Below are 57671 nucleotides of genomic sequence, written 5' to 3'. Positions count from 1 at the left end.
ACAAGGCCTGCGCGTTGATCGCTCTGTTGTCCGTCTGCCTGCTCACTACTGAGCATACGCCCGGTTTTCATATTGGCCGCAATCATGGGCGATACAGCCGAAACGACGTAGGGCTGGGTGATATTCGGATACATCAGATCACTGTCAGCAGTTGGTACACCGGGAGCCATCTGAAAAGCGCCCTGCTCCGCAGGCGCCGCTTGCACGCCCAGCAAAGACACCAATGCGCCCGCAGCTTTTGACCCGGCGTCTGGTGATGCAGGCTGGAAAGTGGCTCCATCACGCAACGCGTCCCCGTTTGGACCAGCGACCTCGGCCCCCGCAACAAAATCTGCAATACGGGCCACCGGGTTGGCAAAAACGTTCACTGCCGAAGGTGCATCAGGCCTGACTGTCAAATTATCGACAGATTTGGCAACAGGTGTGTCACTCTTTTGGTCGCCCACGGCACCCGGACCGTCCGGCGTTGCAATTAAGACAGATGGTGCTTCGAGCGAGACTGCCGCATGAACAGATGCCGAGCCCGCTTGCCCCGAAGCTATCAACGGCTGCCCCTTTGGCTGGCTTGTCGTCATCGACGCAGCGGGCGCAGGGCTTGCCGATGCATTGGCAAGGAGCGCACCCTCGGCCGGCACCAGCGGCGTTGCCTGCCCTGTCGCTTGCTGCGGCGTAGACGCCGCCAGCCCTATGAAGTTGGCATAAGCGGCGATATCATCTGATACACGCTCTAACGCGCCAGCAACCCTGATTGCCAAACGCCCATCCACCTGCATGAGGGCCAATTCGACATCCGAAAGGGCCAACATGTCGCTCGCAGACTCAGGTGGCACACCCGCTTCCAGCGGCACAGCTTCGGACGTGGCGCCTGACTCACCATTGAGAAGCCGCGAAAGATAGGCCACGACCTTATCAAGATCGACGGGTAAATCGGTGGCGCCCAGGTCCCCGATCAGGCGCAGAACGGAAAGATGCCCCTCGGCCCCACCAAGCATCGCCAAATCCGCCGTCTGCGGGATATCCGATAGATCGTCTGCATCGGGCACAACCAAAGCGGCCTTGGCGCGGTGCATCATCTTCGCAAACAGCGCGACATCCCCGGTCACAGGATCACCGCTCGCAGGCTTTTCGTCGTCGGCCCCCGGCATCAGGGATAGCCCTGCAGGCCCATCGCCCGCATGGTCAGGACCCTGCAGGCCCGTCATGTCGATCGCTGCAAAGATCTCGGCGAAAATAGCATCACCCACCGCAGTGGCATCAGCCCTGAGGCCGCCTGAAGGCGGGTGCGCCACAACACTTTGATCCTTGATAAGCGGCGTCGCCGTCATCACGCGTCCAATTCAATCAGAGACTGGATTGAGCTCTGCAAGACAGATGCCAATCAACCCGCCGGGACGGAAAATTCCCGACGTATGGCGCGATGAATTTCATGGCTTCTGAACAATGCGATACGTCGTCTGAGATGCTTCGATCATGGAGTCCCGCTCTTGCTGTGCTTCTTTCAAAACCTGCCGGGCCTTGTCGGAAACCAGTTGTTTCTTGTGACTCATGCGAGCGATCGCCCCGGTGACGTTCGTCAGTTCGACCGTGAGGAAATCCAGCTTGTTCGATAGTGCTTGGGTCTCTTCGATCAGACGAAGTTCGTAATACCGGTTGGTGTGCAGCTTGTGGGCCTGTTGCACCGTCTGATCACGGGCGTAATCGCGCAGCGTCTCCATGCGCTCCAGCAAAGCCTGAATCTGATCTATTTCCACCTGCAATGCCTGTTGCCGCTGGACGAAATGAGGCAGGCGGGCCTGTTCCTTCAGGGCCATGTTCCGCAACAGTTTCGCCTTGCGCATCCCCATCAGGTCCGCCCCACGAGAGAGGTCAGCAACCGGGCGCTTTCGTTGATATCCGCTCGGGCGTCCGGAGCCTGACGGATGTACTCCACCAGCCTCGGCCAAAGAGACACAGCTTCGTCCAGATCGCTATCCTGCCCCGAGACATAGCCGCCCATCAACATCAGGTCCCGGTTCTCATTATACAGCGACACCATCCGCTTGAACTTTTGGGCGGCCGCTTGTTGCTGTGGTGGGACGATATCGTTCATCACCCGGCTGATGGACGCGGGGATATCGATGGCGGGATAGATGCCCATTTGCGCGATCGACCGGCTAAGCACCACATGCCCATCCAGAATGGCCCGCGCCGTATCTACAACCGGGTCATTTCCATCGTCCCCATCTGCCAGCACCGTGTATATTCCGGTGATCGACCCCGAATGCGCGCCCACACCCATGCCGGCGCGTTCGATCAAGGTCGGGATCATCGAAATCACTGACGCCGGATACCCCTTCGATGTGGGCGCTTCACCCAAGGCGAGGCCGATTTCGCGCTGCGCGTGGGCAACCCGTGTCAGCGAGTCCATGATCAGCAAAACGTTCTTGCCCTGATCACGGAAATGCTCAGCGATCGCGGTGGCGCGGCGTGCGGCCCTAATCCGCAAAAGCGGGGACCGATCAGCAGGCACCGCCACGATGCTGATCCGGTGTCTTGCCTCGGGGTTCATAACGGATCGAACCATCTCGCCCACCTCGCGCGCGCGCTCACCGATCAGGCCGATCACCACCACATCCGCCGATGTATGGCGTGCCATCATCCCCAGCAAAACCGATTTACCGACACCCGAGCCGGCGATGATCCCGATCCTTTGACCGCACCCAATGCTCAGCAGGCCGTTGACGGCGCGTACGCCCACATCCAACGCTCCGGGAATAAGCTTTCGTGCCAAAGGGTTCAGCATCTTGCCGTTGAGCGGAATGCGCTCCGCTCCCACTGGTGTCGGCAGATCATCAAGCGGCTTCCCAAGCGCATCGACAACCCGCCCAAGAAACGCCTCTCCCACATCAACCGACGTGCCCTGATCCAGCAGATCGACCCGCGCGCCCGCCCGTACCGGCGCACCGGATTCGTACAGGACCAACTTGTTGCGGCCCTCGTTGTAGCCAATTACTTCGCCCAGAACATGATCGCCCTGATCGGTCTGGACAGTGCAGATCGATCCCACCGAGACCGGGAAACCGTCGCATTCCAGCAGCAACCCATCATATCTTGAGACGCGCCCGCTCAGTTTTGGCTGGCTCTCTCCCTCGGTGCCTCCCTTGAGCGGTCGGGTGATCTGTTCAGTAAGGTTCAGCATCGTTAAACCGTCTCTGTCACGGGTTTGGTGACAGGTTTCGCCGTCTCGCTCATCAGATCACTCATTTCGGCACCACCGATGCGCAAACGTGCATCGCCACGCCGCAGGGATGGGTCGGCGACAATATGAAGTTGTGGGGAATGCTGCCGCTCCAGAAAGCTCTTCTGCACAAGCCACACATCATCCGGCGCCAGAAAAAGTTCGCGCTGCCCAGACAGATGAGACAGGTTCTCCACCAGCATCTCGATCCGCTCCGCCAGTATATCCGGCATCTTGGTCAGCAGAAAACCGACGCGCTGGGAGGCAAGATCGAGGACGGCCAGCCTGAGGCTTTCGGACAGTGTTGCGATATCCAATACATCCGTGGCTTCCATTCGCTCAACCAGGGCGCGCAAGCGATCGAATTGCTGCGCCAACTCGGCCTCGCGTTCGCTCTCGGTCATCGCCTTGCCTGCCGACAGCCCCTCGGCATAGGCATCGTCGCGGATCTTTTGCAGCATTTGCTCGTCCACCACCGGCGCAGGCGGCTCGACCTGGACCGGGACATCCGGCACCGGCTGAGGGTCATCCGCTATCTCGGACGGAGGATCATGACTTTGACTGGCTGCATGTGCATCTTCGGCGACCGCCTCGGCATGCTCTGCGGCATCGTCTGCACGCTCCCGCTTTACCACATCGGATTCGTGATCTTCGGCCGCGTCCTCCACGGTCGGGTCGGGTTCGACCGGGGCAACCGGGTGTTCAACCGCCAGTTCGCCCCATGTCAGGCGACGGAAAGACCCACCGGCCTTTCGCGGCATGTCGCCGTCCTTTGTAAACCCACGGCCCTGCAATCCTTGCAGAGCATCGGACACATTGGCCCGGACGTAACCGTCCTTGTCTGTCGAGGCTTGCAGATCGGACACGGGGTGAAGCATCACACCATTTGCTCCCCGCCCCGACCGGCAAGGACGATCGTGCCTTCATCGGCCATCTTGCGGGCCACCTCTATGATTTTGACCTGCGCCCTTTGCACCTCGGTCAGGCGGACAGGGCCAAGAACCTCCATTTCGTCCTTGATATTGGCCGCCGCGCGCGTCGACATGCAGCCAAACAGCTTGTTTTGAAGTTCGTCATCTGCACCCTTCATGCTCATGATGAGATCCTCGGTATCAATTGACCGCAAAAGGGTCTGCAAGGACCGGTCGTCGGACATGCCCAGATTTTCAAAGGTGAACATGTTCTCCTGAATTGCCTGCATCAGTTCCTTGTCGCGGCGCTTGATGGACCCCATGATACGGCGTTCGGTATTGGACTTGGTAAAGTTCATGATCTTCGCCGCCGCCTTGACGCCGCCGACCTTGGACGACCGCAGGCTGGTATTGGCCTTGAACTTTTCCTGCATGACCTTTTCCAGCTCCCTCAGGGCTTCAGGGTCGACGGTTTCCAATGTCGCGATGCGCTGCACGACCTCTGGCTGCAAATCGTCGCCCAACAGGTTCAGAACGTCCGAGGCAAGACTGTAATCGAGATAGGACACGACCAAGGCAATGATCTGTGGATGCTCATCTTGAACAAGTTCGGCGATCGATCGCGCGTCCATCCAGTCGAGTATTTCGATCGGGCGTTCACTGCTGGCTGGCGTGATACGGCTGAGAACGGATTGCGCCTTGTCCTCTCCCAAAGCACGGCTGAGCACGTTGCGGATGTAGTTTCCAGCTCCGAGCCCAAGGCTGGTCTGCTGCTTGATGATGGCCAGGAACTCGTCCAGTACGGCATTAACCGTTTCCTGATCGGTGTTGCGCACCGAATACATCGCCGCCCCCAGATGCTGCACCTCGCGCGGGCTGAGGTTCTTGAGGATCTCGGCAGCCTCCTCTTCACCCAACAGCATCATCATGATCGCGGATTTCTGCGTCCCGCTCAGATGTTCCGTGATTTCCGACGCATCGGTTGGTTCGACCTTGGTACCATCCATCCGTTTCAGTCCCTATTCGTGGATCACGTACTTTGATCCATGTCTTCTTCCATCATCGCCTTGAAGACGTTCGAAACGCGCCCGGCCTCGTCACCGACAATCATCCGGATCAGCGCGACCTTGTCGTCATAGCTGTTGGCGGTATCCAGCATCTCGACCGAGATCGAACTTTTCTTCGGCTTGAGCTTGGCCTTGATCTCTTCAAGGGATTGGCCCTCTTCCAAATCGATCGTGTCCATGTCGATAATCTCGCCGTCCTCTGTCGTGATGACATTCGGCCCCTGCCCGTCAGAGGGTGCCGCGAGGAACTGGGTCAAAAGTGGCTTGATCAGGCCAAGAACCACGACCGCCAGAACCATCAGCATCAACAGGTTGCGCATCATCTCGCGCACCCAAGGATCCTCGTACCAGGAAAATTCCGTACCCTCGGACAACGACGCGATCACGGCCTCGGGCGAAATGAATGGCAGGCTTGACACGATCAGAGTGTCACCGCGAGCGGCGTTGATCCCCACGGTGCGTTCGACCAGCGCTTTGACATCTTCGATGCGGGAGGGATCAAGGCCGACCGAAATCTCGCTTATTGCCCCCTCTTCCGTAGCTTCCCCTGTGGGCTGGCGTTCACGCACCAAAACCGCAACATGGACACCCTTTATTTGGGCAAGAGGGCTGCTTTCCGACGAAACACGGCGGCTCATCTCGTAGTTTCTTAGATTGTTCGTGGATCGCAGGCGGGTGCCCTGGCCGTTGGTCACGGTGTTCGCAGTATTTTCATTCTGCCCGGCCTCGCCCCCCCCATCTGGGTTATCTTCATTTTCACCGTCACCGGCATCTGGAACATTGGCGTTTCCGTTGTTGCCTTCAAGTTCCGCAGCGGGTGGCGGCGTGTTGCTAATGGCGCCGGGAATCCCTCTGGCTCTTTCCACTACCTCCTCTTCGAGCGCGTTCTGTTCGCTAAGCAAGCCAGACTCGCCCGGCATCACAAGATCCTCTGTTACTTCCCGACGGGTAAAGTCGATTTCCAGACTGACCTGTGCCGATACATGGCCAGGCCCGACGATCGGGGTCAGCAAGGTTTCGATGCGCGCGCGATAGATTTCCTCGAGCTTGAGTTGATATTCCAGCTGTCGATCGGCCAGCGTCGTCGCAGGATCGTCAACCGTATCGGACAACAGCCGACCGTTTTGATCGACAACCGTCACGCTTGTCTTCGACAAATTGGCAACAGAAGACGAAACCAGATTCACAATCGCCGTCACCTGCTGTGACGACAGGCTGCGACCCGGCTTCACCTGGACAAAAACTGACGCGGTTGGTGCCTGAGCATTGCGTGCAAAAGCAGAGCGTTCCGGGATTGCAAGATGCACGCGCGAGGCGGAAACAACGTCGATTTCATTGATCGACCGGGCAAGTTCGACTTCCTGCGTTTGTTTCAGACGCATGGTTTCAACAGATCGGCTGGTGCCCATCGGCATATCAGTCAACATGCTGTAGCCATCTGGCATCGACTGCGGCAACCCCTGAGCGGCAAGGGTCATGCGGGCGGTGTAATAATCCGCAACGGGAACAGTCACCTCACCGCCGACCGGATCGATCTGAACATCGGTGCCGTTATTGCGCAACGCATCCATAACCGCGGCCTTCTCGGCCTCGGGTAAGGATGCAAACAGCGTCGTGCGCTGCGGCGTCTGCAATGCGACATAAAAAATAAGCCCCAGAACCACCAGAAGGGCAGCCGCCACAACGGGAAAAGCACGCTGTACCGCTGGCTGCATGTAGAACATGCGCAGGTCGTTCATGGTCATTGTCACGCGCTGCGCAAAGCCGTTTCGCGCCGGTGCGAGCGACGTGTTTGTGGAATTATCCGTCATGGGCTAGCTTTTCACGCACTTGTTTCTACTCGATTTTCCACCCTTAGACGGGCATGTTCATGATGTCTTTATATGCAGTCAAAGCCTTGTTTCGGACGTTCAGCGTCAACTGGAAACCAAGCGAAGAAACCTGTTGCGCGACCATCACCTTGGTCAAATCCGTTTCCTTCCCGGTTTCGAAATCGCGGCGCATTTCGCTCGCCTCAGTCTGTGCATTCGCCACCGCGTCCAGCGACTGGCGCATCCTGTCGGCAAAGCTTGGCTCGTTCGACGGGCTGGCCGGCAACGCACCGGACGCCCGCGCCGACATGTCCCGGGCGCGATTGATTGCATCCGCCGCATTCAGCGACATGGTCGAGGTGACCGGGTCGATCCTGTTCATATACTGTGCCTCCTATAGTCCGTGCGCTCCGGGCCAAGCGCTTGGCGTGCCGGCTTGAATAATGGGCGACGGCCTTGCTATCTGGTCGATCATGATGGCATCGGCCGTGATGGTCGTCCCGGTTTTCAGAACAAGCGCGCGCTGCATCACGTTTTCCAGTTCACGGATGTTGCCCGGCCAGTCATGCGCTTCCAACAGGGCGACGGCGCAGTGCGCCAGCAACGGGATTTCCGCGACATCCTTGACATGACGGACCAACAGCTCTTGTGCGATGGGTAGAATATCGTCGCGTCGGGCCGACAGCGGCATGGTCGTGACAGGAAACACGTTCAGCCTATAAAACAGGTCCTCGCGAAAGCGCCCGGCGAGACACTCGGCCGACATGTCGCGGTTCGACGTGGCGAGGATGCGGACATCGACCTCGATCTGACGGTTGCCGCCAAGCGGAGTGACCGCAAGCTCTTGAATGGCGCGCAGTAGTTTCGCCTGCAACGGTAGGGACATTTCCGAGATTTCATCCAGCAGCAATGTGCCACCGTCCGCAGCCCGGATCAGGCCAACATTGGCCTTGGACGCGCCGGTGAACGATCCTTTTTCATGCCCGAACAACATCGCCTCCAGCATATTGTCGGGGATGGCCGCACAGTTGATCGCCACGAACTCGCCGCCCGCGCGCTTTGACTGGCTGTGGATATACCTTGCCATGATCTCTTTGCCGCTGCCGGTCGGCCCGTTGATAAAGACACTGACATCGGAGTTTGCGACACGTGCCGCCATTGCGAAAAGTGTCTTGACGTGCGGGTTGCGCACCATCGCGCGCCCGGAACCATGCACAAGCGTTGCAATGAATAGAAGAGCGTATTGCGGGCAGATATCATCGCCAAGTCCGAGATGAACAATCTTGCCGCCCAATTCAGACGTAATGCAGAAACCGCTGGCCGTCTCATTGACCACGAGAACAGATCTGGCTCCCATTTTGCGCGCCAACTCGACCACACCGGATTGCCCCCCAAGTACGTCTGCATGTTCCTGCGAGAGGATCAGGAAATCCGTGTTCGGGCGCTTTTCATCGCAGCTTGTGTCACAGACCCGGCGCACCGAAACTGCATGATCTGACAGAGTATCAACCAGGGCCTGGCCCAATCGAAAGTTTTCAATCTGTATAATGGCACGATACATGGCGTCCACCTCCGCCTCTATAAAGGCAAGCTGTGTGCCAAAATAACTGAATATCCATTGGATATCTAAATATTTAGATTACTAACTTTAGTATGACTAAAAGCATAGATTATGCATGCCCAATCTCTCTTGCTTTGTATGACGAGATCAATTGATAATATATATCGCCAACCCTCGTTCATCGGGTAGAAACGTGTTGGACTAGTTCACTTGCTGCACAGCTACTAAGATCACTATTTTGACATTCGGAAGAATTGCAATGACCGCGCCTTCAACGAAAATTTCAGATTTCAAGGCAATTGGAGGCACCTCGCCAGCCGTCGTGCGGATGCGTCAGGAAATTGAGAACGTCTCGACCTACAACGTCAATGTTTTGACAACCGGACCAACCGGCGCAGGAAAAGAACTTGTTGTGCAAGCCTTGCACGCGATGTCCGGTCGGAAAGGCAAACTGATTTGCGTCAACTGCGCAGCAATCCCGCGCGACCTGCTTGAAGCGGAACTTTTCGGGCATGAAAAAGGGGCCTTCACTGGCGCAAGCACAACTCGCAAAGGGCGCTTTGAAGATGCCGCGCGGGGCACGCTCTTTCTGGACGAAATCGGTGACATGCCACTGGAGCTTCAGGCCAAGCTGCTTCGCGTCATCGAAACGCGCAAGATCAGCCGTCTTGGATCGAACACCGAGCGGCCTGTAGATTTTCGCCTTGTCTGTGCGACACACAAGGACCTCAATGGAAAGTTACACGAAGGTGACTTCCGCGAAGACTTGCTGTACCGTTTGTCGGTGGTCGTCATCCGTGTGCCATCACTCAAACATCGAGTTCAGGATATACCCGAACTCGTTTCGGCTATATCCAACCAGATTGAAAACGACGGCTCGGGCCTTGTTCCACCCCCTGTGGAACTGGACGGCATGGAAGAGCTGATGCATTACGAATGGCCCGGTAATGTGCGAGAGTTGAAAAACTTTCTCCAGCGGGCCGCTGTATTTTCGCGCGGCCAGCCACTGACCCGGCCTATGGTGCGGAAATTGCTCCACCTTGACGAAAGAAATGTCGAGGAACAAGCGAACCTTTGGAGCGCCATTCACAAGATTCCTGCCTCGGTGGCGCGAACCACATCCTCGGAGCGAAATTCAGAGCCGATCGAGATACAAAAATCGGACATTGATGCGATGCAAACGTTGCGCAGCGACCAGCCGTTTTGTTTGAAAGATCACCTTAGCAACATCGAACTGAACTATATTACTACCGCGCTGAAGCTGGCAGATTACAGTACGACAAAGGCTGCCAACATGCTTTCTTTAAAACGAACAACCTTGATTGCAAAGATGCGTAAATACAAAATTGATAGCGACTCCTAAAAATAAACAAGTCCATATTTCGCTCGGGGTACTGGTTGGGGACGGGCCGCATTACAGGATCGGAATACTCCAAGAAACATCCGCGATCATACAACGCCGTCGACCTTCCAGGACAAGATACCCCTCAGGCGAGGTTAACAATTCATCTTTCAGGGCGATGACGGCCGAAGGCGGCCGGGGCGGGTCGCTCCGCAACAGCTTTAAAAGACTGGAAAACTGACTATACGATACGTGCAGATGCGCTTGCATGACAGGCCGCGTATCGTCGATGTCAAGCTCACCAATGCCTCCAACATGAGAAATTTCACGGGTTTGAACGTGTAACACGATATGGCCTCTGGCCAAATTCATCAGCGTCCCGTTTACCAACAGTTGCGGTTTCTTGTCGTGACCTACCATAATCGCCTCGGCGGACTGCACCGACAACTGCACTGTAGTTATCTTTTCCAAAGCATCCTCCAAGCCGGGCCCGCTCAGACGTTCCGGGCGTCATCGGCATGACCCTTGAGCAACGGCTGCATTTTCTTGAACGCTGCCGACTTGATTTGAGAAACGCGCCCCGGTGTCACGTCAAGAACCGCAGCGATCTCGTAGACGTTCAGCTCTTCAACATAATAAAGTTGGAGTACAAGCATTTCCCGTTCGGGCAAAGTTCTCAACGCAGCCAGCAGCGTTTCTTTCAAGCGCTCGCGATCCAGCCTTTGTTCGGCGGGGGCATCCTCTGAAGCGAACCACATCGAATGCTCATCGTATTCATCTTGAATAGAATTCTGATAGCTTGCATTCAAGGTCTGTTCCCACTGCGTGTATTCATTCAGCGTCATCGACACAGCTGCAGCCAATTCGTGCTTTTCTGGGGTGCGGCCCAGATCCTGCATCAGCTTCGTCTTGGCCGAGTTGATCAACTGGTTAATCTTGATCGATTTTCGACACAACACGGAATTTTTTCGCAGATAGTCATGCATTGCGCCTCGGACACGCAGGACCGCGTAATTTTCAAATGAAACGCCATCCTGCCGCGAATACCGCTGGGCAGCTTCTATCAGGCCAATCAATCCGATTTGAAGCAAGTCCTCATATTCGACAATTGACCGAACCCGAAAATGGACATGGTGTGCAACCCTTCGGACGAGCCCCTCATGTTCACGAACAATTCGTTCAATATTTCGTGTATCTGTCGGATAACAATTCACCACCGCGCCTTTACCCCGATATATTCAAGGGCATTGGATCGTGCCGCAGGGCATTATGTGGAGCGTGCAGGATTTGCCTGAGAACCAAATCAAAATTTTTGATCTGTTCATGCTTGTCTTCCATCTGAACAATAGGAACGCATTTTATAGACGACTCGTAAATTTCCCTGCGATGTTTGAAATGCCCCGCGTAAGTCAGACCTACCGGCAAAAACGCCTTAACCGTATAGCTGAAATTCTCGAACACCGCCCTTGCCTGTCGCTCGCTGTTGACCATGTTCACAACAACTGAATATTCAGCGATTCCGCGTTCCAGGTAGGAATTCTTGATCAGCGCATAGGCATCCACAAAACTTGTCGCCTGCGCCAAGAGAACAATCAGAACGCGATCGGAATTTGCAAGAGTGTTGATCAGGTCTTGTCCTGCACCAGCAGGGGCATCGACCACAATATAACTAAAAGCATCCTTTAGCTGTCGCAATTCGGACAACACACTTTGTAGGGGGTCTTCAACCTTGTCGATTGCAACGCTTGCACCCGTGCGACCGGCCAACACAGACAGACCACCATCCACAACCTCGATCGCCTCACGTAGCGTGCAGCGGGCCTGCAAGACATCGATCAAATCGAACTCGGGCTGAAGATCAAGCAGGATATGCGAGTTGGCCATCAGGAGGTCTGAGTCCACCAGAAGCGCCCGACCGGACGACTTTTGCAGACGCAACGCGAAATTGGTAGCCAACGAGGATTTCCCCACGCCCCCTTTTCCGCTTGCAATCGTGATTACCGTTGCCATCTATCCACCCTCGATGCTGCTACTCAGCATAATTCGCGCCAAAAACCGAAAGACTGCGAAATTTAGCTCTGAACTCCCTGATATACCCGGCAACTCCTCGCCCATCAGGCGCTCCAACTGCGCTGTGGCCCACTATCGACATGCACAAATGTCGAATACGTGCCCACACCACCCGGGCAGACCTGCCTTGCGACGCGCGACAGCGTCTTCATCGGCACGTCCGGCAAGGAAAAGTCGATCGCACGCGCCTGCATATGCAGTGAATTGCGCGCCGCTTTCTTGCCCATACGGCGCAACAAGTCGTTGGTTTTGCGACTGCGATATCCTGACGTGATCCGCACGTTCAGTGCGCCGCCTTCGGGCGCAACATCCTCGCATATCCGCAAGAGCGCTTGCAGCACGGCACCGTCAATTTCCTGAATTTCGTTTTGCCGCCAATCGCGCAGGAAATGATCAAGCTGGCGTTTCTCCGACGGGCTGAACGGCGCGCGCGCCGCCACTTTCAGTGTCATTTTTTCGCCAGTATTCGCATTTCCCAACGCCAGGCGCAGCGGTCGCGACATGCCGAAAAGCGGTGCTTGCCGTGGCGCCAACGATACATCTGGCGGTAGGTCCGGTTCCGGGTCGCCGAACATATGCAAAAGCCCCTGCGTGTCCCCTTCCGGCGGACGAAAAGCCGTGTTGCTGAACAAGCTGCCACCCGTTGACATATCAACAAGCGGCGCGCCATGCGCCAAGGCTGGCGAGCAAAGCGCGCCAGCAAGAACTGCGCGGCGTGTGACATGGGCTTTTTGTGTCATAAAACAACATGCATAAGATGCAGCCCTATGCGGTGATCACTCAGCGTGTCAGCTTTTCGATCATGTCGGAATATGTCTGAAGAATGCGTGACGAACCCGAAAACTGCTGCTGCGCGCGGATCATGCTTGTCAATTCGGTCGTCAGGTCAACGTTCGAAGATTCAAGCGTCCCGGTCAGAACACGACCAAACCCCTCGGTGCCGGCGATACCCAGAATCGGCGCTCCGGATGTCACGGATTCCTGGAAACGCCCCATACCAAGCTGCCGCAATGATGTGGAATTGGCAAACAAGGCCACAGCAATCTGGCCAGCGACGACCGGCTCTTCAGAGCCATAGGTCGCCATCATTCTGCCGTCCGAAGCGACTTCGATTGCGGTCAATTGAACATCGTTCTCATTGATGAACGGCACTGAAATTTGCTGCAAGGCTCCTCCACCTTCACCATCGTAGCCAAACACGATGTCGTTGGTCGACGACCGAAGAACGCCGTTTTCATCCAGTGAAAACTCACCATCCCGGGTATAGCTCAACGTGTTGGAAGGCGTGCCGTCAGGGTTGGGCGTGGTTGTGACAAACATGCCGTTTCCACTTAGGGCCATATTCAAAACCCCTTCACGTTCCATGAACCCGCCCTGCTTGGTGCTTTGGCGAGTCTGTTCCACTAAGCTGCCTACCCCTGTTGATGTACGCGACACCGTCTCTGGCGACGCACCACTGTAGAGATCCGTAAAACTGGCTGTGCTCTTTCGAAACGCTGTGGTTCCGGCGTTTGCCACGTTATTCGATACGGTGGATATTTCGAACATCGACGTTGACATGCCGGACAGGATAGTCCCGAACATTTGCGGTCTCCTTCAGTACAATCGCAAGTGTCGTTGCAGGAACCGTGCCAAAACTGTGCGCAGCCCCATAGCGTGTTACACAAAGCGCGGAAAACAAGTCGAAGCCCACAGTCTGGCGACGGCAACAAAGGTATCTTCAGGAAAGGCTGGCCGGTCTCAAAGGCGACAAGACACGGCTCTCGCGGGTGCCACCGCGCCCCATGGCAACATGGTTGAAATTGATTTCCAAAACGGTGCAGGAAAACCGCTGGATGCCACCCAAAAGACGCCCTTCACCCCGTGCTTCAAGCTCTACTTCACGTCGGCCAGCGCTTCGTGGATGAACCTGGTCGAACGTTTCTTCGCCGAGATTACAAAAACGTGCATCCGGCGCGGCAGCTATTCCAGCGTCGATAATCTTGAGGCCGCGATCTACGACGATCTGGCGCACCAAAACGAAAGGCCCAAGCCCTTCTAGTGGACCGGAACGGCCGGATATATCCTTATCCGGGGTCCCCGATAATATACGTCAGACTCAGAGCACCAATGTCGCGGGTTAACAGCGGGAGGCTTTAGTTCAAGAAATCGAAAAGACTGCTTTGGCTGATTTTGGAATAGGCCTGTCGCGCCGCGTCGCGATTGACCAAAAGACTTTGCAGTTCCGTGATCACCCGTTCCAGATCTGCCGCGGACAGGTCATTTATCTGCGTATCCAGCGCGACGGATCTGGTTTGCAGGGTTTCCTCCTGCGCCTCGGCTCGCTGCAGCCTCGCCCCGACCGTGGTTCGCGACAGCGCGATGTGTTGACCCGCGTCGATCAGCTTGGTCAACTGCGCCCCCAGTTTCTGTGCAGCCGGTGCGAGGGTCTGCTCCGGCACGTCATCAGTGGTGAAGGTAAATTTGGGATCCTTGCTGGCGAGGGTAACACCCTCCACGTCGAGTTCAGAGATCGTGACCGTTCCACTATTGGCGGAAAGCTGCAAGCGCCCGTCCTGCGACAGCTCGGCGGTGATGCCCGTGGCCTCGCTTTGCGCATTGATCGCGTCGATCAGGCGGTCGCTCGATCCGCCAACAACTTCACTGACATTGACAGTCTCGCGGCCCGAAGGCCCCTCGATCACAAAGCTCACGTCGCGAGGCATCCGGTCGCCATTGAATCGCAACGACAGCCCGGGTTCACCGGGTCCTGACAGGCTGTCCTGAATGGATTCCTTGGTGGATAGCGCCGCCTCAAAACTATCAACGATGTCGAAAATACTGGACATCCCCGAAGATGTCTCGACTTGCATGAACACGCGCCCGCCATTTACCGAGGTCGGAAACCGCATGGTTTCGGACGCCGCAAGCGTATGTTCCCCGCCATCTCCTTTGAACTCTATTTCCCCATCGGCATTTTGCTCGAATGGCGTGATATCCGTGGCATATCCACCAAAAATCGCCTGGCCATCCGGTGTACGCGTGTTAGCCAGACCGACAAGCGCGCTGCGTATCTGGGAAACTTCAACGCGAAACGCCTCACGGTCGATTGGCGCGAAGGTGTCACTGTCGGCGGCCGTCGCGATTTCACGCAGCCGCGTCAACCTGTCGAATGCCGATGTCAGTTCTGTATCCGCCAGCGTCAGGCTTTCCTGCGCTGTTCTGACGTTGCGCTCGAAACCGGCAAGCTGGGTTGAGCGTTCTTCCAGCGCGGATAGCCTGACAGCATCAAGCGGCTTGTCCGAGGCTTGGTTTATCTCTTGTCCGGTGGAAATCTGGGTTTGACGGAGTTCGATTTCTTCATTGATCCCCGAAAAGCGATTCAGCATCTGGTCAGTGAAAAGTTTGGTCGAAACAGACATGGTTGGCCTCACGAAATCCGGATAAGGGTATCGAACATCTCACGCGCGCTTTGCAGAATGCGTGCCGCCGCCTGATATGCTTGTTGTTGCGCGATCAATTTGGCGGCCTCTTCGTCAAGGTTCACCCCGCTCAGTTCGCTTTCCGTTGCCACAGCCGCTTCATAAACCGCTTCATTTGACGTTCTGGTCAAACGCGCTGCGTCAAGTGTGGCGCCGACACCTGCGGCGATGGAGCGGAATTCGTCTTGATAGCTTGTAAATCCAGTCCGCTGTTGGCCAAGGCTTAACATCTCGTCCAGATTACGGGCATCGCCCGGCGACCGTCGTCCCGTCACCAAGGTGAAAGTATCACCTGTTTCGGCAAATCCCGACAGCTCGACATCCTGCCCCGAGACGTTGAAACGCGCCAGACCGTTTGATGTCCGCGTCGCGATCGACGCGCCCGTTTCCTCGTCAAACAGTTCAACGCGCCCGGTGCCATCGTCCATCATCTCGACCCGGAAGCTTTCCTGTTTGCGGTCCGCAGCACCAGCTGGGGAACCAATCTCGAACTGGGCCGCGATCCGCTTGGCACCGCTATCACCCATGACGACGATAAGTTCTTCATCAGGCAGGTCGGTCAGGTGCAGATAGGATCCGGCAGCGCTGGTCGCACCCGCCACCACGTCAATCGCCGAAGCCGTCGTACTACGGGCGTTCAGCGCGCCGGCATCAACAGTCAGGTCCACTGTGCCAATCTTGAGGCCAAGCGCGGTTGCGTGGTCACCGCCTGTCACGCTTAACTGCCCGAGACCGGGCTGTTTTGCACTCAAAACAAGGATGTCGTTACCTTCTGCGTCCGCCTCGATCCCTGCGTCCAGACTTTCAGCCAAACCTGGGGGCACAGTAACGGTTATGCCAGTTTCCGACTTCGTTACGGTCAGGCTGGCCGACACCCCATTCAGCGATACGTCGATCGAGTAGTCCCCATCAGCAAGATTCGACGCGATGGCGCGCCCCTGCAATGACGGCGTCGTCAGCGCGGTGCTCAGCCCGAATTGTGCCGCCGTGGATTCCGACACGGGTACAGGGCCTGCGCCCGACAACTGACCATCCACGACATCAAGTGACAGCGCAAAATCGCCGTTCACTTCATCCACACGGGGGACCAAACGCCCGTTTTCCGGGCCTGTGATCTCGAAATCCAAGGCCGTCAGGCGGGTCGGGTCACCGCCGTCGACCCGTGTCAGGGTATACTCCGCACCGCCGAGCGTGAAGCGCGACGTCGTCCCCACGGGCGGGAAATCCCCGATTGCGCGCGCAGCGCCTGTCAGGGCCGGCACCGGGGCCTGTGCACGCAATTCGGCCGCCATGGCCTGTGCGACCCCATCGCCAGACAGGGTGCCTGCCGCCAAATCCGCAGCCGATACGATGCCGGTAAAGCTCGGCCCATTGTCAGCGGTCACCGCCGCCTCGTAGCGCGCGGACGGCGCATGCACGTTGGTCCCGTCGACACTGGTCGAGGGTCCGTCAATCATAGGGTCGATATTGAACATCAGCGACGCCGCTGTTCCGCCATTGGAGAACTCACGCGCCACCAGACCACCCGTTACCGGCTCGGAGTCGGAGATCAGAGTCTCGGCCCCTGTCGCGTCACTGCTGATCGCGAATTCGGACGTGCTGAGGAACGAGACGGTGCCGCTGACCCGCATTTCATTCAGAAACGGACTGGCGAATGTCGAAGTTTCGCCACGGCTCAACGGTTTGAATTCCTGATCGAGGGCAACCGCGCCGAAACCGACACCGTTCGGGGAAATGTTGCTGATGGCGATGTCGAACCCATCGTCCTGAATCAACGTCACCGCATCGCCGGACAACGACAATTCTGCCTTGATCCCGGTGTCATCGCTCAGACGGTTGACCGCGCTGACCAGTGCATTCAGATCGCCATTGCTTATCTGTGCCGAAATCGTCAAGGGAGCGCCATCAAGACCGGCAAGATCAAATTGAACCGACCCATCCGTGGCCGACGGATCAAGCGACAGGCGCAGCGCCGTCATTGCATTGGCCTGAACACCAACAGGCGCGAAGGACTCGTTGGCACGATCCGCGACGAGGGCGGCATCAGCCCCCGCAGGGATCGTGGCAGACCGAACAAAGCCTGTGGCCATATCCAGGGTGATCGTCTGACCTTGCGTCTGGTTGACAGCGCTGTTCGAGGAAATCCCGACATTGCCTTCCGAAAGCGTTGTTCCGGTCGCTGCCGAAAGCCCGATAAGGCTGGCGGATACCTTCTGCGCACCGCCTGTCAGCGGCGATGCGCCGATCTGGCTTTGCGTGACATCAATACCGCGATAGCCGACGCCCCCCGCTGCGGAATTGTAGTCCGCGCGATACTCCGCTTCCCTTGCAAAGCCGTTATCAATGGTCAGAAGATTGGCAACCTCATCCGTATTGAGCGGTATACCCGCGATCTGCCGGCCCTCTCGGGTGAAGACCCGGATATCCGACGCCTCCTGCCCTTGTGTCACGGAGGCACCGATCGACGACCCCGAAGACGACACCGCGGAGGCTGCGGTCAAGCTGCGCGATCCGTCGGATGCAAAGGCCAACCCGGTGGCCGACCCCGCGACGCTTACACCCAGATCCCGAAGGGTCTCTCCCGCGACCGAGGATTTGAACACACCCATATCAAGATATTTTGCAATTTCCGCGCCCGTCTCCCAGCTGGTCTGGGCGACGTCGCTTGGTTGCACGGCAAAATTGTGATCCACGCCGTCCAGCGTCAGGGTGAATGCCCCGATATCCGCGTCGACCTTGGCCGCTATGGATGCGGTCGTCTGCGTGGCCAGGCTGGCGAGGCTGATATCCTTGGTCCCGCGCGGGATGCTGCCGATCACGCCGCCCCGCAACAATTCTTGCGCCGCCACCGGCGACAGGTTGTTGGCCAATACATCCGTCAATGGCGCGATACCCGAGCTTTCGCCCTCCGCCGCTTGCGATGTCAAAGTGGCTGATCCCAGATTGGTCGTCTTCGGTGAGATCACAGTGGTGGACGACGCCGCGATTTCTTCGGGTCGGTTCAAGAGAAACGCGATCCGAGACGCATCGCCCGGATCGCGGGTGAAGGTGACGGTATCGCCATCCGCAGGCGTCCCAGTCACGTCGATCACCGCGCCGTCGATTTCAAGCCGTGTCCGCCCCGTCGCCAACTCGGCTCCGGTATCATCCTTCAAGATCCACCGATCCGTGGATGCCGCATAGCTCATTTGCATGCGGTCAAGGCTGTCGGCCCGGCCGGGAACCAGACGTATCGTCGCCTCAGCCGTACCCTCGTTCGCGCGACCGAGCGTCGGCGAAAACTGTGCTACGGCAAACATCTCACGGCCCAGTTGACCTTCAAGGTCTATGCCCTGCGCATGCTGCGCATTCATGCCATTGCTGAAATTCCGCGCCAGCATGTCCAACTCGTTGCTCGCGCGCAGGGTGGTTCCGTATGCGTCGACCAGACCACGCAAGCCGCCGGTTTCCAGCTGCGAAACGGTCTGCCCCGCCCCAACCCGGAAAAAGATGTTGCCCTGATCGCTGATCCCTGACGCCAGAACCTTGCTGTCCTCGCCAGTCACAATAAGCGGCCCGCCATCCGAAGCGCCAAGACGAACCTCGGCCTCAAAGCGATTACCGATCGAAACGCTGACCGGGACCATTGCGGACAGCGCATCAATCAGCCGGTCCCGTTCATCCAGCAACGTATTGGGCGGATTGCCCCCAAGATTTGATGACCGCAACTTGCCATTGACGGATGCAAGTGCGCTCAGGTTCTGGTTCACTTTATTCAACCGTGTTGAAATCTCGTCGAACGTGCCATCGCCCAATTCTTGCAGAAGCGACGCCGTTGTGTTGAATGCGTTGCTGACCGTTTGAGCCATTTCCATCGCGGCAGCGCGCGGCACTAGATCACCAGGACGCGCGGCAACCTCACCGAGCGTGTCGAAAAAGGCGGTCAGGGTCGATCCCAAATCGCCGTCATTCGGCAGAACGGTGTTTTGCAACCGCTCAAGCTTTTGCACGAACGCATCCGAAGATTCGAACCGGCCCGACGCCGTGCGCTTGCTTTCGGTCAGAAAAGAGTCATAAGCGCGCCGCACCTCGCCAAGCTGAACACCCAGCCCGGTTTGCGCCGTCAGGGCAGTCAACTCGCTTTGAACACCGGAAACTTCGGACAGGTTGGCATCGCGCTTGCGATAGCCTTCCGTGTTGACGTTGACGATATTCTGACCGGTGACGTTCAACGCTTCGCGCTGTGCGTTGATCGCGCTCCTTCCGATTTCGAGCAAGCTGGCCATTAAGCTTAGTCCTCACTGTCGACTGATGGCTGAAACTGACGCATCAGGGCTTCAGCTATCCCCAACGACTCTCGCTTTGCCAGGGCGGTTGCATATTCCTGATCTAACATCGAAAGAAACGTCTTGCTGCCCTCACTGTTTAACAATGGATCAGCCAATTTCGCGGATCGGGCACTGGACAGGATGCTTTTCACAAAAAGCGCCTCGAACTGATTGGCGACATCGTCCAATTTGGTGTCCTGCGACGTCCCGGGGCTTTTGCCGCGCTCGGCCTGGCCGGATGTGCTGACGGTCATCGCCAATGCTGTGGAACTGATATCAGTCATGTCGGCCCTGCCTTTTTGTTGGCTCAGATTATGATCAGCTGCGCGCGCAAGGCGCCCGCCACCTTCAATGCCTCCAGTATTGCCACGAGATCAGACGGCGTGGCGCCGATCGCATTGATCGCATCCACGACATCGCTGAGCTCAGTGCCAGGATCGAAGACGAACGCGCGGGCCTCTGGCTCGTCCACGGTGATCTCGCTTTCCGGTGTCTGGACCGGCTCGCCCGGCGCATTCACCACGGCGTCATCGGTTATGATCGTCTCGTTCTGTGGAGTCACGTCCATGTCTTCGCGGATACGCACCGTCAAACTGCCATGCGTGATCACGGCCGGCGTTACGTGGACATTGCCACCGATCACCACCGTGCCGGTCCGAGAGTTCACTATCACTTGCGCGGCAGGCTCTGCGGGTTGCACCTCGACCTGTTCGATCAAACTGGCAAACGACACCTTTTGCTCCGGGTCCGAAGGCGCCAGCACCCGGATCGAGGCCGCGTCAATCGGCACCGCGGCGTTGTCGCCAAACACCACGTTGATTGCCTCGGCCACGTTGCTCGCTGTCGAGAAATCCGCCCGGTGCAGGTTCAGCACCAGGTAATCGCCTGAAATAAAGGGGTTCTCGACCATCTTCTCGACCGTCGCGCCTTGCGGCACGCGACCGACCGTCGGTACGTTGACCGTCAAAGATGATTCATCATTCGCCGTAACACCAAGCCCACCCACAACGAGATTGCCCTGCGCAATGGCATAGGTTTCACCATCAACACCCAGCATCGGGGTCATCAACAGCGTGCCGCCACGCAGCGACTCGGCGGGGCCAAGTGTGGACACTGTGACATCCAGCGTCTGCCCCGGCTTTAGAAAAGGCGGCAAGTCTGCCGTCACCATGACCGCGGCCGCGTTGGTCCCGTCCATGTCGATCTGCTCGGTGACCATGCCAAAACGCGACACCATGGATTGCAGCGATTGCAACGTTATGCCAAGGTCTTCATCCCCGGTTCCAGACAGGCCGACAACCAGACCGTAGCCGATCAATTGGTTGCTGCGCACGCCGGCGACGCTGGCGAGGTCCTTGATCCGGTCCGCAATGGCACTGCTTGCGGGCAATGTCGCAAGGACCATGGCCAACACGCACAGCAAATTGCGGGCAGAGGGCATCAGCACAACCTCAAACCGGGTTCAGCGCGGAAAACAGTTTCGGGAACAGGCCCCGGCGCCCGGTATCGGCCACATCGCCCGCACCGATATACGTGATCTCCGCATTGGCCAGGCGGTTTGAATTGACCACGTTGGACGGCCCGATATCCTCTCGTCGGACAATGCCGCTGACGCGGACGTATTCATCACCATTGTTCAGGGTCAGCTTCTTTTGACCAAGAATTTCAAGATTTCCATTGCCATGCACACGCATGACACTGACCGTTACCAAGCCCGTGAACGAATTGGACTGTTCTGCGCTTCCCGTGCCCTCAAAGGTCTGGGCTGACCCGAATTCCGGTTCGCCAATCCCAAGGAATCCCGGTAGCTGCGCCGTCACGTTTTCCGTCTTCCCAGCAGACGCCGTCTGCGACTTGCTGGCCTGAAAGGACTCGTTCAGCGCCACGGTCAGCACGTCCCCCACATCGGACGCTCGCCGCTGAGACGCGAACAGGCCTGTTGCCCCGGGATGATAGATGCTGCCGTCCGCCGGGCCGGAGCGCACTTTCGACTCTTGGGTAACCGGCTGAAATGCACGGCTGGCCCGATCCTCGACATAGGTGGAACAAGCAGCCAGCGGACCAACGGCAAGGCAAAGGAGAGCGTGACGAAGGTACCCCATGATCAGAGCCTTACAAGTTGTTGGAGATATAGCGCATCATCTCGTCAGACGACGAGATCGCCTTGGAACTGACTTCATAGGCGCGCTGTGTTTCGATCATTTCAACGAGCTGTTGAACTACATTGACATTGGACGATTCAAGAGATCCCTGCACCAGCTTGCCAAGGCCCTGCGCCTGAGGTGCAGCCACAGCGGGCTGGCCACTTGCGGCGGTTTCCACAAGGAAGCTTTCCCCGATTGGCTGCAAGCCCCTTGGGTTCGCAAACGATGCCAGCGTCAGCTGTCCAACTTCCTGAGGTGCATTCTGACCCGCAACCTGTACCGAAACAATGCCGTCCTGCGAAATGTTCACCGCCAAGACGCCCTCGGGTATCGTGATCTCGGGCTGCACGACATACCCACTTGCGGTCGTCAGCGCGCCATCCACACTCCGCGAGAACGACCCGTTTCGTGTATATGACACCCGGCCATCAGGCATCAAAACCTGAAAGAAGCCCTGACCGTCAATTGCCAGATCGAACGAGTTGTCGGTGTTGACCATCCCGCCTTGGGAATGAAGTTTTTGAGTATTGACCACCCGCACGCCGGTGCCAAGCGCCAGCGGCGAGGTCAGCGCGGTACCCTCGGATGTCTGATCCCCGCCAGAACGCTTGACCTGATAAAGAAGACTTTCAAAATTTGCGCGATCACTCTTGAAGCCGACCGTATTCAGGTTCGACAGGTTGTTGGCGATCACCTGCATGCGCGTCTGCTGCGCGTTCAGACCCGTCTTGGCAACGTGCATTGCGTTGGAGGACATCAAAAGCTCCGTAAAATCTGCGTCTCACGAAATACTGCAAGCCTTATGCCAAACGCGGGGCAGCCAGCCGTCAATCAGCCATTGGGCAGGCGCATGATCTGGCTGGTGGCCTCGTCAATCTCCTTCGCAAGGGAGATGAACTTTACGCTCATCTCGAAATGGCGCTGGCTTTCGATGTTGGACACAAGCGATGCAATCGAGTTCACGTTGCTGCTTTCCAGGGATCCCTGGGCAAGCCGCACCCGCTGATCCGGCTGTGGCAAGCCGTCCTCACCCTCGGCGGCACGGACATGGCCATCCGGCGATTTGGCCAAAACGCTGTCTTCGGCAAGGGTTGTCGCGATGATCGGCCCAGGCACAAGGGTGCCTTCGGGGGCGCCAAACAGTTCAAGGTCGATCTGCCCGGTTTCCTGGATCACAATACGCCGTGCCTGAGGCAACTGAATCGGCGCCAATCCGGTGTCCAGAATGCGATTGCCAGCACCATCGACCAGAAACCGCTCGGCATCGTATCCCAGATCACCGCGCCGCGACAAGGCGTTGTCCCCACCCGTTGCCGGTTCAATGAAGAAATACCCGTCGCCGCGGATCGCCACGTCAAGATCTTCGCCAGTATTCTGGAGGTTTCCCGGCTCGGATGAAAACAGGGATGTGTCGGCTTGCTGGCTGTAGACCCGTGAGCGGAACTGGTCGAACGCCTCCAGGAACTGCGCCTGCCGCGTGACTGCAAGATCCGAGCGGAATCCGGGGACGTTTACGTTGGCCATATTCTGCGCGTTCACGCGCAACTCGGACCCGATGTTGCGCATGTTGTTGAGTGCGATGTGGATATTGCGATCCATGACCTGCCCCTGATGAAAAGAGACCGGCGCCAAAGGCGCCGACCCGACCTTTATGTACGGATATTGATGATCGTCTGGGTCAACTGCGTCGAGGTTTCTATCGCCTTGGACGCCGCCTGGAAATTTCGTTGCGCCGTGATAAGGTTGACCAGCTCCTCGGTGATGTCCACATTCGACCGCTCAAGCGCACCGGACTGGATCGACCCAAACCCTTCGGTTCCGGCTTCCCCGATGATCGGATCCCCCGACGAGGCCGTCTGGACAAAAGTTGCATTGCCGACCTGTTTCAAGCCGTTCTGGTTGTTGAAGTTTGCCATCACGATCTTGCCCAACGGTTTGTTCTGCCCATTGGTGTAATTGGCCCGCAACAGACCCGTGGCATCGATGTCCAACCCGTCAAGACGACCGGATGTAAAGCCGTTCTGTTCAAGGTTATTGACCACGAAGGGCGTCGCCAACTGCGACGAGTCGCTATAGTCGATATCGAGCGAGATCGAGAACGTCTCGGTTTGCGCTTCGTAGCGGGTCAAACCCTGCGGACTGATCAACTGGCCCGTCTTGTCAAAGGTCAGCTCACCTTCATTGAGGTAAAGCGGGAAATAGCCCTCGACAAGATTGTCCGGCTCCGAGTCGACGATCTCGCCGTTTTCGTTCACGAACAGAGGGACACCGTTTTCGTTGGTGGCCTGGACAAGGTTGGCGATCGACGGCACGCTTCCGATACCGAGCGGAACATCGTCAAGACCAAGCTTGGCCGGACCCCGGACCCGGATGGTCGATTCATCTCCGGTTGTTCCGGTGGTAAAGACAAAGTTGTTGTCGTCCGGCTGGTACCGCACGGTGACGCCACCGATTGTATTGCCGGTGATGGGATCCTGCATCTGGTTGATACGTTCCTGAAGCCGCTCGGCCAGGCTCGATCCGATGTAGTTGCCGCCAGGGATGTCGATCACGGCGTTGATTCCGTCGACAGACACATTGAATGTCGTTTCCTTGTTCGCCGGGTTCAGGAAAACGGGGTTGGAATTCAACGGATCGGTCGCCGGCGCGCCCACTGCACGGGCCGGGAGCGATTGAAGGCCCGTCCCTTCGGCAAAGCTGACACTCTTGCTGCTGCCCACGCCCATAAGATCGTTTTCGCCCGACGCCAGCACACGCGACGCGAGGTCAATAGTTCCTGCTCCGACACGCGCGGACTTTGTTGTCGGATCAATTTCATAGCGACCAACCTGGATATTAGAGGCTTGTTGCGTTGTCGGAACACCCAAGGCCTTGTCCTGTGTAATCGCCTCGCCAGTCGTCCCACTTTCAAAGGTAAAGGCACGTGTCTCGCGGTCATAGCTGACCTTGGCGCCGAACCGCGTGGGACCATCGCCCAGGTTCGCCCCGTCAAAGACAAAAGGCTGCCCCTTGACGCTGGTCGCGCTGGTGATCTCGACCCGTGGAGAGGAATTGCCGGCCAGACCAAAGGCGTTCACGCCCGAGTCGCTGCCACCAGAGACCTGTATCGCGGACAGATTGCTGATTGCGCCGCCCGGCCCCAATGTCGTGTGATCCACATTGAAGACAATACTTTGCGTCGCGGCATCATATGCGACTTCGATGGGTGGATTCAACTCATCCACCCAAGCCATGGCTGTGGTGCCATTATCGAGACCAAGTGTAGCGGCTTTCGCGTCAGAATCGGTCACGTTGCCCGTAGGGTCAATATTAAAGATATTGACAGAGAAGTCCGTATTCAGATCAGTATCGCTATACCCATGACGCGCGGCATCCGTTTCGCGCACAACAAGCCGCTGATTGTTAAAGCTTGTGGCAGACCCCTCTACACTTAGATCCGCACCCTCGAAATAGGCCTCAACATCCGAGGATCGTCCGGACAGCACAAAGTAGCCTCCGCCAGAAATGTTTATATCGCCCTCAGGGAGCCCAAGACCACCGGTTGCAATTTCGATCTTGTCATTGTCTACGTCAATGTCCGTAATCCGGAAATTCCGGCCATTTAGCGCCTCAGCATCCTCATCCGCACCCATGAGCAGGATCGTATCTCCGACATTGTAGTCACCGGCTGCAATATCATCCATTGTGATAACCAAACGGTTATTTTGGGAGTCAAAGCTTATAGTGTCTGCTGCATCTTCAACTGCGAGCTTTTGATCATACACGCCCACCGTTGGTCGATTTCCGACATTTGTGTAGGCCAAATGACGGTCTTTTGGAATGGCAAAATCTCTGGCCGGCGTCGAACCGCTAGCTTCAGTTAAAAGAACCGTGCCGAAATAATCCGTTTGCTTTAGCGCCGCTTCAATTGACTCCAATACTACGGCTTCATCATCATCAGCCGCGATATCCACGGTCAGGTCAGTCAGGGCCGGGTCAGAAAAGGTGATGGTTACATCACCTTCAACGGACGTCCCACCCAAATCGGAAACCGTGAATTCTCCGCTGTTATAGGCGACCCCCCACCTGTCTGATGAACTGGACACAGTAGTGACACCCAGATCGCGCGTGGTGTACTTGAAGTCAAAAACTTCCGGGTCCGCTGGCGGTTCGGATATCTTGGCCCCGCCTGTCAACTGCGCAAACTGCTTGTCCGACGCGCCCGGAACGAAACCCGAACCCAGATCACTGTTCAAAGTCTCGTTCAGGCGCGTTTGCGCATGGGCAAGAAACACATCAAGATCGAAATTTGGCGACGTGCTTTCCGACAAATCCATCCCGGCCTGGATTGAAACAAAGGACGGTTGCAGCAGATCAACCTCCAGCGGCTCGCTGTCTACCGGCGCATCTCCGGATGTGGTTGGCTGGAAAAGCTGCAAGGAAATCTTGTCATCCACACCTTTCTGAATCTCAAGCTTGCGGGCATCGTCATGGGCCGCGTTGATCGCCCGCTCCACCTCGGCGGCCAGCTGCTCGGCATTATACCGGCCCGCCCTGACATCGATGCTCACTGGACGCGTGCCGTCGTCGATGTTCACCAGAAGAAAATCACGCCCCCAATAAACACCCTGGTTGGCGTCGGGATTTGCTTCATACGTGGCCCCGAATTGCATGGGGTCGGTGACAATTTCGATTTCGCCCGTACCCTCATCCCCGAAGTTGAAGCTGCTTTCCTGCCCGGTCAGGGCCGCGGGCTTTGACGGCACGCGGTCATTCTGCTCATCGAGCTTGTAAAGCGGAGAGCTCTTTCCCTCGAGGGTAAAGCTGTCGTCCGGCACCGAAGTCGTCTGGTTGCCAAACCGGTCAATAAATATCTGCTCGTCAGAGCTGGTGACAGCCGGCACCAGATCGGGCGGCACAACCTCGTCATTGATGACAAGGCGGGTCTCGAACTTGTTGGTCGGATCGTCGGCCGTCGCACGCTGCGTCTTGATGAAATAGACCGTCGCGATCGTCGGATTGCCCAGATCGTCGAAGATCGTGAATGATGTCGAATTCGTAAAGCTTTCGGGATCTTCGGGATCAAAAGTGTAGCCGTCTGCGAATTTTTCCTTCTCGGTCACCACATCCGCGCTGGCCGGAACATTTACCGCCAGATCAACCATGGACGTCGCCTGCGGATCACCGGATGTCACCGGCAACCGCAACGGAGAGGCGCTGTTGATATCCTTGGCGGTCACCGACCCGTCTTCGTTGACCGGATAGGCCAGCAGGAACTGTCCCGAGCTGTCCACGACGTTTCGATTGTTGTCGACATTGAACGAGCCATTGCGCGTGTAGACCACCTGGGTAGACGTCAGGCTGGGCTTCAGCGCGAAAAAACCCTGGCCGGAAATCGCCATGTCCAGTGCATTCAGTGAGGACGCGATGTTGCCCTGCGTGAACTGCTGCTTGACCCCCTTCAGGATCGCGCCCGAACCGATCGCGGATGAGTTGTTCTGCAACGGCGAGGTGGCAAAGATGTCACCAAACTCGGCGCGTGAACGCTTGAAACCCGTGGTGCCGACATTTGCGACGTTGTTCGACGTCGCCGATATGTCGGATTGTGCGCCATTGAGGCCCGTCAAAGCAGTGTAGAAGGACATGTTTCTCTCCTGTTATTCTTGGATGTGCGCTGATTTACAGTCGGAAGCGCAGCACTTCCGCAGCGCTGACATCACCGTAATCCCTGACCTCCAAAGTCGCGTTTCCAGCTGATCGTGCGCCCGACGCGCCAATCACCTCGGCAAAGACATTCGGCATCAGGCTTTCAGGGCCATCGCCATAGTTTACCGACACATCCATTCGCACACCGCGAGACCCATCGCGGTATCGCTCGGGCAGGTCTGCCCAGGCAAAGCCGGACATCCCGCTGGAACGCCCCCCCAGTTCAAGCGTGTGCAGCAGCTCGCCGGTTTCCGCGTCCGCAAAGCTGATCCGGGTATCCAGCGACGCGCGCTCCAGATCCAGCATGCCGTGAATTTCGCCGTCACTATCGGCCCGCGCAACTTCGCCCGGCACCAAAACCGAATGCCCCAGCATATTGACAGAAGACGCCAGCCTGAACTGGTCAATCTGCTCGGCGATACCCGACATCGTCTTGGACATGTCGCTGATCCCGGCAACCGACGAAAACTGCGCCATCTGCGCGATGAAATCACCGTTGTCCATGGGCGCAAACGGATCCTGGTTTTGCAATTGCGCAGTCATCAAACGCAGAAATTCTGCCTGCCCAAGCTCATCTTTCGTCTCTGCGCTCTTTGCGTCGGTCGTGCTGATCCCCAACTTTGACAGCAGCGCGTTCTGCGCCGCGAGGCTTTTGTTGTCGACGTCCATTCACCTGACTCCTTAAGACTTGCCCATGTTCACGGTCCGCAGCATCAGCGTGCGCAGCGTCGTGACCACTTCAAGGTTGTTCTGGTACTGCCGACTTGCCTCTAGCATATCGACCATCTCGTCATTCACATCGACCGTGGAGACGTAAACAAAGCCCTGCTCATCCGCGAGCGGATGTCCGGGGTCGTGAATTTGCTGCGGATCACGATCAAGCTCTACAACATCGCGCACATCCGTCGTGGCCATTTGTGCATTGCGCCGGCCGCCCTCGAAATATGTCTGGAACACGGGGCGCAAGGGGCGAAAGGCCGCTTCGGCCGTTCCCGACCTGACATTGGCGTTGGCTATGTTTGACGCGACCGTGTTCAGCCTGACCTGCTGCGCCGCCATCGACCGGCCCGCGATATCGAATATATTTTTAAGTTCCGCCATCATTCCCCCCGGATCGCCGTCATCAGGCCCGAAATACGTTTGTTGAGGAACGTCAGCGTCGTCATGTAGCGAAGGGAGTTCTCCGAGAACTCCATCTGCTCTACCGCCATTTCCACTGTATTGCCGTCAAAAGACGGATTGAGCGGCTGGCGGTATTTCACGCCGCTCGTGCCAATGCTGGCAAGCCCGTCGACATGCCGCGCACTCGACATCCGCACCGGGCTTTCGCCGTTTTGCCGCGCCATTTCAAGGTCAAAATCCATATCGCGCGCCTTGTAGTTGGGTGTGGCTGCGTTCGCTATGTTGGATGCCAGCAAGTTGTTGCGCTTTTCGCGCAACACAAGCGTTGAGGCCTGAAAGGAAATGTGGTCCTTGAGAGCATTCATGAATTTCGTCCGTGACGTCCTGTTTCTGGTCCGAGTTTTGCAAGTTGAATGCCAAATCTCAGCCGGAGACCGGAATGCCCGAAAAAATCGCCCCATCGCCGCGCAGGCCGCAAAAGCCACCAAACGCGGCCCCGTCGAAAAAGGCCGATCCTGTAACGGACAAGTTGTTGCAGCATCTTGCCGACACGCCTGCCCTGACCGCGGTCGAAGTGCTCGCGAACATGTTGCCAGACACCGAAGACCCCGCTACCCGGCTGGCGATCATGCGGACACGGATAAAAGTACTTCGTGCCAGAACAACCGCCTGCCAGCTTGGCAAGCCCGTTGCCGGCGATACCACCCTTGGTGAAGTCTTCGCCAATCAAGCCAGCACCGAACAACAGCTGTCGGCACATGTGGCAGACCCATCAGATTCAGACCCCGAGCCAAAAGCCGACACCGCCTCAGACACAAAACCGGTGGAAGCAACGATAAAAGTGCGGCTTCTCCAGACGTATATTCATGAAGGCATTGAATTGCCCCAGGGGAGCGAGTTTCAGGTCAGAACACAGTCCGCCACAAACCTTGCGAAGCGCGGAGTTTGCGAAGTCCTCGAAGACCCCGAGACGCCGGACACGCCCGAAGACCCCGAAAACGTCAAGTAATCACGCGAACCCGGAGACTTGCTGCATGGCCAATTCACTCATCGGACTGTTGATCACCGCGCTTGTTCTAACCGGAAGCCTGCGTGACTGCGCCAGCATGACCCGCTTCAATCAGGAAAGTTACGATTGCTCTGCCGTCAGCGCGCCCTTCAGTCGCATCGATTTCAGCGATACCGATGTCGGAAAGCAAGGAACGGTCGAAGGCGGCACACCGGCAAAAGTGACCATCGCCACCTCTGACGATAACCAGATCACCGCGACATGGGGAGACGGCACGGTCAGAATCAACCGCCAGACTGGGGCCGTCACCACGACGCTCAGAAACAACGTCAAAACCTACGCCTGCAAGCAGGCCAACTTCCGGATGTAATCACCTGTATCGCTAAACCGGCGACCGTAACCGCCGTTTACTGAACAGATAGGGGAAGCATACCATGAGCGACACCAGACCAGACATCATATCGACACTCAATCGCTCGGGCAGCGGGATCGAGTTGAAAAGCCTCGTGTCTGGCCTTGTGGAGGCGGAAACCGGTGGCCAGCGCTCGTTGACGCAGCGCCGGGTCGAGGACACGAATACCACGATCTCCGCCATGGGGCAGTTATCCCAGGAGGTCGGTTTTTTCCGGGACGGCATGTCGCGCGCCGCCGAAACCGCTTCTCGCGGCGCGGGCAGCTCGTCGAGTGCCGTTTCGATCGACGTGACCAACGAAGCCACCGCAAAGGACATTTCCGCAGCTATTGAAGTTGAGGAACTCGCCTCGCCGCAGGTGCTGACGTTTCAGTTCGATGCCAACACAACCCGGAGCACTGCCGTTTCCACCGGGTCCATTTCCCTGGATACTCCGGCCTGGACAGACCCCCGCACCGCGGAGATTAGCACCAACGCGGCCACTCTTGGCGGGCTGGCGGATGCAATCAACGGCGTCGAAGGCCTGACCGCGTCCTTGCTTGATACCGGCAACGGTCTTGCGATGGTCGTGAAGGCGGAAGACGGCATCGACAGCGCGCTTGACGCGAACTCGATCACAGCCGTGAAAACCGCACTCGGCATGACCGCAGATGCGGTGGACGGTGAAACCGACAGCGCAAAAAACCCCCTCGGGGCCGCCACCGCGGAAACCGTCGCGAAAAACGCCAGTTTCAACGTGGACGGGCTTCAGATCACGCGTGGGTCGAACGAGATTGATGATCTGTTCGCAGGTCACACGTTGACCTTGAATGCCGTCGGAACCTCCAACCTGACATCGGCAGAAACAAGCGCCTCTCTCAAAGACCGCGTCAACGGTTTCTTGGCCGAAGTGAACGCCCTTAAATCCTATCTGGAGACGGCCACGCAGCGCGGTCTCAACGGGGCCGAACCGGGGCCGCTGGCCGGAGACCGATCCGCGCAATCCGTGCTGGATCGCCTTAGGGGCATTACGACACAACCGATCCCCGGCTTTGGTGACGAGCCCGTCTTTCTGGCCCAGCTTGGCATCCAGACTGAACGGGATGGCAGCCTGACCCTCAACGAGTCCGTGTTCGACACGCGCATTTCCGAAAACCCGGACATGGCACAGGCGATTTTCGCCACACAGTACAGTGCCGATGACGACCGGGTTTCAGTCACCGGCCTGTCATTCGCGCCACCGGAGCCAGGCCGCTACGATCTGGTCTACGATCCCGCGACGTCACCCGCCACAGCAACGCTGAATGGGGAGGCCCTGACCGTCAGCACCAACAACGCCGGCCAAATCGTCCTGCGGTCGACCAACGACGGCACCAATGGCATGGTCATGACACTTGATCAGGACGTCGCTATCAGCACAACCGTGGGCTACGGCACAAGCCTTGTGGACCAGATGGGCAGCTATGCCGAAGAGCTGCTTGGCCGCAACGGCGTTCTGGCACGCCGAGAAACGCAACTTGGCGAAGACTTGCTGGAATTCGAACTGTCGCTGGAAACCCTGGACGAAAAGGCCGCGGCCCTGACGGAACGCTACAATATACAGTTCGGTCGCATGGAGGCGGTCATCACCAGCCTTAACAAGACCGGCGAATACATGCAGTCGCTTATGGATTCATGGAACAGCGACAATTGACGTCGCATCAGAAGATCCCTTTTCGCATGGTCGGTTAGGATGCCGGTAATATGACCACATGGGATCGGGCTCATGCTTGAGGATGATAAGCCCGTGTCGCACAAGCCAGGATCAAGACCCGTGAATGCAAAATTCGGTCGGCAGCAACGCCGAAGCGACGAAACATGGCGTGCCGGTGTGTTCTTGCGCGTTCGCGGCAATGGCGAGAAAATCTGGGTGCAACACATCCGGATCAACGGTCAGCCACGCAAGGTGGTTCTGGGAAATTTCCCGGGGCTGTCGATGTCGGACGCGCGCAGGGTGGCGGCGGAAAACCAAAACATGGTCGATAGTGGCGGCGATCTTGTGGCCAAACAACGGCAGGAAAACACCAAGGCGATCCGTGCGCGCCTTGACAGTCTGGCGGAACGCAGGAAAAGCGCCGGCTTCGCATCTGCCGATCCGGCGGATGCCTCTCCTCCTGAGGTAGCCCCAGTCAAGCGCGCGCCAAAACCACAAAAGAAAAAGGCCGCTGCACGGACACCCCAGGTCGTGTCAAAAGATCCCACTAGGGAACAGAAAAAGCCAACGCCAACCACCGCTACGAATAAGCCCGACCGGTTGACCGCCACGACGCAAAACACGTCACCGGCCCCAGAGCAAACCCCGACGTCGCAAAAACCGCAAAGGTCCGAGGATGGGGCCGGTCCCACCGACAGACCGCCTTCTCAGGCCGCGCAAGACACGGTATCGCAATCCGAAGTTCAACGCCTTTGTGACGAGGCGCGCAGGGTCGGGCCGAATGTACTGGCCCTGATCGAACATGTTTTGAACGAAGACCCCAAATCGGTGATCGCGCTTCGCCGATGCGAGGGGATTTTGGCCTTGAAACACACCAGCGACAACCATCTTGACGACGCCTGTGCACAAGCCCTTGACGCCGGTGAGGTGTCTTTGACCGGAGTGATGTCACACGTACAGGCCAGACGTTCCATGGATATGGACGAGACGGATTCTGACCCCTCTGATATGGCGCATGCGAATATTCGCGGCGCCAATTACTTTTACTGAAAAGGACCGGCTGAATGCCCAATCACCCCACTTACCAGATGTTGCGCGCCTTGAAACTTGATGGAATGGCGGATGTCTATGCGGAACTCCTCGCACATGACGCAAGCCGTGCTCAGGATCCGAGCGAATGGATCAGCCTGATGGCCTCACGTGAGAAATCCATCCGGGATACCCGCCGTCTCCAAAGCCGTTTGCGGGCAGCCAAACTGCGCGATGAAAGCGCAACGATGGACACGGTTGATTTTCAGGTTCAGCGCAATCTTGATCGGGCGCAGTTCGAAAAGCTTCGGGATGGCGAATGGATCCGGTCGCGCAAGTCCATTCTGATCACAGGACCCTGCGGTGTGGGCAAGTCATACCTTGCCTGCGCATTGGGCTTTGAAGCGTGCCGTCAGGATCATCCGGTTTTATACTACCGAATGCCACAGCTTTTTGCCGATCTGGCTGCAGCCCGCGAGGCCGGCAATTTTGACCGGTTGTTCCGCAAGGTCGTTCGTGCGGACGTTCTGATCATCGACGATTGGGGGCCGGATGTGCTCTCACCGACCGAGCGGCGCGACCTGATGGAACTCGTTGACGAACGGTACCGACGGAAATCAACGATCATCACCAGTCAGTTGCCCGTCGCAAAATGGTACGACACGATTGCGGATCCGACATTTGCGGACGCAATTTTGGACCGACTGGTACATCAGGCCCAGCGGTTCGAACTTGAGGGGCACTCGCTGCGCAAGACCATGCATGAAGAGCCGCACGAAACGCGAAAGCCCGGTTTTGCGCAGGTATTCAGCCGCAGGACCTGAGGCAGGCGCTTTCCCGGCACGGGCAAAAACCGCTAACCCCGGCGCCGTTTGACCAACGCCATTCTTCAAGAACAGCCTGGTTTGTCCTTGCTTGATGGTTGGCCCATATTACCGCGCGGACCCGCGGCAAGCCCTGTGCAGTACCGGGCGGTCAGCTCGGGTCGGGGCGCTTGCGTCGCCAGCCACGGGGCGTCTGGGTGCGGCGTTTCTTGCGGCGGTCTATTTTGACATCGGGAATGAACAGCCCGATCCACAACAAGTAGGCCATGAATTCTGCCACTTGGGGGGGCAGCGCGGTGATGGCATTCGTTTGCACCGCGTCGTCTTGGACGATCTGCCGAACGTTCATGGCAGCAACCAGGGCATCTGCCTGTGCGACCTCGGGTTCGGCAGCGTAGGGCATGCCATCGGCTGCCGGGTCTGCACGCAGCAAAGGATCGGCGGGATCAAGAACCGCAGTGGCAAAATCGGTCATCTGGTCCAAAAGGCTTTGGCCATAGGCGATGTCCGTGGTGATCGGCTCCTGCGCGTTTAACACGATGGAAACCTCTTGTGTTTGTCTGCGCAAGGTCAAAACTGGCCGCCCCAGAGCATCCTGTCCCGTGGCCAGTGGTATTCCGTTCAACGTGGCGACAACCGGGGTGTGCGTCGGGTCATAGACCAACCGATGGACGGCCCCATGCAACAGGTGCGGCCCGTCCCGCGGTGACGCGGCGCCATCATGCCCTGCGTCGGGTCCGAGGATCGCCGCGACCATCTCACGCTTGGACTTGGCCATACGGGTGAACCGACCTTCCTCCAGTTTCATAAACCCTGCAGCGTCGAATCCGATCCCCAGATCGGCGGGAAAAACTGGGTCGGATCTAAAGCCATGGATGGGTCGCGACACAATCTTGCGCAGCCGATCAAGCAAGACTTGCGCGATCATCCGATCTGACAGCGACGAGGCCGTTGCCACACCCGTGCCGCGTTGCGCCGTATTCACAAGAAACGTGATCAGGGTGTTCATCTCGCGCAGCAACGTCGCTACGCGTTTTTGCAGGGACGCTATGGTTTCCTCGGATTGCAGGCGTGCCAGGCCGGGCGCATGGGCGGTGATGTGATAGCCCGGCAAAAGGGTGTCCATCGCGGTCGCAGCATGCACGAAGGGCCTGCCATTCAGATCGCCCATCGTGTCCTTGGCTGCAATCCCTCCGGTCGACACCACAAGGAGCTGGCCGCCCGATGGTAAGGCGGGTTGCAACAGGCGCCGCAGTGCGACGATGGAGCCTGGCTCCAGCGCGTTAAGGGACCCCGACCGGGTTTTGACCAGAAGCGCCAGCCCCTCCCTTGTTTGCAACAGCGACGCTTTGATCCCCGATATGCCATTCAGGCTTTGTACAAGGGCCTTGAGCGTATCGTTGTCAGGGCTAATAACCAAGGTCTGTCCAGCCTGTTGCGATTGCCCCGGCTGCTGGCCCGCTTGTACGGTGGTCAGCCTCACCGGGTCGGCAGTAGACTGCAATACCGTGTCGGGTGTTGCGCTTTGGGCCAGTCTGAACACGGTTATCTGGGGCGCTGCCAGTTGCCGTATGGCGATGTTTGCAGTGAATGTCTTGGCGAGCGCCGGATTTTCCATCCCAATGGACGCGGTCCTTGGGGCGGTGCTTGTCATCTTGAAGTCTGTCCCGTTCACCGCTCCAACCGATGATCTGAAGCCGCTGACAGCTTTGAGAATGCGGGCCTTGACGGAAATCCGGGTATCAACGCTGTCGGCCACACGTTGAGTCTTTGCCGCTGTATGGGTGTTCACGGTCGCGTCAGCCTGTCGCGATGTTGCATCCGTCGTCAGGCCGCGTTCGGACGGGGGACTGCCAGTGTTTGAAAAAAACGGGGGCTTTATATCAACCATCAGATACTCCTCACCTGAAAAGCACTACCTTGCATCCGCGACCTCAGCGAAAGGCAAACCCCTTACAACGAACGGAGGTCGCACCGGCTTTCAGGTAAATCTATGCGTCTGGTTTTCGCAAAACGCCTGATTAAAGAAACGTCATGAGGTAGCGAACATTTACCCCGGATCGAGGGACTGATCTGCGACTGAACTTTGATCCAGTTGAGACTGGAGCGCTTTGGGTTGATGCGCAGGTTGGCCCAGATGTCGGGTGCGGCGGTAAGTTGCGCGGCAAATGCCTTGGGCGTCTGGTAGCCAAGTGCCAAACGCGGGCGTTTTTCGTTGAAATCGGCGGTCCAATCCCGGATCACGCTGCGGGCATGGCCCACGTTTTGGAACTTGGTCTCGTTCAAGAGCGCCCGGCGCATGCGCGACTCAAGACCGAATGATGATTCATTTTATCGTTCAGGGCGAAGCACGCAGGACTAATCTGTTCACATCGAGAAGATGTTCTTGCATAAGTCGAACGGCTTGCTGGCTGTCGCGGCATGAAATCGCGTTGAAAAGGGCACGGTGCTGCTCGCCGAACCGGGTCATTACATCCGGTGTGTGACTTTCGCGCCGAAGACTGGCCCAGGTCGCAAGTTTCCGAACGGTGCGGATCGAGTCGTAAACTTCAAGAAAAAGAGGGTTTCGAGCGATAACCGCGATGTTGTAGTGGAACGTGTCATCGGCGATTTCGTAGGCTGCGCGTTCACCAGTGTCGATCGTCGCCAGCATCATTTGTTCAAGCCGCGCGAGATCTCCGCGTCGCGCCCGGGCGGCTGCATGGGCGGCGAGAGCGGGTTCGATCTCGAGCCGGACCTCCATGATGTCCTGCGGGGTGACTTCACGTGCTATCCGGGTAAGGGCACTGTGCCCTTGCGATACCGGCGGCGCGGCAAAGGTTCCGCGACCCTGACGCCGATAAACCGTACCTTCTTCCTCAAGACGTTCCAGCGTCACCCGCAACTTTGAACGGCTGACACCAAAGCGCTCGGCCAATTCGCGCTCGGGTGGCAGGCGACCGTCTATCGCCACCTCGCCAGACTGCATGAGATGGCTCAGCTGCCTGAAAAGGTCTTCTTCGTCCGTCATACGGCCAAAGCGGCAAAAAGATCAAAGAACATGCGGCCCGATGTGAACAACAGGAAAAGTCCAAAGGTCAGCCGTAACGCCCTGCGGGGAATCTTGTGTGCAATGGCAACCCCAACGCGTGCGAACAAGACCGTCAGAGGGATAATGATGGCCGCCGCTGCAAGGTTGACGTAACCCAACGAGAGTGGGGGCAGGCCTGCTTGGCCGAGTCCCGTCAGAACGTAGATGACCGCGCCAGGCACTCCGATGATGAACCCGATCGCAGCCGAGGTTCCAACGGCGCGACGAATTTCGTAGCCCAGAAAATTCAACAACGGCACGCAGACCGTGCCACCGCCGATACCCATCATTGCGGAAATAGCTCCTGCCACCACGCCAAAGAATGCCCAGACAGGTTTGGAAAAGCGTCGCGGCGCATCTATCTCTCCACCGCCTCGCAAGATCATGTCGAGCGCGACCAAGAGCGCGACGACGGCAAAGACGGCAATCAGTGTCAGTCCCGAGACAATGCCGCCCAGCATTCCGCCTATCAGCACGCCAACGAGGATTGATGGCCCCCAGAGTTTGAGGAGGTCGAAATCGATAGCGCCGCGCCGGTAATGTCCCACCGATGAGCTGATCGAAGTGAAAATGATGGTGGCCAGCGATGTGCCCACCGACAACTGCATGATCTGACTTGGATTCATCCCAGTCAATGAGAGGGCGAAGTAAAGAGCGGGCACGATGACGATGCCGCCCCCTACTCCAAGCAGACCCGCAAGGGTGCCACCTGCGATACCGGCTGCGATTGCAGGCAAGGCAATGGTCACAACGAAGGTCGCGAGTTGGTCTTCCACGTCAGGAGTCCCGTTGGGTCGCGCGTGATCGCGTTGACATTCCCAGCTTCGCGCGACGGTCTTCTTCCGCTGCAATGGACGCGTCAATCGGGCCTCTATCGGTGCACCCTGAAAAATTCGCCGTTGTTGCGAAGGCTGGTGCAACGTGACTGTAGCGCTCGCGGGATACATCAAGCAGGCGGTCGAGTTCGGCCAGCGGATCTTCGTGATCATCGACGCGCAGATCGAGGATCGCGTAGGGCTCTCCGCGGTTGATCTTGAGGCCAGCGGCCTGCCGACCACGTTTATCACCGCCGGCCGTTTCGCCTGCGCGCATGGCGTGAAGAAGCCGTTCGGGAAATGGTAGATCGGTGGCTTCGGCATAGGCGTCAAACGTGGCGCGGACAACAGCCTCACCCGTCAGCATGTTGCCCGCGACCGAGTGAAGATCGCCGGACAGGTGCCCGCACCAGTCGACGCATTCGCGGCCGGTATGAGCCGCGAAGTTTCCAGCGGAGTCCAGCATGTGGCATTGGCGAATGTGCTGTCCCTCGTCACGGGACACGAAATCTGCCAGCACAACATTTGCGGGTTCTCCGGCTTCAAGCCGGGCGAGACCTTCGGTGCCCCAGAGTGGATTCACGAAGGCCTGTGTCGCAACAGCGGAGCTGGCACCGATGTGGGGCACAAGAGCGCCGCAGGCGAAAAACCGCGAGGCAACGGCGATACCGATTTCCCCACTGTCGGCGTTACGGGCGATGAGTGAATAGGTCATGATCAGCGTCCAATCGCATAGGCTTGCATCAGCCGCGGCGTCGCCGCAGCAATCAGTGTCCCGTCCGGGTTTCGCAACGCTGCCGTAAGGCGCCCGACCGTCCATGGCTCTGCGACCGTGACGCGATGGCCACGGGCGCGCAGTGCGGCAATGCAGTCGCCACCAACATTGGGTTCGATCATCATCTCGCCCGGCTTCACCGCGCGCGGAAAAAACGAGCCCTGGAAATGCATCGAGTGGAAAAGCGGGGCATCTATACCTTCCTGCAATCCCAGCCCGTGGTGGACGAACCTGAGAAACCAGATCAGCTGCCATTGGTCCTGCTGATCTCCGCCGGGTGTCCCGAAGACAAGGCGTGCACCGTTCTGATGCTCAGCCAGTGTCGGCGTCAAGGTGGTCCGTGGGCGGCGACCGGGAGCAAGCGACGTCGGCAGCCCCTCTTCCAGCCAGAACATCTGGGCCCGCGAGTTCAGAGGGAAGCCAAGACCCGGTATCACCGGATTTGACTGTAACCAGCCGCCCGAAGGCGTGGCTGCGACGCAATTGCCCCAACGATCGATCACATCAAGGTGGACGGTGTCACCCTTCCTGTCGGTCAGATGGGCCATTGTCGGCTCTTGAGCCGCGACTTCGCTGACACCGAAGTCGCGGGCGGCGCGTGCGATATAGGCGTCCGCCTGATGCTCGAAACCGGGCACCCGACCGGGGCGCTGGTCCATCGACGCCTCTTGGCCGATCAACGTGGCACGTTTGGCATTATACGCATCGGACAGCAGGTGTTCCATCGGGATCACGCTATGCTCGGGGTCGCCATAGTAGGCTTCGCGGTCAGCATAGGACAGCTTCACCGTCTCGATGACCGTGTGGATGAACTCCGGACCCATAGGGTCCATCGCTGCCAGATCGATATGCTTGAGGATTGCCAAGGACTGCAACAGCACCGGTCCCTGCCCCCATGGCCCGGTCTTGTGAACCGTCCAGCCGTGGTAGTCGTAGGAAAGGGGCGCCTCAAACTCGGCACGCCAGTCGGCCATATCGTCAGCCGCAAGAACCGCGCGGTTCTTGCGCTCGCTCACATCGTGAACCTCGGCGTCTTTCAGGTAGTCAAAGATCGCCTCGGCGACGAAACCTTCGGCCCATTCGGTGCGGGCGGCGTCTATCTGCGCGATGCGGTCACCGCCGGCGGCCTCGGCGTTCCCAACAAGACGCTCATAACTGCGGGCAAGGTCCGGGTTTCGAAAAAGCGCATGGGGTTCGGGGGCCCGGCCGCCAGGCGTCCATACTTCCGCGGAGGACGGCCATTCGGCGGCGAAATACTCAGCCAGTCCGGCAATGGTATCCGCCACACGTGGCAGCATCGGATGGCCATCGCGCGCGTAGGCGATCGCGGGTTCCAGCACCTCGCGGATCGTCATGGTGCCGTGGTCACGCAACAGCAACATCCATCCGTCGAACGCTCCCGGCACCACGGTCGACAACAAACCGGATCCGGGGATCAACTCGATCCCCTGTGAATTGTAATGCGCTATCGTGGCGGCCTTTGGCGCAGGACCCTGTGCCGCGACAACGCCGTTACCGGTTTTGACGCTGTGAAAGACAACGGGCAAGTCGCCCGCCGGGCCATTCAGGTGCGGCTCGACGATCTGTAAAGTCAGACCCGTGGCAACGGCAGCGTCAAAGGCATTACCGCCTTTTTCAAGGATCGACATCCCCACGGCAGACGCGATCCAATGGGTCGAGGTCACGACGCCAAAGGTGCCACGGATATCGGGACGGGTGGTAAAATTAGTCATAAGTTTTGGGTTCTTTACTTTTCGCGGGGGTCGAGGGCGTCGCGCAGGCCATCACCCAGCAGATTGAAGCCAAGCACGACGAGGAAAATCGCAATGCCCGGCCAAAGCGCCATCCAAGGTGCCTGGTCGAGGAAATTCTTGGCTGTATTCAGCATGGACCCCCAGGACGGTGCGGGGGGTTGCTGGCCCAGCCCAAGAAAGCTGAGGCTCGCCTCGGCAATGATTGCAGTGGCGACGGTCAGGGTCGCCTGCACGAGAACCGGCGGAACGATATTTGGCAGGATGTAACGCGTAAGGATCTTGCGCGTCGGCAAGCCGATGGCCCGTGCACTGTCCACGTAATCCTCGGCCGCGACACTCAGGACCTGTCCGCGCGTCAAGCGCACGAACAAAGGGGTGGCAGAGATACCGATAGCGATCATCGCGTTGGTCAGGGAGGGACCGAGAAACGCAGCCAGCGCGATGGCGAGGATCAGGAAAGGGGCAGCCAGCAACGCCTCTGTGCACCGGGAAATCGCGGCATCGGTCCAACCGCCGAAGTAACCTGCGGCTATGCCAAGCGGCACGCCGACCAGAACCGCGATGGCGACCGATACGACACCTGCCAGCAAAGATGCCTGTGCGCCCCAGATCAGGCGCGAGAGGACGTCACGGCCGATTTCGTCAGTGCCGAAAGGATGCGCCGCCGAAGGCGCCTGTCTGACCGCGCCCCAATCGGTCGCGGTGGGATCGGGGATCGGAAGCACTGGCGCAAGAAGTGCCATCGCCACAAAGAAAATGACGAGGATGCCACCGAGCATCGCAGAGCGATGCGTGCGGAACTTTTTCCACACGCGGTTTTCCGGACGGTGGTCCAGAACGGGATCGTTCGCGCTTTCTGCGTCGATCGTCGTGGGGGTAGCGACCTGAGCCATCACTGCTTCCTTAGACGGGGGTTGAGCAGGACATATGCGACGTCCGCAAGCAGGTTCATCACGATAAATCCAACGGCGGTCACGAGGACGATACCTTGCACCACCGCATAGTCTCGGTTGAAGACGGCATCGACGACCAGCTTGCCGAAGCCGGGCACGGTAAAGATCTGCTCTGTCAGGACCGCGCCCGCGATGAGTTCTCCGAACAACAGCGCCGAAAGCGTCACGATCGGCGTCAGCGCATTGCGGAAAGCGTGTTTCAGAATTACGCGGCGTTCTTTCAAACCCTTGGCGCGGGCGGTCCGCACATAGTCCGAGGTCAAAACTGTCAGCATTGCCGATCGCGTGTGGCGCATCAGCGTGGCTGCCAGTGCGGTACCCAGAACGAAAGCGGGCATGATCATCACCTGGATGGAGCGAAGGGGGTCTTCATCGAAGGGAACGTAGCCAGACGCCGGGAGAAGCTGCCATTTTACCGACACCAGCAGGATCAGCATGATCCCCAGCCAAAAATTCGGAATTGACAGCCCGGACAAGGCCACGACGTTGGCCACGTAATCTATAGCCGTTCCCTTTTTGATCGCGGACAGGATACCAGCAGGAATTCCGATTGATATGGCGAAGATCATCGCCATTGTCGCAAGCTGGATCGTGACGGGAAGTTTCTCTCCGATCAGTTCGAGGACAGGCTGATTGGTCCGGAGCGAGATTCCAAGGTCTCCGGTCAGGGCGTTGCCGACCCACTTTAAATACTGCACCGGGATCGGATCGTTCATGCCATATTTTTCACGCAGGAACGCGATCGTCTCGGGGTCGCGTTCCTCGCCGGCCATAGCGAGGATCGGGTCGCCGGGTAACAACTTTTGCAGCGCAAAAACGAAGATCGAGATCAGTATGATCGTCGGAATCGCGACCAACAGACGGCGGAGAATGAAGGACAGCATGGCGGCTTTCTTGATCGGGGGTCAGCCCCGCACAGTTTGTGCGGGGCCGTGGGGTGTCACTCTTCGGGTTTGGTGACGCCTTCGAGGCGGATCATCCCGTCAGGATACGGGGTGAAGCCCTCGATCGACGCATCAAGTGCCCAGATCCAGTTTTGGTGATACAGATAGACGATGGGCTGATCCACACTCAGGATATCCAGCGCCTGATCGTACATCGCCTTGCGTTCAGCCTGGTCCGTCGTTGTGCGGGCATCGTTCAAAAGCTGATCGACTTCAGGATTCGAATAACCGGCGTCGTTGAGCCCCCCGCCCGTGATCATGAACTGATGGATGTTGCCGTCGGGGTCCACCCGTCCGGACCAACCGATCTGGCTCGCCGTGAAGTCACCTGCCGACTGATCGTCAAGCAAAGTCGCAAACTCTTTCGAAGTGATCTCGATGTTGATACCGGCCTCGGACGCCATCGACTGGACAACCTGCATCAATTGCAGCGGTACGGTGGTATTCGGCACCTGAACCTCGAGTGTGATCCCGTCGACATGCCCCGCCTCTGCCAGCAAAGCGCGGGCGCCTTCGACATCGCGCTCCGGGACCGGACGCTCGGTATCATACCAAGGCGAGTTTGGCGGAAACGGCTGGTTGCCCGCCGCGAAAGCGTCATTGAAGACGACCTGGTTGATGATATCGCGACCGATGGCAAGGCTCAGCGCACGACGCAGGCGCGGATCGTTGCCCCAAGGGTTGTCTCCGCGATCGCCATTCTCAAGGTTGAAGGTCAGACCCTGATAGCCAAGCGAGACGGCACTTTCGATGGCAATATTATCGTCGTTACGGGCCTGTTCGAGGTCTGTCGCCGCAAGGCGTTCGAGGATATCGATATCACCCGACCGCAGGTTGGCCAACCGCACGGTGGTGTCCGGTATCGGCAGAAAGGTAACGCTGTCGAAATTGATCGCGTCGGCATTCCAATAGCCGTCGTACTTCGTCAACGTGATCCGATCCTGCGCGATACGTTCTTCAAAGGCGAAGGGGCCAGAACAAACCGGTGCAAGACCGAAATCGGCGCCAGCCGCATCGAACGCATCTGGCGACATCATCATGCCGGACCGATCGGCAAGCTGGGCCAGAAGGGTCGCGTCAGGAGTCGAGAGGTCGATGCGGATCTCGTAATCACCAAGAACCTCGGTTCCAGCGACAGAGGTCAGTTCTGATTTGCGGCGGCTTTCCTCAAGTGTCTGGCTGCGCTCGATATTGCGCGCGACAGCATCGGCGTTGAAAGGCGTGCCGTCATGAAAGGTGACGCCCTCGCGCAGGGTAAACGTGATCGAGGTGTTATCGTCGGACCAGTCCCAGTCGGTCGCAAGTTGCGGGATGATCTGGAGGTCAGGCGTGATGTCCACAAGCTTGTCGCAGAGCGAGGCGTAAACAATACGACCAACGAAGGTACGCGATTGGTCGGGGTCGAGCACGTCAGCATCCGATTGCAGCGCAATCCTGAGATCTTGGGCTTGTGCGCCTAGGGTCGTGGCACCCAAAAGCGCTGCGGCCAAGGTCATGCGTGAAAGTGTCATTTGGTCATATCTCCTTGTTTGGACCTGTGCCGCCCTTTGCAGGACGGTTCTTGGGGTTCTGGTTTTCCGAGCGCGGGCGAATTTCGATCCCCGCGATTGCGTCGCCATATAGTGCGAAGCGCTCTCTTGCTGCGTCAGTGAGGCCTGTACCCGCTTGGGGAGCGGGCGGGGGCGCTTGTTCGGCAATTTCCTCAATGAAGTGACAGGCGGCACGGTGACCTGGCTCCGGACTGGCTTCCCGGAGACCCGGAACATCGGAACTGCATTTTTCGCGGGCAAACGGGCAGCGGGTGTGGAAACGGCAGCCCGTGGGCGGATCAATCGGGCTGGGCATCTCGCCGGTCAGTTCGATCTGGTGCCGTGTGCGCCCGTGTTCTGCGACCGGGATCGCCGAGAGCAAGGCCCTTGTATAAGGATGACGCGGGTCTGCGAAAATGACGTCGGTCGGACCTTCCTCTACGATCGCGCCAAGGTACATCACCGCAACGCGGTCGCTCATATGCCGGATCACCGCCAGGTCGTGGGCGATCAACACCAGCGTCAGGCCAAGCTTGTCGCGCAGGTCCGAAAGCAAGTTCATGACCTGGGCCTGAACCGACACATCGAGTGCCGACACCGGTTCGTCGCCAATAATCAGCTTCGGCCCCGAGGCCAGCGCCCGGGCGATACCGATGCGCTGGCGTTGGCCACCCGAAAACTCGTGCGGATATCGGTCGGCGTGTTCGGGGCGCAGACCGACCTGTGCCAGAAGTTCCAAAACCTTGACGCGCCGTTGCTTGGCCGAAAGTTCGGGCTCATGCGTTTCAAGAGGCTCACCAACCAGCCGTCCAACAGTCATGCGTGGATTGAGTGAGCTGAAGGGGTCCTGAAAAATGAACTGCATGTCACGGCGCAATTCAGTCAGAGCCCGACCTTTTGCCTGATCGATCTGGCGACCCTCGAAGATCATGTTCCCAGAGGTTGGTAAGATCAGCCTCATGAGCATTCGCGCCAGCGTGGACTTGCCGCAGCCGGATTCACCCACGATGGCAAGCGTCTCGCCTTTTTGCACCGATAGTGACACATTCGATACAGCGCGAAGTGTCTTGGGCTTGGCGAAGAGCGATCCGCCCACGTTGAAGTCGCGCGTCAGGTTGACGGCTTTCAGGATCGTTTCGGTCATGCGCTGCGCTCCAGCCGCAAGTCCAGCGGCGCAAAGTGACACAGCACTTCATGGCCTGCCCCGAAGTCCCGCTGAGGTGGTGTCTCGTTGCAAATGTCCTGTGCGAAAGGGCAGCGGGTCGAGAACCGGCAGCCAGCGGGCATTGTCTGAACCGTCGGAACAGTTCCCGGCACAGTGCTCAATCGCTCGCGAGGACCGCTGAGCTTGGGCATCGAGGATATGAGGCCAATGGTGTAGGGGTGTTGAGGATCATTGAAAATGGCCTCGGCAGATCCGGATTCGACAATGGTACCAGCATACATGACCGCAACCTTGTCGGCGATCTCGGCAACGACACCAAGGTCGTGCGTGATCATGATCGTGCCCATCCCGGTCTCGGCCTGCAAGGTACGGATCAGATCGAGGATTTGGCTTTGAATGGTCACATCCAGTGCGGTCGTCGGCTCATCTGCGATCAGCAACTTGGGATCATTGGCCAACGCCATTGCGATCATGACGCGCTGACGCATACCACCGGAAAGCTGATGAGGGTATTCGTTCATCCGTGCCTTCGGGGATGGAATGCCAACCCTGTCCAGCATTTCGATGGCGCGTTCGCGAGCCTGCGCATCCGTTACGTCATTGTGCGCAGTCACGGCTTCGGCGATCTGGTCGCCGATCTTGAAAGCGGGGTTCAGCGAACTCATCGGTTCTTGAAAAATCATCGCGATGTCGGCCCCGCGATGGCGTCTGAGTGCGACAGTGTCATCCAGATCATAGGGCTCATCAAGAAAGCTGATATCCGCCTCGGTGATATGCGCAGCCCCCTTGGGCAAAAGCCCCATGATCGCCAGCGAACTGACGCTTTTGCCGCAGCCGGATTCTCCGACGATGCAAAGTGTCTCACCCCGACCTACGGAATAGCGCACGCCCTTGAGCAGGTCGGTCTGGGAGTCGCCGAACCCGAGACTGAGCCTCCGGACGTCGAGCAGCGGAGCGGAAGATGCGTTCTGGACCAATTTCGAAACCATTCCTTGATTGGTTACGGGTGCCTCAGTCTCTCTTTGTGGTCAACATCGCAAGCCCGAATTTGTGCTCTTTGAAAAAGTTGTTCAATAAAGCATGCCGACGCCCGGCGATCAGGCAGGTGTGTCAACCTCGCCTGAAGGGCTCTGGGGCCCATCGGTCCATGATTTCTTCTGCTATCCGGGCAGAGATGACCCGGCGATGACGCTGGCCGCGAGGTCAGCGTAGCCGCGCGCCCGTTTCGCCATCGAAAAACATCGCGTCGGCCGTCTCGAAATCCAGCGTGACGGTGATGCCCTCTTTCATGGGCGCGTTGTCGCGAGTTTCCACGATGATCTTCTCGCCGCCCGGCGGGATCAGGTAATCGTAAGACACGCCGCCCAGACGTTCGCGGATATCCAACCTGATCTCGCTTTTGCCCGGCGCGATCTTCAGGTGCTGCGGGCGCAATCCCAGGTGCACCGGCTTGCCCTCGGCCGGAAGGGCGACGGGCGCCTCGATCAGGCGGTTTCCGAGGGACGGGACCCGCAGGCCGTCGCCCTCGACCACCCCTTTGATGAAATTCATGGCCGGTGAGCCAATGAAACCCGCGACAAACTTGTTGTCCGGGTCCTCATAAAGCTGCATCGGGCTGCCGACCTGCTCCACGCGCCCGGCGCGCAGCACGACGATCTTGTCGGCCAACGTCATCGCCTCGACCTGATCGTGCGTGACGTAGATCATCGTGGCGCCGATGTCCTTGTGCAGGCGCGCGATCTCGACGCGCATGTCCACGCGCAGCTCGGCATCCAGGTTGGACAGGGGTTCGTCAAACAGGAACACATCGGGGCCGCGCACGATGGCACGCCCGATGGCGACGCGCTGGCGCTGGCCGCCGGACAGGGCCTTGGGCTTGCGGTCCAGGTACTCGTCGAGCTTGAGGATGCGGCTGGCCTCGGCCACTTTCTCGCGGATCTCGGCCTTGGGGTGGCCGGTCATGCGCAGGCCGAAGCCCATGTTCTCCTCGACAGACATATGCGGATAGAGGGCGTATGTCTGAAAGACCATGGCCACGCCGCGGTCGGCGGCGTCCACCCGTGTCACGTCCCGCGGGCCGATCTGGATCTTGCCTGACGTCGTCTCTTCCAGCCCCGCGATCATCCGCAAAAGGGTGGATTTGCCGCAACCCGAAGGGCCGACGAAGACGCAGAATTCGCCGTCCTCCACGGTCAGGTCGATGTCGTGTATCACTTGCGTGGCGCCGTATTTCTTGACGGCCTGTGTCAGGGTTACGCCAGTCATCGGGGTCTCCTCCTTGGGCGGTCAGTCCGGAAATTGCCAGTTCTCGGCAGCCCCGGCGATCTTATGGGCGGTTTCGGTCAGGGCCGGGCGCAGCCGTGCAAGCCCGTCCAGCGTGTTGCGTTGGGTCGAGGCGGTGATCGACAGCCCCCCCATGACGCGGCGCGCCGATGACAGGATCGGGGCGGCGATGCAGATGATGCCCTGCTCGTGTTCTTCGCGGTCAAAGGAGATGCCCGCGGCGCGGATCGCGGCGAGTTCCTGCGTCAGGGCCTCCGGTGTTGTCAGGGTCCGGGACGTATGGGCAAAGAAGGACTGCATGTTCACCGCCTTCTCGCGATCATCGGGCGGCAGAAAGGCAAGCATGGCCTTGCCGACCCCGGTGCAATAGCCCGGGCCGATCTTGCCCGCCTCGGAAAACATCTCGACCGGGCGGCGCGCGTTGCGCTTGTCGACATAGAGCACCTGCCCCTGGTCCATCTGTGCAAGATGGATGGTCTCGCCCACCTGTTTGGAAAGTGCATCCACAAAGGGTCGCGCAATGGGCGCGAGCGAGCTTTGCTGCCAGGCTGCATGAGCCAGACGCACCAGGCGCAGACCCGGGGCATAGGTCTGCCGGGTCTCGTCGTAGATCAGCATGCCCTGGCTGGTGAGCGTCTGAAGCAGCCGGTAGAGCGTCGCCTTGGGATGATCGGATTCGGCCAAAAGCTCGGCAAAGCGGGCGGGGCGGCCCTTGGCTGCGACGCGGTCCATCACGTCCAGCGCCTTGCCGACCGTGCCATCCGCATGCCCGCCATTCGTCGCCTGCCGGTTCATATGCGCCACTGTCCTCCCTTGCCCGGCCGTTCCGATCCGGCTGTTGACTTTCCTAAGCTGTATCCCGCATAGTTTCAATAGTTGGAATTGAGTTTCAATATGTGGAACTCTCTGACGCTGAATTATGGGAGGACACCAATGCTCAAGAAACTTACCTCGGCAGCCGTTGCGTTGACGATGACCACCGGCCTTTCCGGTCCCGTCTTCGCCGGGGCGCACGCCGAGCTCGAAGGCACCCTGCGCATCATCTCGGACATGTCGAACCCCGCCCCGCGCGAGGTCATGGAAGGTCTGGCCGCCGATTTCGACGAAATGCACCCGGAGCTGACGGTCGAGCTGGACATCGTCGACCGCGAAGCCTGGAAGAGCCAGATCCGCAACGCGCTGTCGGCAAGCCCACCGGACGTGGTGAACTGGTATGCCGCCAACCGGATGGGGCCCTACGTGGACTCCGGGCTGTTCATGGATATCACCGACTGGTGGGACGCCGGCGACTTCGAAGGTCTCGAATCCGTCAAAGGTGCGATGACCATGGACGACAAGCAATGGGGTGTGCCCTATACCTACTACCAGTGGGGCATGTACTACCGCGCGGACATCTTCGACGAGCTGGGTCTTGAAGAGCCCGAGACCTTCGAACAGGAAATCGCCAACTGCGAGGTAATCCTTGGCTCCGGCCGCAAGTGCTACACCATCGGCACCAAGTTCCTCTGGACCGCCGGCGGCTGGTTCGACTACCTGAACATGCGCACCAACGGCTTCGACCATCACATGGCACTGGCCCGCGGCGAGCTGTCCTGGACCGAGGACGAAGGCGTTCGCCAGGCCTTCGAGAACTGGCGGACCCTGATCGACATGGGCGCCTACATCGACGACCACCAGACCTACAGCTGGCAAGAGGCGCTGCCCTTCATGGTCAAAGGCGAGGCCACGTCCTATTTGATGGGCAACTTTGCGGTGCCGCAGCTGCGCGATGCCGGGCTCGGCGATGACCAGCTCGATTTCTACCAGTTCCCGGCGATCAATCCCGATGTCGAAATGGGCGAGGACGCGCCGACCGACACCTTCCACGTCGCCTCGGGTGCGCAGAACGTCGCGGCGGCCCGCGAATTCCTGAAATTCGTGACCTCACCGGACGTCCAGACCCGCATCAACGGCCCCGATGCGCTGGGGCAGCTGCCGGTCAACGCCAACTCCTCGGTTGCGGATGACAAGTTCCTCCAGCAGGGCTTCACCATGCTGTCGGAGAACGCTACCGGCGGGATCGCCCAGTTCTTCGACAGGGACTTCCCGGCCGAGATGGCCGCGATCGGCATGGAAGGCCTGCAGGAATTCATGGTCTTCCCTGATAACCTGGATGACATTCTGGCCCGCATGGAAAGCGCGCGTCAGCGCATCTACGACTGATCCGATACCGGTCGGGGCCTCGTCACAGGGGCCCCGCACCACCCGCAGCCCATCCGCAAGCCACCCAGAGGTTTTCGCATGTGTTGTCCGCGGCAAACTGCCGTGGCCGGAGGAGACGCCATGACCTTGCCCACCGATCCGCCGACCCAGACCTGGCTGCAACGCCACCGGATGATCATCACGCCGCTGATGTTCCTGCTGCCGGGTGTGGCCTTTTTCGCGGTCTACGTGATCTCACCGATCCTGCAGAGCTTCTACATCTCGACCTTCGAATGGACCGGTCTTGGCAGCCTGTCCGAGCAGGGCGAATTCATCGGTATGCAAAATTATCGCGAGTTGATGTCGGACCGGAATTTCGAGGTTTCGCTGTGGAACAACGTCAAGTGGCTGGTGCTCTACTTGCTGGCGATCCCCGGCGGGCTGTTCATCGCGCTGTTCCTCAACCAGACCGTCGCGGGCATCCGGGTCTACAAGTCACTGTTCTTTTTCCCCTTCGTCATCAGCCAGGTCGTTGTCGGGCTTGTCTTTTCCTGGTTCTACCTGCCCAACGTCGGCTTGCTGAACGTGGTGCTGGGCTGGTTCGGAAGCGAAGTGAACATCCTCGGCAATCCCGATCTTGCGACCTACGGCATCATTGCCGCGGGGCTCTGGCCACAGACGGCCTATTGCATGATCCTGTACCTGACCGGTCTGAACGCCGTGGACCCCGAACAGATCGAGGCTGCCCGGCTTGACGGGGCCAAGGGGGTGCGGATGCTCTGGCACGTGATCCTGCCGCAGCTTCGGCCCGCGACCTTCATCGCCTTCGTCGTGACGATCATCGGCGCGCTGCGGTCCTTCGACCTGATCTCGGTCATGACCAATGGCGGTCCCTTCGGCTCCACCCGCGTGCTGTCGTTCTACATGTTCGAGAAGGCACTGTCGGAATACGGGTTCCGCATGGGCTATGGCTCGGCGATCGCGGTGATCCTGTTCCTGATCATGCTGATCTTCATCAGCTACTTCCTGTGGACGATGTGGCGTGACGAACGCGCCGCGCGGCTCTAAGGGGAAAGGACAAGACATGTTTCCGACACCCGTCGAAAAGCGCTCGCGCGCGGCGCAGATCACCTATCAATCGCTGGTGCCCCTGGCACTGATCCTGTGGCTGCTGCCTCTGATCGCGGTGGCGCTCTTCTCGATCCGGCCGGGGGTGGATTTCGCCAACGGCAATTACTGGGGTGTGCCCTCGTCCTTCGAGCTGTTCACCAACTACGGCAGGGTCTTTTTCGAAAGCGACATGCCGCGTTATCTGTGGAACTCGGTGCTGATCACCGTGCCCACGGTGATCGGCGCGGTGGCGCTGTCGTGCATGACCGGCTTCGCACTGGGAATCTACCGCTTCCGGGGCAACCTGCTGATCTTCTTCATGTTCATCGCGGGCAACTTCGTGCCCTTCCAAATCCTCATGGTGCCCGTGCGCGACCTGACGGTGGATGTGGGGCTCTACAATACCAAGATGGGGCTGGTGCTGTTCCACATCGCTTTCCAGACCGGGTTTTGCACGCTCTTCATGCGCAACTTCATTCGCGCACTGCCCTATGAGCTGATCGAGGCGGCGCGGGTCGAGGGCGTGAAGGAATGGCGCATCTTCTGGTATATCGTGCTGCCGCTGATGAAACCCGCCATTGCCGCGCTGTCGGTCCTCGTTTTCACCTTCATCTGGAACGACTATTTCTGGGCCGTGGTCCTGACGCAGGGGCCGGACGCGCAGCCCGTCACCGCCGGGATCACCAGTTTCAACAGCCAGTTCGTGGCGCAGTATCACCTGATGAGCGCAGGCAGCATCGTCGCGGCCTTGCCGCCGGTTCTGATGTTCTTCCTGATGCAGCGCCACTTCATTGCAGGCCTCACACTCGGAGCCGTCAAATGACGAAACTCACCTTCATCGGCGCAGGGTCAACGATCTTCATGCGCAACATCGTCGGCGACATGCTGCACTTCGAAGCGCTACGTGACGCCGAAATTGCGCTCATGGATATCGACGAGGCCCGCCTTGCGGAGTCCGAACAACTGGCGCGCCGCATGATTGCCACCATGGGTAGCGGTGCGACTGTGACCACCCATACCGATCAGCGCCGCGCGCTGGCGGGGGCCGATTTTGTCGTGACCGCCTTCCAGATCGGCGGCTATGATCCTGCGACGATCACCGATTTCGAGGTGCCCAAGGCCTACGGTCTGCGCCAGACCATTGCCGATACACTCGGCGTTGGCGGGATCATGCGCGGGGTGCGTACCGTGCCGCACCTGTGGCGCGTGGCCGACGACATGACGGCGGTCTGTCCCGACGCGCTGTTGATGCAATACGTAAATCCAATGGCGATCAACACCTGGGCGCTGGCCGAAGCCTACCCGCATATCCGTCAGGTCGGATTGTGCCATTCGGTGCAAAACACCGTTCAGGAATTGGCCCATGATCTGGACATGGCCAAGGACGATATCCGGTATCGCGTCGGCGGGGTGAACCATGTCGCCTTCTTCCTGCGACTGGAGGATGCACAGGGCGCCTCTCTCTATCCGCGTCTGCGGGAAGGCTACCGCGCCGGACGGCTGCCCAAGGCGCCGCTGCTGATGCCACGCTGCCCAAACGCCGTGCGCTACGAGGTGATGGAGCAGTTGGGATATTTCTGCACCGAAAGCAGCGAACACTTTGCCGAATACGTGCCGTGGTTCATCAAGGCTGGCCGCGAGGACCTGATCGAGCACTTCGGCATCCCGCTGGACGAATACCCCAAGCGCTGCATCGAACAGGTGGCCGAGTGGACGGCGCAAGCGGCCGACTTGGCCCAACAGGCCGGCATCGAGGTCCCAAAAAGCCACGAATTCGCGGCCGAGATGATGAACGCGGTGGTGACGGATCAACCCTTCACCGCCTATGGCAACCTGCCCAACCGCGGTCAGATCCCGCAACTGCCCATGGGGGCCGCCGTGGAAACGCCCTGCCTGGTGGATCAGAACGGTGTGCAGCCCTCTGTTGTCACGGATATCCCGCCGCAGCTGGTCGCCCTGATGCGGACCCAGGTCAACGTGCAGGAACTGACCGTGCGCGCCCTGTTGGACGAGAACCCCGAACACATCTACCACGCCGCCATGATGGACCCGCACACCGCCGCCGAGTTGGACCTGCGCCAGATCCGGGCGCTGGTAGATGACCTGCTGGCGGCCCACGGCGACTGGCTGCCCGCTTGGGCGCAAGTGAAGAAAGCGGCCTGAAGGCCGGAACGGACAAGGACCTATGACCAAGACACGACGCAGCGCCGCCTGCTATGGCAAGCCCGACCGCATCCGGGTCTCGGCCAGCACCGCGCGGCTCGACCCGCTGGTCAACGCAGCCGAACTAGAAACCCGCCGCACCAACTGGCAGCCCGACGCGCCGCATTACCTCCGCGGCCACGCCAAACTCCTTACAGACCACGTGTTGCAGGCCGACCGGGGCGCGGACCTGAACGTCTTCCTGGGCAAGCACACCAGCCCCGTGACAAGAGAGAGCCACTGATGAGAACAGCCACCTTCCACGACCTCGACGGCGCCTCCGTCTTTATCACCGGCGGCGGATCCGGCATCGGCGCGGCCCTGACCGAGGGCTTCCTGCGGCAAGGGGCAAAGGTCTCTTTCGTCGGTCGATCGGACGCCAGCGCATTCGTCGACCAAATGGAACGCGACACCGGCAACCGCCCGCTGTTCCTGCAGTGCGACATCACCGACATTGCCGCGCTCAAGGCCGCGATGGAGCAGGCAGCCACGGCCAATGGCCCCTTCCGCGCGCTGATCAACAATGCCGCCAACGATCAGCGCCACACCACCGAAGAGGTCGACGAATCCTTCTTTGACTGGATGATGGCGATCAACCTCAAGGCCTATTTCTTTGCCTGCCAGGCGGCCCTGCCGGGCATGAAAGCCATGGGCGGCGGGTCCATCATCAACTTCAGCTCGGTCAGCTACATGATGGGCAACGCGGGCTATCCACTCTACACGACGGCCAATTCCGGTATCAACGGCATGACCCGCAGCCTGGCGCGCGAATATGGCCCCGACGCGATCCGCGTGAACGCGCTGGCGCCGGGGTGGGTGCTGACCGACAAGCAACTCGAGCTTTGGGCCAAGCCCGAGGCGCTCGCCGCCCACATGAACCGGCAGTGCCTGAAGGAACATCTGAAGCCGCAGGACATCGTGGATGCCACGCTCTTTCTTGCCTCCGATGCCAGCCGGATGATGACCGGGCAGGCCATGGTGGTGGATGGCGGCGTCGTGGTGACGGGCTAGGCACAGCGCAGAGGAGAGGATCGGCATGACACCGGAATGGTTGGCAGTGGACTGGGGCACGTCGCGTCTGCGGGTCTGGCTCATGGGGCCGGACGGCACGGTGCTGGATCAGCGCCAGTCCGACCGGGGCATGGGCAACCTGTCGAGCGGCCAGTTCGAACCGGCGCTGCTGGCGCTGGTTGGTGACGCGCTGCCACGGGGCCGCACGATACCGGTGATCGTTTGTGGCATGGCCGGGTCGCGGCAAGGCTGGGCCGAGGCGCCCTATGCGGCGGTGCCCTGCGCGCCGCTGTCGGTTGCCTCGGCCGTCCAGGTGGAGACCGCGGATCCGCGCCTTTCCGTCTTCATCGTGCCGGGGATCAAGCAGGCGTCGCCGCCGGACGTGATGCGCGGCGAGGAAACCCAGATCGCCGGGTTCCTTGCGGACAATACCGGTTTCGATGGGGTGCTTTGCCTGCCCGGCACCCATTGCAAATGGGTCCATATCAGCGCCGGGGAGGTGGTCAGTTTCCGCACCTTCATGACCGGCGAATTGTTCGCCCTGCTCGAACAGGCCTCTGTGCTGCGCCACTCGGTGACGGGGGGCGATTGGGATGACGGGGCCTTTGCCGGCGCCGTCGATGACGTCATCTCCCGTCCCGCCACGGTGGCGGCCGACCTGTTCTCTGTCCGTGCCGCGGCCTTGCTGGACGGTACCGGGTCGGGGGCGTCGCGCGCCCGGCTTTCGGGTCTTTTGATCGGCCTCGAACTCGCCGGTGCGCGACCCTATTGGCTGGGCCAGGACATTCGTGTCGTGGGGGCTGGTGGCATCGCAGGCGCTTATCGCGACGCGCTGGCTGCCCAAGGCGCCAGCGTCGCAACTGTGGCCGGTGACGGCATGGTCCTGCGGGGCCTGCGCGCCGCCTATGACACCCTGCACGAGGCTGCCCCATGACCCGAGACATCATCGCCATCCTGCGCGGCGTCGAGCCGCACGAGGCCATCGCGATCACCGATGCCCTGATCGGTGCGGGAATAACCCGGATCGAGGTGCCCCTGAATTCGCCTGACCCGTTCGATACCATCGCGCGCATGGTGGACCATGCCGGGGACGCGGCAGAGATTGGCGCGGGCACGGTTCTGGACGTCGACGCGGTGGCGCGGCTGGCCTGGATCGGCGCACGGATGGTGGTGTCGCCCGATACCAACCCCGAGGTCATCGAAGCGTCCAAAGCCCATGGGCTGGCGTCCTATCCCGGTGTCTTCACCGCGACCGAGTGCTTTACCGCCCTGCGCCACGGCGCTGACGGGCTGAAGGTCTTCCCGGCCTTCAAGCTGGGGCTGGACGGGTTCAAGGCGCTTTCTGCCGTGCTGCCCGACACAGCAGCGACCTATGCGGTCGGAGGCGTCGGACCCGAAGACTTCGCCGCCTGGCGTGCCGCCGGGATCACCGGCTTCGGGCTGGGGTCGAATCTCTACAAGCCCGGATATGACGCCGCCCGCGTGGGCGACCTGGCGGCAGCGGCCGTTGCCGCCTACGACACAAGCTTTTCCTGAAATCCGACAAATCCGAGGCCCCCATGCAGCGCACGCTTGGCACTTGCTATTATCCCGAACACTGGCCCGAAGAGGTCTGGCACAACGACGCCGCCCGCATGGCCGAGCTGGGGCTGACCTGGGTGCGGATCGGCGAATTCGCCTGGGGCCGAATCGAACCCACTCCGGGCGATCTGCGCTGGGACTGGCTGGACCGTGCCATCGAGGTTCTGGGGCAGGCCGGATTGAAGGTGGTGCTGGGCACCCCCACTGCCACGCCACCACGCTGGGTGGTGGACAAGCATCCTGACATGCTGGCTGTCGATGCCGAGGGACGTCCGCGCAAGTTCGGCTCGCGTCGGCATTACTGTTTCAGCCACACGGGCTACCTTGACGAATGCCGCCGCATCGTCACGCTCATGGCCGAACGCTATGGCCGCAACCCACATGTGGAGGCCTGGCAGACCGACAATGAATATGGCTGCCACGATACCATCTTGTCCTATTCCGAGGCCGCCCGGCAGGCGTTCCGCGATTGGCTGGCGCAGCGATATCAATCGCCCGAAGCGCTGAACCGCGCCTGGGGCAATGTCTTCTGGTCGATGGATTACGCGACTTTCGACGAAGTGGACCTGCCCAACCTGACCGTGACCGAACCGAACCCGTCGCACGCGCTGGATTTCCGGCGCTTCAGCTCCGACCAGGTGGTGCGGTTCAACCGCGTGCAGACCGAGATCATCCACGCCCATTCTGACGCGCCGATCGCGCATAACTACATGGGGCGGGTTACGGATTTCGATCACTACAAGGTGGGCGACGATCTGGATATCGCATCCTGGGACAGTTACCCGCTGGGGTTCCTGGAAAATGTCGTCGGGGCCGAGGATGCCCACAAACGCCGCTACAACCGCCAGGGCGATCCGGATTTCCAGGCCTTTCACCATGACCTTTATCGTGCCGTCGGGCGCGGGCGCTGGTGGGTAATGGAACAACAACCCGGCCCGGTGAACTGGGCGCCTTACAATCCCGCCCCGCTGCCGGGCATGGTTCGGCTCTGGTCCTGGGAGGCCTTCGCGCACGGGGCCGAGGCGGTCTGCTACTTCCGCTGGCGTCAGGCACCCTTTGCGCAGGAACAGATGCACGCGGGCCTGTTGCGCCCCGACAGTGCAGATGCCCCCGCAATGGACGAGGCCCGCCAGGTCGCCGCCGAGATCGCCGAGGCGCCCCAGGTGCAGCCCCGACAGGTCCCCGTGGCGTTGGTCTTCGACTACGAGGCAGATTGGGCCTGGGACGTGCAGCCGCACGGTGCGGGACTGTCCTACTTCGGCCTGGTGCTGGAGTGCTATCGCGCCCTGCGCCGGGCAGGCCTGTCGGTGGATATCGTCCGCCCTGATCCTGCGCACCTCGCGGGCTACAAGGCGATCTTCGCGCCGGGGCTGATGATTCTGCCTGACGATCTGAAGGCGGCGTTTCTGGCCAGTGACGCGCAGGTGGTGCTTGGCCCGCGCGCCGGGGCGCGCAGCCGCGACATGGCCATTCCCGCGGCGCTGCCACCTGATCTGCCCGGCTTCGATCTCAAGGTGACGCGCGTTGAATCAATGCGCCCCGACATGCCTGTTGCCCTGTCGGGGGGCGGGGCCGTCACCGGCTATCTCGACGAGATCGAGGGCGCCGGCGACCCGGTCCTTGAAACGGAAACCGGCCGGCCCGTCGCCCTGGCCTTCGGAGGGCTGACATATCTGGCGGGCTGGCTGGACCGAGCCGGATTCGATCGGCTTGTGGCGCAGACGGCCGCGCGGGCAGGGGTGGCGACACGCCCGATGCCCGAGGGCGTGCGGATCCGCGACACGGGGACGGAGAGGTTCTGGTTCAACTACACCGCCGAGACCGTCAAGACCGATGCCGGGGACTTGCCGCCCGCCGGCGTCCTGCGTCAGCCTCTCTGAGCCGTTCGGGGTCGCGGCAACGCCCGGTCCGAAGATCCGAGGTTGCCCGACTTGCGCGGACATGGGAGATGGACCGCGCGCCCGCTTCGTGCGGTCAATCAGGAGGTGTTGCGCCGGATGATCCCCGTTTACGTCATCAACCTGGACCGCCAGCCCGAGCGCTGGGACAGGATCAAGCGCAACGCCGATGATATCGGTGTGACGCTGACCCGTGTGCCGGCCCTTGACCGCAAGCGGGATTACGGCCCCGACCTGGAAAAGGAATTCGGGCGGCGACGTGGACTGGACCATGACAAGGTCTCGGCCGGGGACATCTGCTGTTCTCTCAGCCATGTCCGGGTGTGGCGTGAGATTTTGAACAGTGGCGCTCCGGCGGCGGTGGTCCTGGAGGATGACATGCGGCTGGACGCCGTTTTTGCCTCCTATCTGGACGATGGTTTTCGCGAGGCTGCGGACCACGCTGGCTTGAATTGCGTGAAACTGGAGCACGTTCCGGATGACCCCAGACGCAACAAGCGTAGGCGTCCTCTTGGCCGGGCCGTTTCCGACCTGCCGCACGCCGGGGGTGCCTCGCTTTATCGTCTCTGCGGTCCGTTCCTCGCATCAGGGGCCTATTTCATCACCCGGGAGGCTGTCGGTGACCTGTTGCGGCGCCATCCCCCGCTGGGGCTGGCAATAGACCAGGTTCTTTTCGATCAGGTGCTGGGAACGGGCTTCCGGATGTTGGACATCGGTTTCGTCAACCCGGCCCCGGCGAAGCACGACCTGCTGGAG

Annotated in this window: 54 protein-coding genes (1 of these 54 running past the window's edge); 17 read left to right on the top strand and 37 right to left on the bottom strand. The window is 59.3% G+C overall.

The genetic code is table 11. The annotated features are described in order from the left end of the window. The 8 genes from LCF59_RS10960 to LCF59_RS10925 all read right to left on the bottom strand — a co-directional run. Nucleotides 1-1325, bottom strand: partial view of a flagellar hook-length control protein FliK gene (locus tag LCF59_RS10960; RefSeq protein WP_292287508.1) — the 5' portion only. 679 nt of this gene lie to the left of the window's left edge; the window shows 1325 of its 2004 coding nt (coding positions 1-1325); the start codon lies at nt 1323-1325; its stop codon lies off the left edge, out of view. Between the two features lie 99 nt (nt 1326-1424). Next, the gene (locus LCF59_RS10955; protein ID WP_292287507.1) at nt 1425-1844 is read right to left on the bottom strand and encodes a hypothetical protein; all 420 of its coding nucleotides are present in this window, start codon (nt 1842-1844) and stop codon (nt 1425-1427) included. Further along, nucleotides 1844-3178 (bottom strand): FliI/YscN family ATPase, encoded by a 1335-nt coding sequence (locus LCF59_RS10950; RefSeq protein ID WP_292287506.1) that lies wholly within the window; start codon nt 3176-3178, stop codon nt 1844-1846. Before LCF59_RS10950 ends, LCF59_RS10955 begins: the two co-directional genes overlap by 1 nt. Before the next feature lie 2 nt (nt 3179-3180). Beyond that, nucleotides 3181-4095, bottom strand: coding sequence for a FliH/SctL family protein (locus LCF59_RS10945; RefSeq protein WP_292287542.1), 915 nt, complete (start codon nt 4093-4095; stop codon nt 3181-3183). Next, nucleotides 4095-5135, bottom strand: a complete 1041-nt coding sequence (gene fliG, locus LCF59_RS10940) for a flagellar motor switch protein FliG (RefSeq protein WP_292287505.1) — start codon at nt 5133-5135, stop codon at nt 4095-4097. The genes LCF59_RS10945 and fliG overlap by 1 nt, the downstream gene beginning before the upstream one ends. A 23-nt stretch (nt 5136-5158) precedes the next feature. Continuing rightward, nucleotides 5159-7006 carry a flagellar basal-body MS-ring/collar protein FliF gene (fliF, locus tag LCF59_RS10935; RefSeq protein ID WP_292287504.1) on the bottom strand — a complete coding sequence of 616 codons (1848 nt, stop codon included), beginning with the start codon at nt 7004-7006 and terminating at the stop codon, nt 5159-5161. A gap of 43 nt (nt 7007-7049) precedes the next feature. After that, entirely contained in the window at nt 7050-7388 is a 339-nt protein-coding gene (fliE, locus tag LCF59_RS10930; RefSeq protein WP_292287503.1) for a flagellar hook-basal body complex protein FliE, read from the bottom strand. Nucleotides 7389-7400: 12 nt separating this feature from the next. After that, nucleotides 7401-8567, bottom strand: a complete 1167-nt coding sequence (locus LCF59_RS10925; protein ID WP_292287502.1) for a sigma 54-interacting transcriptional regulator — start codon at nt 8565-8567, stop codon at nt 7401-7403. A 259-nt stretch (nt 8568-8826) separates the two neighbouring features. On the opposite strand from LCF59_RS10925, the gene LCF59_RS10920 reads away from it, so the two are divergent. Further along, complete coding sequence (locus tag LCF59_RS10920) at nt 8827-9930, top strand: sigma 54-interacting transcriptional regulator (protein WP_292287501.1); 1104 nt, start codon at nt 8827-8829, stop codon at nt 9928-9930. Nucleotides 9931-9981: 51 nt separating this feature from the next. Here the strand turns inward: LCF59_RS10920 and LCF59_RS10915 are convergent, their stop codons facing one another. The 5 genes from LCF59_RS10915 to LCF59_RS10895 form a co-directional block, all read right to left on the bottom strand. Continuing rightward, nucleotides 9982-10380: a hypothetical protein gene (locus LCF59_RS10915; RefSeq protein ID WP_292287500.1), complete on the bottom strand. Its 399-nt coding sequence runs from the start codon at nt 10378-10380 to the stop codon at nt 9982-9984. Nucleotides 10381-10403: 23 nt separating this feature from the next. After that, nucleotides 10404-11123: a sigma-70 family RNA polymerase sigma factor gene (locus LCF59_RS10910; RefSeq protein WP_292287499.1), complete on the bottom strand. Its 720-nt coding sequence runs from the start codon at nt 11121-11123 to the stop codon at nt 10404-10406. 10 nt (nt 11124-11133) lie between these two features. Next, a complete protein-coding gene (locus LCF59_RS10905) occupies nt 11134-11919 on the bottom strand; it encodes an AAA family ATPase (protein WP_292287498.1) in 786 nt (261 codons plus the stop codon). Nucleotides 11920-12023: 104 nt separating this feature from the next. Next, the gene (locus tag LCF59_RS10900) at nt 12024-12482 is read right to left on the bottom strand and encodes a DUF882 domain-containing protein (RefSeq protein WP_292287497.1); all 459 of its coding nucleotides are present in this window, start codon (nt 12480-12482) and stop codon (nt 12024-12026) included. 277 nt (nt 12483-12759) lie between these two features. Next, nucleotides 12760-13563, bottom strand: a complete 804-nt coding sequence (locus LCF59_RS10895) for a flagellar hook-basal body protein (protein ID WP_292287496.1) — start codon at nt 13561-13563, stop codon at nt 12760-12762. A 208-nt stretch (nt 13564-13771) separates the two neighbouring features. Here LCF59_RS10895 and LCF59_RS10890 point away from each other — a divergent pair, with 208 nt between their 5' ends. Further along, nucleotides 13772-14020: a hypothetical protein gene (locus tag LCF59_RS10890; protein WP_292287495.1), complete on the top strand. Its 249-nt coding sequence runs from the start codon at nt 13772-13774 to the stop codon at nt 14018-14020. Between the two features lie 94 nt (nt 14021-14114). Here LCF59_RS10890 and flgL read toward each other — a convergent pair whose 3' ends face one another. The 11 genes from flgL to flgB form a co-directional block, all read right to left on the bottom strand. Beyond that, nucleotides 14115-15380 (bottom strand): flagellar hook-associated protein FlgL, encoded by a 1266-nt coding sequence (gene flgL / locus LCF59_RS10885; RefSeq protein WP_292287494.1) that lies wholly within the window; start codon nt 15378-15380, stop codon nt 14115-14117. A gap of 8 nt (nt 15381-15388) precedes the next feature. Next, on the bottom strand, nt 15389-19705 hold the full coding sequence (flgK, locus tag LCF59_RS10880; protein ID WP_292287493.1) for a flagellar hook-associated protein FlgK: 4317 nt from the start codon (nt 19703-19705) through the stop codon (nt 15389-15391). Between the two features lie 5 nt (nt 19706-19710). Beyond that, nucleotides 19711-20031: a rod-binding protein gene (locus tag LCF59_RS10875; RefSeq protein WP_292287492.1), complete on the bottom strand. Its 321-nt coding sequence runs from the start codon at nt 20029-20031 to the stop codon at nt 19711-19713. 23 nt (nt 20032-20054) lie between these two features. Beyond that, nucleotides 20055-21188, bottom strand: a complete 1134-nt coding sequence (locus LCF59_RS10870) for a flagellar basal body P-ring protein FlgI (RefSeq protein ID WP_292287491.1) — start codon at nt 21186-21188, stop codon at nt 20055-20057. 10 nt (nt 21189-21198) lie between these two features. After that, a complete protein-coding gene (locus tag LCF59_RS10865) occupies nt 21199-21849 on the bottom strand; it encodes a flagellar basal body L-ring protein FlgH (RefSeq protein WP_292287490.1) in 651 nt (216 codons plus the stop codon). Between the two features lie 10 nt (nt 21850-21859). After that, nucleotides 21860-22648: a flagellar basal-body rod protein FlgG gene (gene flgG, locus LCF59_RS10860; RefSeq protein ID WP_292287489.1), complete on the bottom strand. Its 789-nt coding sequence runs from the start codon at nt 22646-22648 to the stop codon at nt 21860-21862. Nucleotides 22649-22722: 74 nt separating this feature from the next. After that, nucleotides 22723-23490 carry a flagellar hook-basal body complex protein gene (locus LCF59_RS10855; protein WP_292287488.1) on the bottom strand — a complete coding sequence of 256 codons (768 nt, stop codon included), beginning with the start codon at nt 23488-23490 and terminating at the stop codon, nt 22723-22725. Nucleotides 23491-23540: 50 nt separating this feature from the next. Beyond that, nucleotides 23541-27515: a flagellar hook-basal body complex protein gene (locus LCF59_RS10850; protein ID WP_292287487.1), complete on the bottom strand. Its 3975-nt coding sequence runs from the start codon at nt 27513-27515 to the stop codon at nt 23541-23543. 34 nt (nt 27516-27549) lie between these two features. Further along, nucleotides 27550-28245 (bottom strand): flagellar hook capping FlgD N-terminal domain-containing protein, encoded by a 696-nt coding sequence (locus LCF59_RS10845; RefSeq protein WP_292287486.1) that lies wholly within the window; start codon nt 28243-28245, stop codon nt 27550-27552. 12 nt (nt 28246-28257) lie between these two features. Then, nucleotides 28258-28677 (bottom strand): flagellar basal body rod protein FlgC, encoded by a 420-nt coding sequence (gene flgC / locus LCF59_RS10840; protein WP_292287485.1) that lies wholly within the window; start codon nt 28675-28677, stop codon nt 28258-28260. After that, nucleotides 28677-29063, bottom strand: a complete 387-nt coding sequence (gene flgB, locus LCF59_RS10835) for a flagellar basal body rod protein FlgB (protein ID WP_292287484.1) — start codon at nt 29061-29063, stop codon at nt 28677-28679. The genes flgC and flgB overlap by 1 nt, the downstream gene beginning before the upstream one ends. Nucleotides 29064-29137: 74 nt before the next feature. On the opposite strand from flgB, the gene LCF59_RS10830 reads away from it, so the two are divergent. The 5 genes from LCF59_RS10830 (at nt 29138) to istB (ending at nt 33644) form a co-directional block, all read left to right on the top strand. Further along, nucleotides 29138-29707 (top strand): hypothetical protein, encoded by a 570-nt coding sequence (locus LCF59_RS10830; RefSeq protein WP_292287483.1) that lies wholly within the window; start codon nt 29138-29140, stop codon nt 29705-29707. A 25-nt stretch (nt 29708-29732) separates the two neighbouring features. Further along, on the top strand, nt 29733-30077 hold the full coding sequence (locus tag LCF59_RS10825) for a hypothetical protein (protein WP_292287482.1): 345 nt from the start codon (nt 29733-29735) through the stop codon (nt 30075-30077). Nucleotides 30078-30141: 64 nt separating this feature from the next. Further along, nucleotides 30142-31791, top strand: coding sequence for a flagellar filament capping protein FliD (gene fliD / locus LCF59_RS10820; RefSeq protein ID WP_292287481.1), 1650 nt, complete (start codon nt 30142-30144; stop codon nt 31789-31791). Between the two features lie 120 nt (nt 31792-31911). Continuing rightward, nucleotides 31912-32841, top strand: coding sequence for an integrase arm-type DNA-binding domain-containing protein (locus tag LCF59_RS10815; protein WP_292287480.1), 930 nt, complete (start codon nt 31912-31914; stop codon nt 32839-32841). 14 nt (nt 32842-32855) lie between these two features. Continuing rightward, nucleotides 32856-33644, top strand: a complete 789-nt coding sequence (gene istB / locus LCF59_RS10810; protein ID WP_292287479.1) for an IS21-like element helper ATPase IstB — start codon at nt 32856-32858, stop codon at nt 33642-33644. 151 nt (nt 33645-33795) lie between these two features. On the opposite strand, the gene LCF59_RS10805 is transcribed toward istB, so the two are convergent. From LCF59_RS10805 to LCF59_RS10745, 13 genes are all read right to left on the bottom strand, one after another. Then, the gene (locus tag LCF59_RS10805) at nt 33796-35535 is read right to left on the bottom strand and encodes a hypothetical protein (protein WP_292287478.1); all 1740 of its coding nucleotides are present in this window, start codon (nt 35533-35535) and stop codon (nt 33796-33798) included. Between the two features lie 62 nt (nt 35536-35597). Beyond that, nucleotides 35598-35945 (bottom strand): integrase core domain-containing protein, encoded by a 348-nt coding sequence (locus tag LCF59_RS10800; RefSeq protein ID WP_292287477.1) that lies wholly within the window; start codon nt 35943-35945, stop codon nt 35598-35600. Nucleotides 35946-35982: 37 nt separating this feature from the next. Further along, nucleotides 35983-36654 carry a FadR/GntR family transcriptional regulator gene (locus LCF59_RS10795; protein ID WP_292287476.1) on the bottom strand — a complete coding sequence of 224 codons (672 nt, stop codon included), beginning with the start codon at nt 36652-36654 and terminating at the stop codon, nt 35983-35985. Next, a complete protein-coding gene (locus LCF59_RS10790; RefSeq protein ID WP_292287475.1) occupies nt 36651-37490 on the bottom strand; it encodes a sulfite exporter TauE/SafE family protein in 840 nt (279 codons plus the stop codon). Before LCF59_RS10790 ends, LCF59_RS10795 begins: the two co-directional genes overlap by 4 nt. 1 nt (nt 37491) lies before the next feature. Then, nucleotides 37492-38244 (bottom strand): DUF1028 domain-containing protein, encoded by a 753-nt coding sequence (locus LCF59_RS10785; protein WP_292287474.1) that lies wholly within the window; start codon nt 38242-38244, stop codon nt 37492-37494. A gap of 2 nt (nt 38245-38246) precedes the next feature. After that, a complete protein-coding gene (locus LCF59_RS10780) occupies nt 38247-40037 on the bottom strand; it encodes a gamma-glutamyltransferase family protein (RefSeq protein WP_292287473.1) in 1791 nt (596 codons plus the stop codon). Nucleotides 40038-40051: 14 nt separating this feature from the next. Next, nucleotides 40052-40951 carry an ABC transporter permease gene (locus tag LCF59_RS10775; RefSeq protein WP_292287472.1) on the bottom strand — a complete coding sequence of 300 codons (900 nt, stop codon included), beginning with the start codon at nt 40949-40951 and terminating at the stop codon, nt 40052-40054. Next, entirely contained in the window at nt 40951-41895 is a 945-nt protein-coding gene (locus tag LCF59_RS10770) for an ABC transporter permease (RefSeq protein WP_292287471.1), read from the bottom strand. The genes LCF59_RS10775 and LCF59_RS10770 overlap by 1 nt, the downstream gene beginning before the upstream one ends. A gap of 56 nt (nt 41896-41951) precedes the next feature. Beyond that, nucleotides 41952-43466, bottom strand: coding sequence for an ABC transporter substrate-binding protein (locus LCF59_RS10765; RefSeq protein ID WP_292287470.1), 1515 nt, complete (start codon nt 43464-43466; stop codon nt 41952-41954). Nucleotides 43467-43470: 4 nt separating this feature from the next. Further along, the gene (locus tag LCF59_RS10760; protein WP_292287469.1) at nt 43471-44628 is read right to left on the bottom strand and encodes an ABC transporter ATP-binding protein; all 1158 of its coding nucleotides are present in this window, start codon (nt 44626-44628) and stop codon (nt 43471-43473) included. Continuing rightward, the gene (locus LCF59_RS10755; RefSeq protein WP_292287468.1) at nt 44625-45638 is read right to left on the bottom strand and encodes an ABC transporter ATP-binding protein; all 1014 of its coding nucleotides are present in this window, start codon (nt 45636-45638) and stop codon (nt 44625-44627) included. Before LCF59_RS10755 ends, LCF59_RS10760 begins: the two co-directional genes overlap by 4 nt. 214 nt (nt 45639-45852) lie before the next feature. Further along, nucleotides 45853-46914 carry an ABC transporter ATP-binding protein gene (locus LCF59_RS10750; RefSeq protein ID WP_292287467.1) on the bottom strand — a complete coding sequence of 354 codons (1062 nt, stop codon included), beginning with the start codon at nt 46912-46914 and terminating at the stop codon, nt 45853-45855. Between the two features lie 21 nt (nt 46915-46935). Next, complete coding sequence (locus LCF59_RS10745) at nt 46936-47727, bottom strand: IclR family transcriptional regulator (RefSeq protein WP_292287541.1); 792 nt, start codon at nt 47725-47727, stop codon at nt 46936-46938. A 177-nt stretch (nt 47728-47904) separates the two neighbouring features. On the opposite strand from LCF59_RS10745, the gene LCF59_RS10740 reads away from it, so the two are divergent. From LCF59_RS10740 to LCF59_RS10695, 10 genes are all read left to right on the top strand, one after another. Beyond that, nucleotides 47905-49134 (top strand): ABC transporter substrate-binding protein, encoded by a 1230-nt coding sequence (locus LCF59_RS10740; protein ID WP_292287540.1) that lies wholly within the window; start codon nt 47905-47907, stop codon nt 49132-49134. Nucleotides 49135-49254: 120 nt separating this feature from the next. Continuing rightward, nucleotides 49255-50181 carry a carbohydrate ABC transporter permease gene (locus LCF59_RS10735; RefSeq protein WP_292287466.1) on the top strand — a complete coding sequence of 309 codons (927 nt, stop codon included), beginning with the start codon at nt 49255-49257 and terminating at the stop codon, nt 50179-50181. A 16-nt stretch (nt 50182-50197) separates the two neighbouring features. Beyond that, a complete protein-coding gene (locus LCF59_RS10730; RefSeq protein ID WP_292287465.1) occupies nt 50198-51046 on the top strand; it encodes a carbohydrate ABC transporter permease in 849 nt (282 codons plus the stop codon). Next, nucleotides 51043-52386 (top strand): alpha-glucosidase/alpha-galactosidase, encoded by a 1344-nt coding sequence (locus LCF59_RS10725; protein WP_292287464.1) that lies wholly within the window; start codon nt 51043-51045, stop codon nt 52384-52386. The genes LCF59_RS10730 and LCF59_RS10725 overlap by 4 nt, the downstream gene beginning before the upstream one ends. Nucleotides 52387-52408: 22 nt before the next feature. Continuing rightward, complete coding sequence (locus tag LCF59_RS10720) at nt 52409-52669, top strand: dihydroxy-acid dehydratase (RefSeq protein ID WP_292287463.1); 261 nt, start codon at nt 52409-52411, stop codon at nt 52667-52669. Continuing rightward, nucleotides 52666-53436 (top strand): SDR family NAD(P)-dependent oxidoreductase, encoded by a 771-nt coding sequence (locus LCF59_RS10715; protein ID WP_292287539.1) that lies wholly within the window; start codon nt 52666-52668, stop codon nt 53434-53436. The genes LCF59_RS10720 and LCF59_RS10715 overlap by 4 nt, the downstream gene beginning before the upstream one ends. 25 nt (nt 53437-53461) lie before the next feature. Then, a complete protein-coding gene (locus LCF59_RS10710; protein ID WP_292287462.1) occupies nt 53462-54370 on the top strand; it encodes a 2-dehydro-3-deoxygalactonokinase in 909 nt (302 codons plus the stop codon). After that, entirely contained in the window at nt 54367-54972 is a 606-nt protein-coding gene (locus tag LCF59_RS10705) for a 2-dehydro-3-deoxy-6-phosphogalactonate aldolase (protein WP_292287461.1), read from the top strand. Before LCF59_RS10710 ends, LCF59_RS10705 begins: the two co-directional genes overlap by 4 nt. Before the next feature lie 23 nt (nt 54973-54995). Then, on the top strand, nt 54996-56897 hold the full coding sequence (locus LCF59_RS10700) for a beta-galactosidase (protein ID WP_292287460.1): 1902 nt from the start codon (nt 54996-54998) through the stop codon (nt 56895-56897). A gap of 117 nt (nt 56898-57014) precedes the next feature. Then, a partial coding sequence (locus tag LCF59_RS10695; protein WP_292287459.1) for a glycosyltransferase family 25 protein occupies nt 57015-57671 on the top strand: 657 nt, incomplete at its 3' end.

Origin of the sequence: Marivita sp., from assembly GCF_020055675.1 — a bacterium.
In the GTDB taxonomy this organism is placed as follows: domain Bacteria; phylum Pseudomonadota; class Alphaproteobacteria; order Rhodobacterales; family Rhodobacteraceae; genus Marivita.
The sequence above is the reverse complement of the archived record's forward strand: the minus strand, read 5'-3'. Positions and strand labels throughout refer to the sequence as shown.

Bases quoted from the DNA above. Each gene is read 5' to 3' on its own strand.
- LCF59_RS10955 (WP_292287507.1), bottom strand. From the start codon at position 1,844: ATGGGGATGCGCAAGGCGAAACTGTTGCGGAACATGGCCCTGAAGGAA.
- LCF59_RS10950 (WP_292287506.1), bottom strand. From the start codon at position 3,178: ATGCTGAACCTTACTGAACAGATCACCCGACCGCTCAAGGGAGGCACC.
- LCF59_RS10945 (WP_292287542.1), bottom strand. From the start codon at position 4,095: ATGCTTCACCCCGTGTCCGATCTGCAAGCCTCGACAGACAAGGACGGT.
- fliG (WP_292287505.1), bottom strand. From the start codon at position 5,135: ATGGATGGTACCAAGGTCGAACCAACCGATGCGTCGGAAATCACGGAA.
- fliF (WP_292287504.1), bottom strand. From the start codon at position 7,006: ATGACGGATAATTCCACAAACACGTCGCTCGCACCGGCGCGAAACGGC.
- fliE (WP_292287503.1), bottom strand. From the start codon at position 7,388: ATGAACAGGATCGACCCGGTCACCTCGACCATGTCGCTGAATGCGGCG.
- LCF59_RS10925 (WP_292287502.1), bottom strand. From the start codon at position 8,567: ATGTATCGTGCCATTATACAGATTGAAAACTTTCGATTGGGCCAGGCC.
- LCF59_RS10920 (WP_292287501.1), top strand. From the start codon at position 8,827: ATGACCGCGCCTTCAACGAAAATTTCAGATTTCAAGGCAATTGGAGGC.
- LCF59_RS10905 (WP_292287498.1), bottom strand. From the start codon at position 11,919: ATGGCAACGGTAATCACGATTGCAAGCGGAAAAGGGGGCGTGGGGAAA.
- LCF59_RS10900 (WP_292287497.1), bottom strand. From the start codon at position 12,482: ATGTCGCGACCGCTGCGCCTGGCGTTGGGAAATGCGAATACTGGCGAA.
- LCF59_RS10895 (WP_292287496.1), bottom strand. From the start codon at position 13,563: ATGTTCGGGACTATCCTGTCCGGCATGTCAACGTCGATGTTCGAAATA.
- LCF59_RS10890 (WP_292287495.1), top strand. From the start codon at position 13,772: ATGGTTGAAATTGATTTCCAAAACGGTGCAGGAAAACCGCTGGATGCC.
- flgL (WP_292287494.1), bottom strand. From the start codon at position 15,380: ATGTCTGTTTCGACCAAACTTTTCACTGACCAGATGCTGAATCGCTTT.
- flgK (WP_292287493.1), bottom strand. From the start codon at position 19,705: ATGGCCAGCTTGCTCGAAATCGGAAGGAGCGCGATCAACGCACAGCGC.
- LCF59_RS10875 (WP_292287492.1), bottom strand. From the start codon at position 20,031: ATGACTGATATCAGTTCCACAGCATTGGCGATGACCGTCAGCACATCC.
- LCF59_RS10870 (WP_292287491.1), bottom strand. From the start codon at position 21,188: ATGCCCTCTGCCCGCAATTTGCTGTGCGTGTTGGCCATGGTCCTTGCG.
- LCF59_RS10865 (WP_292287490.1), bottom strand. From the start codon at position 21,849: ATGGGGTACCTTCGTCACGCTCTCCTTTGCCTTGCCGTTGGTCCGCTG.
- flgG (WP_292287489.1), bottom strand. From the start codon at position 22,648: ATGTCCTCCAACGCAATGCACGTTGCCAAGACGGGTCTGAACGCGCAG.
- LCF59_RS10855 (WP_292287488.1), bottom strand. From the start codon at position 23,490: ATGGATCGCAATATCCACATCGCACTCAACAACATGCGCAACATCGGG.
- LCF59_RS10850 (WP_292287487.1), bottom strand. From the start codon at position 27,515: ATGTCCTTCTACACTGCTTTGACGGGCCTCAATGGCGCACAATCCGAC.
- LCF59_RS10845 (WP_292287486.1), bottom strand. From the start codon at position 28,245: ATGGACGTCGACAACAAAAGCCTCGCGGCGCAGAACGCGCTGCTGTCA.
- flgC (WP_292287485.1), bottom strand. From the start codon at position 28,677: ATGGCGGAACTTAAAAATATATTCGATATCGCGGGCCGGTCGATGGCG.
- flgB (WP_292287484.1), bottom strand. From the start codon at position 29,063: ATGAATGCTCTCAAGGACCACATTTCCTTTCAGGCCTCAACGCTTGTG.
- LCF59_RS10830 (WP_292287483.1), top strand. From the start codon at position 29,138: ATGCCCGAAAAAATCGCCCCATCGCCGCGCAGGCCGCAAAAGCCACCA.
- LCF59_RS10825 (WP_292287482.1), top strand. From the start codon at position 29,733: ATGGCCAATTCACTCATCGGACTGTTGATCACCGCGCTTGTTCTAACC.
- fliD (WP_292287481.1), top strand. From the start codon at position 30,142: ATGAGCGACACCAGACCAGACATCATATCGACACTCAATCGCTCGGGC.
- istB (WP_292287479.1), top strand. From the start codon at position 32,856: ATGCCCAATCACCCCACTTACCAGATGTTGCGCGCCTTGAAACTTGAT.
- LCF59_RS10805 (WP_292287478.1), bottom strand. From the start codon at position 35,535: ATGGTTGATATAAAGCCCCCGTTTTTTTCAAACACTGGCAGTCCCCCG.
- LCF59_RS10800 (WP_292287477.1), bottom strand. From the start codon at position 35,945: ATGCGCCGGGCGCTCTTGAACGAGACCAAGTTCCAAAACGTGGGCCAT.
- LCF59_RS10795 (WP_292287476.1), bottom strand. From the start codon at position 36,654: ATGACGGACGAAGAAGACCTTTTCAGGCAGCTGAGCCATCTCATGCAG.
- LCF59_RS10785 (WP_292287474.1), bottom strand. From the start codon at position 38,244: ATGACCTATTCACTCATCGCCCGTAACGCCGACAGTGGGGAAATCGGT.
- LCF59_RS10780 (WP_292287473.1), bottom strand. From the start codon at position 40,037: ATGACTAATTTTACCACCCGTCCCGATATCCGTGGCACCTTTGGCGTC.
- LCF59_RS10775 (WP_292287472.1), bottom strand. From the start codon at position 40,951: ATGGCTCAGGTCGCTACCCCCACGACGATCGACGCAGAAAGCGCGAAC.
- LCF59_RS10770 (WP_292287471.1), bottom strand. From the start codon at position 41,895: ATGCTGTCCTTCATTCTCCGCCGTCTGTTGGTCGCGATTCCGACGATC.
- LCF59_RS10765 (WP_292287470.1), bottom strand. From the start codon at position 43,466: ATGACACTTTCACGCATGACCTTGGCCGCAGCGCTTTTGGGTGCCACG.
- LCF59_RS10760 (WP_292287469.1), bottom strand. From the start codon at position 44,628: ATGACCGAAACGATCCTGAAAGCCGTCAACCTGACGCGCGACTTCAAC.
- LCF59_RS10755 (WP_292287468.1), bottom strand. From the start codon at position 45,638: ATGGTTTCGAAATTGGTCCAGAACGCATCTTCCGCTCCGCTGCTCGAC.
- LCF59_RS10750 (WP_292287467.1), bottom strand. From the start codon at position 46,914: ATGACTGGCGTAACCCTGACACAGGCCGTCAAGAAATACGGCGCCACG.
- LCF59_RS10745 (WP_292287541.1), bottom strand. From the start codon at position 47,727: ATGAACCGGCAGGCGACGAATGGCGGGCATGCGGATGGCACGGTCGGC.
- LCF59_RS10740 (WP_292287540.1), top strand. From the start codon at position 47,905: ATGACCACCGGCCTTTCCGGTCCCGTCTTCGCCGGGGCGCACGCCGAG.
- LCF59_RS10735 (WP_292287466.1), top strand. From the start codon at position 49,255: ATGACCTTGCCCACCGATCCGCCGACCCAGACCTGGCTGCAACGCCAC.
- LCF59_RS10730 (WP_292287465.1), top strand. From the start codon at position 50,198: ATGTTTCCGACACCCGTCGAAAAGCGCTCGCGCGCGGCGCAGATCACC.
- LCF59_RS10725 (WP_292287464.1), top strand. From the start codon at position 51,043: ATGACGAAACTCACCTTCATCGGCGCAGGGTCAACGATCTTCATGCGC.
- LCF59_RS10720 (WP_292287463.1), top strand. From the start codon at position 52,409: ATGACCAAGACACGACGCAGCGCCGCCTGCTATGGCAAGCCCGACCGC.
- LCF59_RS10710 (WP_292287462.1), top strand. From the start codon at position 53,462: ATGACACCGGAATGGTTGGCAGTGGACTGGGGCACGTCGCGTCTGCGG.
- LCF59_RS10705 (WP_292287461.1), top strand. From the start codon at position 54,367: ATGACCCGAGACATCATCGCCATCCTGCGCGGCGTCGAGCCGCACGAG.
- LCF59_RS10700 (WP_292287460.1), top strand. From the start codon at position 54,996: ATGCAGCGCACGCTTGGCACTTGCTATTATCCCGAACACTGGCCCGAA.